This is a genomic window from Ruegeria sp. CG11, assembly GCF_056537245.1.
Genome location: NZ_JBQFRE010000002.1, coordinates 392,933 through 447,233 on the forward strand (window position 1 = coordinate 392,933; position 54,301 = coordinate 447,233).

Consider the following 54,301-nt stretch of genomic DNA (forward strand, 5'->3'; position numbering starts at 1 on the left):
TGGGCAATGTTCTCGGGTGGCTCGACAATGACGCCGCCGGTCGGGAAATCCGGTCCAGGTACATAGTTCAACAAAGTATCGTCGCGCGCGTCCGGCGTCTTGATCAGGTGCAGACAGGCGTCACAAAGCTCCGAGATATTATGCGGCGGAATGTTCGTCGCCATCCCCACCGCAATACCGCTCGCGCCATTGGCCAGCAGGTTCGGGAACTGCGCGGGCAACACGACCGGTTCGGTCAGCGTGCCATCATAGTTGTCGCGAAAATCGACCGCGTCTTCGTTCAGCCCCTCAAGCAGCGCCTCGGCCACGATGGTCATCCGCGCCTCGGTGTATCGCGAGGCCGCCGGGTTGTCGCCGTCGATATTGCCAAAGTTCCCCTGCCCGTCGACCAGCGGGTAGCGAACGTTGAAATCCTGCGCCAGGCGCGCCATCGCGTCGTAAATCGCGGCATCACCGTGCGGGTGATAGTTACCCATCACGTCGCCCGAAATCTTGGCGGACTTACGGAAACCGCCCGTCGCGCTGAGTCGCAGCTCGCGCATGGCATAGAGGATTCGCCGGTGAACCGGCTTCAAACCATCCCGGGCATCCGGCAAAGCCCGGTGCATGATGGTGGACAGCGCATAGGTCAGATAGCGTTCGCCAATCGCGCGGCGCAGCGGTTCGGCTACCTCGCCCCCGTTTTCGGGGGCCTCCATGTTGGGGTCGTCGATCGTATCGTTCATATATGATGTGATACGCCGCAAGCGCGCCTTGGTAAAGCAAGCAGCGCATATTTTGCTGGGGACAAGTGGCGCTTTTTGCAACAGGGGGAGGCAACCCCCGGATTTCCCCCGTTTTTCGACTCAGACCCCGAAATATGATACCCTGAACGCATTAGACTACTGCCTATTTGTTGTTTCTTACGATTACCGGGGGATGCGCCATGACGCGCCTTATTGTTATCACTTTCGCTGCACTTGGTTGGTGCTTTTATGTAATGAGCGGCGGCCCGGATTTCGAACCGCGTGGCCTGCGCGCCGAACAACCCGTTCGCATTGCCTCTGTTCCAAATCCATCCGTTGCCCCTGCCCGCGCCGAGGAACTTGTGACCAATGTCGCGGCCCGCATTCCGACCGTTCGGATTCAGCCGGAATCAGCTGTGGAAGAGGTGGTCGAGTTCGTGGCGGACGACGCCACGCTCGAATCTTTCTCGACCCTGTCGGTGTTCGAAGATCAAAGCGCTAATATTACGCTTGCCTCGCTTGAAGACGGTGTGGCTGGTCTGACCCAGATCACCGACGAGGTGCAGGAAGACGTGGCGGAAACGCCCGCCCTGCCCGAACCGGAAAAGGACATTCGCGAAATCTCGGGCACCCGCGTGAACATGCGCGACGGGCCGGGCACGATCTACCCGATCATCGGCAAGGCCACCATCGGTCAGCAGGTCGAGGTACTGAGCGAATCCGGCACAGGATGGCTGCGCCTGCGCGTGTTGCCACAGCAACAGGTCGGATGGGTTTCTGCCTCGTTGGTGCGAAAAACCTCGAACTGACGGCGTCCTGTCATTGTCCTGACCCAAACCTCGCAATAGCTTAAGCGCAGGTTCAAAGTCAGGAAGATCATGAAAAAGACCATTCTCATTACCGGCTGTTCCTCGGGCATTGGTCTGGATGCGGCCCATGGAATGCGTGCGCGTGGATGGCGGGTGTTTGCCTCGTGTCGCCAACAGCGGGATTGCGACAGGCTGCGGGCGCAGGGGTTTGAAAGCCCACGCATTGACTACACTGACCCGGACAGCATCGCCTCGGGCCTGGCCGAGGTTCTGGAGGCCACCGGCGGCACGCTGGATGCGCTGTTCAACAACGGGGCGCACGGGCTGCCCGGCGCGGTCGAGGATCTGCCGACAGAGGGTCTGCGCGCGATATTCGAATCCAATTTCTTTGGCTGGCACGAGCTGACCCGGCAAGTCATTCCGGTCATGCGGGCGCAGGGACACGGGCGAATCGTTCAGAACTCCTCGGTGCTCGGTTTTGTGGCCTTTCCCTGGCGCGGGGCCTATGTGGCGACGAAATACGCTGTCGAAGGTCTGACGGACACGCTGCGCCTGGAACTGGCCGACACCGATATCAAGGTCATCCTGATCGAACCCGGCCCGATCACCTCGAAAATCCGCGAAAACTCGATCCCGTTTTTCGAGCGGTTCATCAACTGGCAGAACTCGGCCCTGCGGGAGCGGTACGAGGCGTCCCTGTTGAAAAGACTGTACGAATCCAGAGGACCCGACCGGTTCGAACTGCCCGCATCAGCCGTAACCGACAAGTTGGCCCATGCGGTTGGATCAAAACGCCCTCGGGCACGATACTATGTGACGACACCGACATATATCGCCGGATACCTGCGCCGCATCCTGCCGACCCGCACCATAGACCGCATCCTCTCGGACGTCTGAGGCGAAAATAACCGTTCGCTTTTGAGCCCCGTGGGTCTAGATGATAGACCAACGAAACAAGAAACGCGGACGGTGCATCCATGGACCTTTTGATGGTCATTTTGCTGTTGGCCATGGCGGCAGTGGTCGTCGTGCTGGCGATTGGCATTTCGAACTTTGGCAAAAGCGGCAAAAGCGCCGCGATGAAAAGCAACCGGATGATGCAGCTGCGCATCCTGTTCCAGTTCATTGCCGTGGTACTGATCGTGCTCTACGTCTGGCTGCGTGGACAAGGAGCACAGTAAATGGTCGTTCTGAACAAAATTTACACACGCACAGGCGATGACGGGAAAACCGCTTTGGGCAACGGAGAGCGGGTCGCCAAATATTCCGGCCGCGTAGCCGCCTATGGCACTGTTGACGAGCTGAACGCCTTTGTCGGCGTGGCCCGGACCGAAGCCAATGGCGAGGTCGACGCCGCCCTGTCGCGCATTCAGAACGACCTGTTCGATCTGGGGGCAGACTTCTGCCGCCCCGAGATGGAAAAGGACGCAGAGGCCGATTATCCCCCCCTGCGAGTCGTCGCCTCTCAGATCGACCGGCTCGAGGCTGAAATCGACGCCATGAACGAATCGCTGGAACCGCTGCGCAGCTTCATCCTTCCCGGTGGGTCGCGGCTGGCGGCGCATCTGCATGTATGCCGGACCGTTTCGCGCCGGGCCGAGCGGCTGGCAGTGGAACTGACCAACATGGAGCCCGTGAACGAGGTCGCGGTGAAATACCTCAACCGCCTCAGCGACTGGTTCTTCGTGGCCGCCCGTTGCGCCAACGAAAACGGCACGCAGGACGTGCTGTGGGTTCCGGGCGCGAACCGCTAAAAGCGGCGCAGTGTCCAGTGGACACTGCGGTGACCGGAAGGGCGGAGCCCCGTCCCGAAGGGCGGGCGCGAACCGCTAAGTTTCGGGCCGCAGCGTCAAAAAACACGAAACGCGACGTCCCAAGCCCATGACGTGACGATTTTGCTCTGTTGCGCGACGAATTCAGACGTTATTCAGGCGTCCGAGAGCATTGGTGGAGTCGCTTCGCGGCTTACCGTTTTTTGTGAGGAGCAAGCGCAAAATGAAGGTACTCGTGCCTGTGAAGCGCGTGATTGACTATAATGTGAAGGTTCGCGTTAAGGCGGACGGTAGCGGTGTCGATCTCGCCAATGTCAAAATGTCGATGAACCCGTTCGACGAGATTGCGGTGGAAGAGGCGATCCGCCTGAAAGAAGCGGGCAAGGCTGACGAAGTTGTTGCCGTTTCGATCGGCGTGAAGCAGGCGCAGGAAACCCTGCGGACCGCGCTGGCCATGGGCGCCGACCGCGCGATCCTGGTTGTGGCCGCCGATGACGTGCACACCGATATCGAGCCTCTGGCCGTTGCGAAAATCCTGGCCAAAGTGGTCGAGGAAGAGCAGCCGGGCATCGTTCTGGCTGGCAAGCAGGCGATCGACAACGACATGAACGCCACCGGTCAGATGCTGTCGGCGCTGCTGGGCTGGAGCCAGGGCACCTTCGCGTCCGAGCTGGACATCGAAGGCGACAGCGCCAAGATCACCCGTGAGGTTGACGGCGGCCTGCAGACCATCAGCGTCAAGATGCCGACCATCGTGACTGTTGACCTGCGCCTGAACGAGCCGCGATATGCGTCGCTGCCCAACATCATGAAGGCGAAGAAAAAGCCGCTGGATGAGAAAACCGCCGCCGATTACGGCGTCGACGTCACTCCGCGTCTGGAGATTGTCAAAACCGAAGAGCCGCCGGCACGTGCCGCCGGTATCATCGTGGGCTCGGTTGACGAGCTGGTCGGGAAACTCAAAGAAGCGGGGGCTGTGTAATGGCTGTTCTTCTTCTCGCGGAAGTCAACAATGGTGAGCTGTCGCTGGACGCCACCGCCAAAGCCGTCAACGCCGCAAAGGCTCTGGGTGACGTGACCGTTCTGGCCGCGGGCGGTTCTGCCGCTGCTGCTGGTGAGGCCGCTGCCAAGATCGACGGTGTGTCCAAGGTTCTGGTTGCCGAAGATGCCTCGCTGGGTCACCGCCTGGCGGAATCGACCGCAGCCCTGATCGTGTCGCTGGCCGATGGCTATGAGCACATCGTTGCGCCCGCCACCACCGACGCCAAGAACGTGATGCCGCGCGTTGCTGCGCTGCTGGACGTGATGGTGATCTCGGATGCGTCCGGCGTGGTTGACGGTTCGACCTTCGAGCGCCCGATCTATGCGGGCAACGCGATCCAGACCGTGAAATCCTCCGACGCCAAGAAGGTCGTCACCCTGCGGACCGCAAGCTTTGACGCGGCGGGCGAAGGTGGTTCGGCCCCGGTTGAGACCGTCTCGGTGCCCGGCTCCGAAGGTCTGTCGTCGTGGGTCGAGGACAAGGTTGCCGAGAGCGACCGTCCCGAGCTGACCTCGGCTGGCGTTGTTGTCTCGGGCGGCCGTGGTGTCGGCTCGGAAGAGGACTTCAAACTGATCGAAACCCTGGCCGACAAGCTGGGCGCCGCCGTTGGCGCGTCGCGTGCCGCGGTTGACTCGGGCTATGCCCCGAACGACTGGCAGGTGGGTCAGACCGGTAAGGTTGTTGCCCCGGACCTGTATGTCGCCGTCGGCATCTCGGGCGCGATCCAGCACCTGGCGGGTATGAAGGACAGCAAGGTCATCGTTGCGATCAACAAGGACGAAGAAGCGCCGATCTTCCAGGTCGCCGACTTCGGTCTGGTCGCAGACCTGTTCCAGGCCGTCCCGGAACTGACCGAGAAACTCGGCTAACTGGGTCAGGTTTTTCGTTGAAAGATATGGAAAGGCCCGCCTATTGGCGGGCCTTTTTCAATTCAGGTTCCGAATTGGACCAACCAACGCATCCGCAATGGTCTTATGCGCAGCCGGGCCGATCATGTGCTCGGCCATCGGCTGTTGCAGGGTGCCGAACAACATATCCTCAAGCTCATCCGATTGACCGGACACATGGGCCGCGACCTCGACACAGTCGGCAGTGTAGGGTCCGACGGCTTCCAACATCTCAGCCGTTACCGTGACCGGCACCCTTTGGCTGTCGTTGTCCTGCAAAACGTGGAGGCCCAGCAGAATGACCGGCACCTCAAGCCTGCCCAGTAGATCACTGACCTTTCGAACCCAGTTGCGGCGAAGCTCCTCGGCCACAACTTCGAAACGGGCGTCCTGATAGCCCTGCAGCAAGCTCATCAGGTGGCACACGAAATGGACATCGGCAAAGTCCACCTCAGGGTACAGGTCGATCAGATCCGGTGTTGGGGCCAGAACCCGGTCATTGCGCCGGGGATGGACGCGATAGAAGTGATTCGACTGGCTCAGGACGCCCGGGGTCTGAAGAATGCACAGTTCTGCCCCGTTCAGCAGCGAGAACAGCCCCGCATCGCCGCAGAGCGCGTCCAGCCCGCAGAACAGACTTCCCAGATTCAGACACCGCCGGTCCAGCCTGTCTTCGAGAATCGCCGCAAAGGGGCGTTCGACAAACCGTCCATACGTCTCATCCGCGCCAGCGCAGACCATGTAGGCCGTGTCCAACGACCGTCCCGGCCCGCGAAACCAAAGGCGCGATTTACCGTATTGGCATACGTCATGCCCGGCCCCCGCCGAGCCTGTTTGATGATAGCTCATAACACTCACCCATTTTTCACCCAATTGCCATCTTGCAGCCCCATGTCTTTAGAAAGTGCTAATGTGCGCATTTGAAGCAAATTGGATGGGTTCGATCCCCTTGCCGCCCCTACCGATCTGCCGGTACTGTCCACACAATCCCGAGACACAGAGGCATCAGAAAATGGATGTAAAATCAGTCGGAGTGATCGGCGCAGGCCAGATGGGCAACGGAATCGCCCATGTTCTGGCGCTGGCGGACTATGATGTTCTGCTCACCGATGTGAACCAAGACGCGCTGAACGCAGCAGTGGCGACGATCGAAGGCAATATGGCGCGTCAGGCCTCGCGTGGGAAAATCACGGATGACGCGATGCAGGCCGCGATGGGGCGGATTAAGACGACGTTGCAACTGCCGGAACTGGGTCAAACGGATTTGGTGATCGAAGCCGCCACCGAGCGTGAAACGATCAAACAGGCGATTTTCGAGGACCTGCAGCCGCATCTGCAGCCGCACACGATTCTGACCTCGAACACCTCGTCCATCTCGATCACGCGCCTGGCCAGTCGGACGGACCGGCCGGAAAAGTTCATGGGGTTCCACTTCATGAACCCGGTGCCGGTGATGCAACTGGTCGAATTGATCCGCGGCATTGCCACGGACGAAGAGACCTTTGGCACCTGCAAGGCCGTTGTGGACCGTCTGGGCAAGACCGCCGCCAGCGCCGAGGACTTCCCTGCCTTCATCGTGAACCGCATCCTGATGCCGATGATCAACGAGGCGGTCTATACCTTGTATGAAGGTGTCGGGAACGTGCAGTCGATCGACCAGTCGATGAAGCTGGGCGCGAACCACCCGATGGGACCGCTGGAACTGGCCGATTTCATCGGGTTGGACACGTGTCTGGCAATCATGAACGTGTTGCATGACGGGTTGGCCGATACCAAGTACCGCCCTTGCCCGCTGTTGACCAAATATGTCGAAGCCGGGTGGCTGGGTCGCAAGACCGAACGTGGATTCTATGACTATCGGGGCGAGGTTCCAGTTCCGACACGGTAAGGCCACGGTACGGCAGAGGGGCCAGCCCCCTCGCCCGGATGCTATCCGGGCTCAACCCCAAGATATTTTTGGCCAGATTAAGAGGCGGATCAGCCTTTGAGAACTTGGCCCAGCGACATTGTGTGCTTTCTGAGCCAAGCCATGAAGCCCCGCGGATCGCGTTCCAGCAGCTGCATATCCTCGTCCGAAATCGGCTCGCCGATGACCGGGGATTGCGGTTTGTTGCAGGAGCGCACGATTTCATGCAGCAACAGCCCTTGCCGCAGGATCGGAGACAGCTTGTTGGCAATCTGATAGGCGCGCGAGTTGCTGCCGGGGAAATAAATCGGCACCACACGAGCACCGGAGCGGCGGATCATCTTGGCGGTGAATACGTTCCATTCCTGCTCTTGCGCGGGGCCAAACCAGTCGTCCGATGACATCACCACACCCGATGGGAACAAGGCCACGACGCCGCCTTCTTTCAGGTGGTCCATCGCCTTGCCGCGCATTTCCAGCATTTTGGCCTGCGCATCTGGGTCATGCGGGAAGGGCACCGGGATCATGAAAGAGGTGGCCGCTTCGTCCAGTCCCGTCAGAACCGAGCGGGTCAGGATGCGGTAATCGCTGCGCACCTGACCGATCAGCTCGGCCAGAATCATGCCATCGACCATGCCATGGGGATGGTTCGCGACCACAACCACGGGGCCTTCTTTCGGGATGTGCGCCAACTGTTCCTGCGGCGTGGTCAGGTCGATGCCCATGACCTCGAGCGCCCCGCCCCAGAACCGCTGACCGCGGTAGTATTCGTTCTTTTTCTCGAACTTGTTGACCATGCGCAGAATGGTCAGCTTGCCCGTGCACCATTCGATGGCGCGAATAATTGTCGAAGTCCAAGCGTCGTCGAAAGAATTCGCGTAGGTCAGGGTTCTACGGTCGTAGATTTCGCCCTGATCCGCTGTCCCATCCACCATCGGGCCTGTCTTGGTCTCGTGCGTCGTTTCCGCCAATTCCTGGTCTTCCCGTTCTTCGTATCGCGGCTGGTTAGGTCAGAACCCTTCCCCGAACTTGTCGTTCACCAGGGTTTCCAATGCATCAGCCAACGCCTCAGCATCCGGTCCGGACGTCTCGACGTCAATAGTCGTTCCGCGCGAGGCTGCCAACATCAAAAGGCCCATAATGCTGTCACCCGAGGCAGAAAAGCCGTCCTTGGACACTTCGGCCTGTGCGTCAAAGCCCTCGACCACCTCAACCAGCTTGGCCGAGGCGCGGGCGTGCAGGCCTTTTTCATTAATGATTTTCAAGCTTCGATTGGTCATTCTTAATCAATCCGGTCTTCTTCCAACGTCACATTTTGCGCATTGATATATTTGCGTCCAGCCTCCATCGCTTGCCGCACGGCGTCCGCAATGGGCAGGTGGCGGGTTTTGGCCAGTTTAATCAACATAGGCAGATTTGCACCGTAAAGAATACGGCGATCCTGGGGGGCACAGGCCCGCAGGCTCAGATTCGATGGGCTGCCTCCGAACAGGTCGGTCACGACAACCACACCATCTCCGGCATCGACACTGTCGGCGGCCGCACAAATTTCGGCCTGTTTGGCCTCGCGATCATGATCGGCTTCGATCGAAATCGCGACCAGGCCGGGTTGCTTTCCGACCACATGCTGCATGGCGGCCAGGTATTCCTGTGCCAGCCCACCATGTGCTACGAGTACAATCCCGATCAATCCGGCCTCACATTCAACGATCGACGTTCCATTTCGCGGTGCCTAATTGCCACTTGCTGCCCCTCCTCTGCAAGGGCCTTTGCAACTGCTTCGGCCATGGCCACCGATCTGTGTTGCCCTCCGGTACAGCCGAAGGCCACAGACAGGTGCGCTTTGCCCTCAGCCCGAAAGGTCGGCAGCAAGAGTTTAAGCAGGTCGACAACCCGGTCAAAAAACGGCGCATAGTTTGTATCCGACTGAACATAGTGCGCCACGTCCGGGTTTCGACCATCTTCTACCCGCAGCTCGTGCCGCCAATAGGGATTGGCCAGAAACCGGCAATCGAACACCATATCCAAACCCCGCGGCAGACCGCGCTTGTACGAGAAGGACTCGATGGCCACCGCCAGATGCCGCCCGCCCTGAGGGGCGAACCAGCGTTCGACCTCTTCGCGCAATTGATGGACGTTCAGTGGGCTGGTGTCGATCAGGATATCGGCGATTTCGCGGATCGGGGCCAGCAGCTCTTTTTCCTGCCTAACGCCGGTTTCCGGGCTGGCATCGGCCGCAACCGGGTGCCGGCGGCGGGTTTCCGAGAACCGCCGCAAAAGAACATCGTCACTGCAATCCAGATACAGCGTCGTCAGATCGACCTGTTCCATCCGCCGCAATCTGATGGCCAGTTCGATAAAGCCGGTGGTCGAGAAATCACGGTTGCGCGCGTCTATACCCAATGCCATCGGGCGGTCGCTTTGCGGGCCTTCCAGCAAGCGCATCAACAGACCCATCGGCAGGTTGTCGATGGCCTCGAAACCCAAATCCTCGAGAACACGGATCGCCGTCGAGCGACCAGCGCCTGAGGGACCGGTCACCAAGACGATGCGCCGTTGCGGTGTCATATGCTGGGCCATTCCGGGTCCACGCGCCCCATCTTCAACAATTGCATAAGTGCCGCAGCTAAATTGGGCACACCCGCCGCCCGAAGCAAGGGAACAGTTTGCCTCAGCACCACAGTCTTTGTCAGCTCTGGCAGCCGCGCCGGTTCAGTCTGGTCAAGGTCCACCACGTAGCTGACCGGCGTTGCCCCCGCAGCCGGGGCGTGAAGCAAGCCGATGCCGCGTGCCTCGATCAACCCGCGCAGGTTTGGAGCCGCATCAGCCATGGCCTTTTCGCCGACCATACGCAGCTCTACTCTGTCATCACTGACCAACTCTGCCCCAAGCGCCAGCATTTGCAACGCCAGCGCCGATTTGCCCGCCCCCGAACGCCCGAGGATCAGCGCGCCTCGTCCTTCGACGGCAACACATGTGGCGTGGAGTAAGGCGGTGTCCTGATTCTGGATGTCAAAAAGGGTCCGACCGTTCATACGTTTACACGGGCAGGCCGACGACGAAACGCGCGCCTTGCGGATCCGACGTGATGTCCGCTTCGGTCGGGCGGATATTCTCGGCCCAGATCACGCCGCCATGCGCCTCGACAATCTGTTTGGAGATCGCCAGCCCAAGACCCGAGTTGTTGCCGAAATGCTCAGCCGGGCGTTGCGAGTAGAACCGCTTGAAGATTTTGGTCAGCGCCTGCTCCGGAATGCCGGGACCGGTGTCTTCGACCACGATCAGAACGCGGTTTTCGCGCCGCCGCACCCAAACCCGGATGGCGTCGCTTTCCTCGCAGAAGGAAATCGCGTTGGTGATCAGGTTGACGAAAACCTGCGCCAGACGCGCCTCGAGCCCGTTGATTGTTATCGGCTTGGAGGGCAGGTCTGTGATATAATCGATGCCCTTGGCGCGAGCGTCTTCACCCAGAAACTGGCTGATATTGCCCAACAGTTTGAGCAGGTCGAAGGGTTGCTCCTCTTCCTTGACCAACTCGGCATCCAGTCGGGACGCGTTCGAGATGTCGCTGACCAGACGATCAAGCCGCCGCACGTCATGTTCGATCACACCTAGCAGCTTATCGCGCTGATCCTCGCGCTTGACCATGCGCAGGGTGCCCACCGCCGACTGCAGACTGGCCAAGGGGTTCTTGATCTCATGCGCCACATCCGCAGCAAACTGTTCGTTGGCGTCGATGCGGCTGTACAGCGCCGTCACCATCCCCCGCAGTGCACGGCTGAGGCGTCCGATTTCATCCGGGCGCGCGCTGAGGTCGGGGATGCGGATACGGCCCGGGTTGACCCCGGCGCCCCGATCTTTGCCCATTTCGGCGGCTGCTGCCAGATCGGCCAGCGGGTTGGCGATAGTCGAGGCCAGCACAAGGCTCAGCCCGATAGACACCAGCAGCGCCACGACAAACATCTGCAGAATGCGTTCCTGTTCGCGCCGGGCCAGTGCGTCGATTTCACCGGCAGGACCTGCCATGGCGACCGCGCCAACCGGCGCTCCATCCAGCAGTATCGGCGCTGCGCCGACAATAACCGTTTGGCCCTTGTCATCCTGCACGGCTTGCACCTGCATCTGGCCTTGCAGCGCCTGTGGAATGATCTCCTGCACCCTCTGTGCAAGGGTTGGTGCGTCAGTACCGCCCCCGCCGGCAAAGACCCGGGACAAACCGGTCCAGACCGCATTCAGCGCGTCGCTGATCAAAGTACTGCCGGTCTGAACCTCGGATTCAGACCTGAGAAGAACCGGCATCTGCGACGAGGTCGATGCCCCACGTGTCCAGCCGATCAGAGTGCCACCGCCGTCATAAACAAAGACCTCGCCCCCGTCAGGAAGGCTAAGGCCTGCAAGCGTGTCCTTCACGTCCAACGCCGCCGTTTCCGAAGAGCCCGCAGCCTGGCTCTGACGCAGCTGGGCCTCGAACACGTTGCTGACCAGCTGTGCGTCTCCGACTAGGTTACGCGCGGTCTGCTGGACCTGCTCTTCACGGGAATCGTCAAGGTACAGCAAGCCGGTGACAAGAATGACCAGCGCGATCAGATTGAAGGTGATGATCTTCCGCGCCAGCGGTGAGCCGCGCAACGAAAACAGGTTGCGCCGACGACGCCTGGCGCGCAGCTCGGCCGACTCCGGATCCTGCGGGATGACCCAATCATCCCCGAGAACGACATCTCCGTCCCGTACTTCGATGGCTTGTTCCGTATCGCGCACCAGATCCGGTTACCCTCTTTCAGCGGCCACGCTTATTCTTCGTTGTACCGGTATCCGATACCGTAAAGCGTTTCGATGGCCGAAAACTCGGGATCTGCTGCCCGCATCTTCTTCCGCAAACGCTTGATGTGGCTGTCGATGGTCCGGTCATCGACATAGACCTGATCGTCATATGCGACGTCCATCAGTTGATCGCGACTTTTGACGAAACCGGGACGCTGCGCCAGCGCCTGAAGCAGCAGGAACTCGGTCACGGTTAGCGAGACATCCGCTCCCTTCCAGCTGACCGCATGGCGCAACGGGTCCATCCGCAATTCGCCCCGTTCCATCACCTTGGTGTCGCCGGTATTGGCATTTGTCACATCGCCTGCGGTCGCCTCTTGCCGACGCAATAGCGCGCGGATGCGTTCGACCAGCAAACGCTGCGAGAAAGGCTTTTTCACATAGTCATCCGCGCCCATGCGCAGGCCAAGTACCTCGTCGATCTCATCATCTTTCGAGGTCAGAAAGATTACTGGCATCTGGGTTTTCTGCCGCAGCCGCTGCAGAAGGTCCATGCCGTCCATGCGCGGCATCTTTATATCCAGCACGGCCATGTCAGGCAGTTTCTTGTTGAATGCATCCAGGGCCGCTTGCCCGTCATTATAGGTTTCGACCTCGAACCCTTCGGCTTCGAGAGTCATGGAAACAGACGTCAGAATGTTTCTGTCGTCGTCCACCAGTGCAATCTTTGACATCGGGATTACCCCTATTCCTGCTCACTCATGCAATATTTCGCTTATTAGTAAGGCATCTTTGTCGGTTTTATGGCTGCGAATCAATCCGTATCTGCGAATCGCACGGTTGTTGTCACACAGTTGCGGCAAAAAAGCCGTTAATCCGCGCAGAAAAGCGCCTTGTTTTTCGACAGGAAATTCCTGATGGCGCTAAACCTGAGCTTGGTTGCGCTAACTAAGCCAAACCCACCTGTTCATGCCCCAAACGACCGTGATAAGACGCGCCCAGCCGCCGGATTTTCCCGGCACACTGCCCCAAGAGCGCACGTGGCCCCAACTGCCGCAGCGCCGCCACAGGAGAAGACACACATGACATCTGGACGGGTTAACCCGCAATTCCGCCTCGAAGATCAGGGCATCGAGGGTCTGGGCAATGTCTATTACAACTTCATGGAACCGGCGCTGATCGAAGAGGCGCTGAAGCGCGGCGAAGGCACACTTGGCAATGGCGGGGCCTTTCTGGTCACCACCGGCAAGTTCACTGGCCGATCGCCTAAAGACAAGCACGTCGTCAAAACCGACAGCGTCGCTGACACCATTTGGTGGGAAAACAACGCCGCGATGAGCCCCGAGGGCTTTGACGCCCTGTACCAAGACATGCTGGCCCACATGAAAGGCCGCGACTACTTCGTTCAGGACCTCGTCGGCGGTGCCGATCCGGCCTACTCCATCAACGTGCGCATGGTCACCGAGCTGGCCTGGCACAACCTGTTCATCCGCCACCTGCTGCGCCGCCCGGATCGCGAGGATCTGAACGAGTTCATCGCCGACTTTACCATCATCAACTGCCCCAGCTTCCAGGCCGACCCGGCCAAGCACAACTGCCGCAGCGAGACGGTGATCGCGCTGAACTTTGATCGCAAGATGATCCTGATCGGCGGTACCGAGTATGCGGGTGAGAACAAGAAATCCGTATTCACCCTGCTGAACTACATGCTGCCGGAAAAAGGCGTGATGCCGATGCACTGCTCGGCCAACCACGCCGTTGGAAACCCGGTCGACACCGCCGTCTTCTTTGGCCTGTCCGGCACCGGCAAGACCACCTTGTCCGCCGACCCGTCGCGCACCCTGATCGGCGATGACGAGCACGGTTGGTCGGATCGCGGCACCTTTAACTTCGAAGGCGGCTGTTATGCCAAGACGATCAATCTGAACGCCGAAGCAGAGCCCGAAATCTACGCGACCACCAGCAAGTTCGCCACCGTGATCGAGAACATGGTCTTCGATCCCGAGACCAAGGAACTGGATTTCGACGACGACTCGCTGACCGCGAACATGCGCTGCGCCTACCCGCTCGAGTACATCTCGAACGCCTCCAGCAGTGCCTTGGGCGGTCACCCCAAGAACATCATCATGCTGACCTGTGATGCGTTTGGTGTACTGCCTCCGATCGCACGGCTAACCCCGGCACAGGCAATGTACCACTTCCTGTCCGGCTTCACTTCCAAAGTGGCCGGGACCGAGCGGGGCATCACCGAGCCGCAGCCGACCTTCTCGACCTGCTTCGGCGCGCCCTTCATGCCGCGCCGGCCCGAGGCGTATGGCAACCTGTTGCGCGACAAGATCGCCCAGCACGGCGCGACCTGCTGGCTGGTGAACACCGGCTGGACCGGCGGCGCCTATGGCGTTGGCTCGCGGATGCCGATCAAGGCCACCCGCGCCCTGCTGACCGCAGCGCTGGACGGGTCGCTGCGCGACGCCGAGTTCCGCAAGGACGCCAATTTCGGCTTTGACGTGCCTGTATCGGTACCCGGCGTGGCTGAGGTTCTGCTGGACCCGCGCCGCACCTGGGACGATCAGGCCGCGTTCGACAAACAGGCGGAAAAACTGGTGCAGATGTTCGCCGAGAACTTCGAACAGTACCTGCCCTTCATCGACGAAGACATCAAAGCCGTCGCAATCGGCTAACGGAAAAGGGGGCGGCTTCGCCCCCTTTTTCTTTGAGCGCCTCCCGGCAATATGATCGCCCTAAAGTTGCAATGCGCACAATGCGGTTACAAATCCGTTGCCCGGTGCCGTTTCATGGGGTATTTGATGACGTCATTATGACAAAAGGTCCGGCGCATTTCCGCACCGGACCGAACTTGAAAAGACCTTGGGGTGGCTCGAGCAGACGATCACATCAGCAAATTGAGCAACCTAATCAGATATGTACTGTATTACAAAGGGGAAAGGTGTCAAGGTGAGACATGCTGAAATCACTCAGATCAGTGTGTCGCATTCGTCGCAGATATGCGGCTGATGGCACTGGAATCGATGGGTAGAATATGACTGAAATCTCGAAACTGACCGAATTGCGCAAGCTGATGCAGAGCATGGAGCGGACGCTGGGGCTGGAGCAGCTGTCTCCGGTTGAGCGTGATATTTATTATGCCGCCGAAGAGCTATCCAAATCCGATGAAGAGGTGCGCACCTTCGGACTGATCGAACACACACTTGTGCAAAGCGTCTCGCGCCCGACTTTTTTTCGCGCGCTGAAATCGCTGGTGCAGAAAGGCTATCTGTCGCAAAGCGGCAGCGCCAACCGGGGCCGGTACATCGTTCATGCCCCCAGATGACGCCTTGAACCTGCGCACAGGTAGCTGATGATCGACGTGCGCAGTTGGGTGACTGACACTTTCTGGGCCTCACTGGCTTATGTTGTGGCATCGTACCTTACGTTTCAGGTACTGATGCCGCTTCAGAATGTGTTCTTTCCTGAATATCCAAGCAGGGCCAGTCTGCTATTCCTGCCGCACGGCGTGCGGGTTCTGTCGGCGTGGCTGCTGGGATGGCGGGCGATCTTCGCACTTCTGCCGGGGGTTTTTCTGGTCTTTGCCTTTCTCGGTGGCAGTGATGTGTTTCTGCCAAGCAGGCTGATGGCGATTGTCATTGCCGTCACCACAGTGCCTGCGGTGTTTTACCTATGTAAATGGGTAGGCTGGGATTTGTTTCCCCGATCCGATCGCAAACCCTGCTGGTCCTGTGTCATGGGGGTTGGGATCATCACTTCATTTCTTGTTGCCGGCCTGACCAACCTGGCCTTCGGCAGCGCGCGCGTGGAATACGTCGCCTTTCTGATCGGCGACATCTCGGGCCTGTTTTTCCTGATGCTGGGTCTGTATTTCACCTTCCGGTTCGCCGACCGTCACAGCTAACCCAGCAGCCCGCGCCGCAACAGGTTTACGCCCGCAATCAACAGAACCAGCAGCGTTACTTTTCGAAACACCGCCTGATCGATGCGTGATTGCAACCCCAGCCCAATCCACATCCCCGCCAGCGCCGGGAGGATCAGGATTGCCGAAAACGGCACCGTCTCGGCCCGCAGAATACCCGAGCCCAGATGCGCCAGCATCAGCGCCACCGCCCCCAGACCGTAGATCACCCCCTGCACGCGCATCTGCACCGCTTTGGGCGTGTTCAACGCAGTCAGGTAGGCAACGGTCGGCGGCCCCCAGATGCCGGACATTCCGCCGATAAACCCGGCAACCGCTCCGATCCCAACCTCGATCCGTGCAGATTGTTTACCAAGAGACAGTTGTACCCCCAGCACCTGTATCAGCGCGAAGAACGTGACCGGTATGCCGATCATCAGCAAAAAGGTCCGGGCAGGTACGGCGCTGACCAGCTGAGCGCCGAGCAGAAGGAACACAAACCCCACGATCAGAAAGATCCGGAACTGCTTGATTGCCGAAACGGCGGCGGGCAGTCCTTCACGCAGGGCCTGTACGCTGTTGGTCACCAGTGTTGGCAGGATCAGCCCGGCAATCGCCAGATCGGGCGGCAGGAACATACTGAGCCCGGAAATCAGAACCATCGGCATGGCAAACCCAACCATGCCTTTGACCCACCCCGCCACGAAGGCGACGATCAGGGCCAGCATCAGATCTTGCGGAGTGAGCAGGGAAAACAGCGTCATACGCCCGTGATATCACTCTTGGCGGGCGCTGCACTGCAAAATCGTCAAAGCAATTTTCGAACTTTTTAGCCGCACTTCACGTATTTTTGTTGCGCTGCACGTGCAGCATGATATGACCGGACGACACCAGAGAAGGACCTGATTCATGGCCCATGACGGACAGGATATGACCCAGATGACAACATCCGCGATTTTGCCCGAGCTTCTGACGTTGACCCGTGCCGCCCTGCCCGCGGTCGAAACCGTTTTCGAACGCGCCCGCGATGCAGTTCGTGAGATGGTCACCGAAGACGGCCGGATCTCTGGCGCGCTGATCGAGGCGAACCAGACCGCCGCGCATGGTCTGGCTTGGCTGGCGACGTACAACCAGTCACTGCAACAGATGCAACGCTGGGCCGATGCGCTAGCGGCGGACGGCAAGTTCGGTGAGATGGAGCAGCTGCTGCACCAGATCGCCTTTGGTGAATACCTGCATCAGGTCGCGGGTGGCATCCCGATGAACCAGGGTGAGGTCGTGCGCCTGCAGGATATGGGCCTCGGCTGGGACGCGCTGTCGGGCTTCCAAAGCACTGAAGTGCAGACGCTGATGGCGCAGGCCAACTCGCAGGCCGCTCGTACCCGTCTGGTGGCGCTGATGGAAGATCAGGCGGGGGCCACCATGTTTGGCGCCTCGGGTCTGGATGAAGAGCTGGAAATGATCCGCGACCAATTCCGCCGTTACGCGCAGGAAAAGGTCGAACCAAACGCTCATGACTGGCACCTCAAGGACGAGCTGATCCCGATCGAGATCATCGAAGAACTGGCCGAGATGGGTGTCTTCGGCCTGACCATCCCTGAAGAATTCGGGGGTTTTGGTCTGTCGAAAGCCTCGATGTGTGTGGTGTCCGAGGAACTCTCGCGTGGCTATATCGGCGTCGGCTCGCTGGGCACCCGCTCCGAGATCGCGGCCGAGCTGATCATCGCAGGTGGCACCGACGAACAGAAAGCCAACTGGCTGCCGAAACTGGCCAGCGCGGAAATCCTGCCGACCGCCGTGTTCACCGAACCGAACACCGGATCCGACCTTGGCAGCCTGCGCACGCGCGCTGTCAAAAACGCGGATGGTGATTATGAGATCACCGGCAACAAGACATGGATCACCCACGCGGCGCGCACCCATGTGATGACCCTGCTGGCCCGCACCAATCCCGACAACACCGACCACCGCGGCCTGTCCATGTTCCTGGCCGAGAAAACGCCGGGCACCGACGAGAACCCCTTCCCCACCCCCGGCATGACCGGTGGCGAGATCGAGGTTCTGGGCTATCGCGGCATGAAGGAATACGAGCTGGGCTTTGACGGTTTCAAGGTCAAAGGCGAAAACCTTCTGGGCGGCGAAGAGGGCAAAGGCTTCAAACAGCTGATGGAGACCTTCGAATCCGCCCGTATCCAGACCGCTGCCCGTGCCATCGGTGTGGCCCAGTGCGCGCTGGATATCGCCATGCAATACGCGCAGGATCGTAAGCAATTTGGCAAGTCGTTGATCAACTTCCCCCGCGTGTCCGGCAAGCTGGCGATGATGGCGGTTGAAATCATGATTGCGCGCCAGTTGACCTATTTCTCGGCTTGGGAAAAAGACCACGGCCAGCGTTGTGACCTTGAGGCCGGTATGGCCAAGCTGCTGGGCGCACGCGTGGCATGGGCGGCTGCGGATAATGGTCTGCAAATCCATGGCGGCAACGGCTTTGCACTGGAATACAAGATCAGCCGTGTCCTGTGCGATGCGCGCATTCTGAACATTTTCGAAGGGGCTGCCGAAATTCAGGCACAGGTCATCGCGCGGCGTCTGCTGGGCTGACCTTGCTCGGCATTCCTGTTTCCCCGACTGGCCCGGCCTTTGTGCCGGGTCTTTTTCTGTTGGGTGCCGGTTGTGATCCGCTGACGCGCAAACTTCCCCTTTGATCTTAGACGGCAACCCGGTTACAGCACCCTGCGCTTCAAAAGGAATGGCTGCCGGAATGACCAGACGACTTTTCGCACTTTGGGCGGTCCTTGCGGCCCTCGTCCTGAGCGGCTGCGCCAAGACACAGCCAACCGCCACGCAGAATGATATCGACGATCTGGCGCAGGCCATTCAGTCCCTCGACCCAAAGGTTGATCCGGCCGAGGCGCAAAAGGCCGCGACAATCGCCTACACCTATTCACAACAGTTGAAGCAGGAATGGAACGTCACCGACTCGGCCATCATTCACAATGCCAAGGTCATCAATGGCTTCCGTGAAAAGGGCCTGTGCAACGACTGGGCGCAGGCAATGACGACGCGCCTGCGGCAGGAAAACTTCCGTACGCTGGACCTGCACTGGGCCACGTCTCCGCCGACGCAATTCCGGATCATCCACCACTCGGCCCTGATCAGCGCCAAGGGGGATTCCATGTATGATGGGATCATCCTTGACCCGTGGCGTGCAAGTGGCGCGCTGACATGGGCCCCCGTGCGAGAGGACACCAAGTACAACTGGCGTCCGCGTCTGGAAGTGCGGGAAGAGTTGATCAGCGGCGAACTGCCTTACTAGCGGTTCCGTCGACCGTCCTGCTGCGCTAAGACCGACCCATGACACGCCTGATCCTGACCCTGCCCCTGCTTGCCCTGTTTCAATGCGACAAGGATGAGACGGTCGCCGCCTATGGCGCGGCAGACCAGACATGGGCGCTGCAGGAGATTGACGGGCAGCCTTACGAGGCCAGCGCCCTGCTGCGCTTTCCCGAGGCAGGCAAGATCGAAGGCAACGCACCCTGCAACAGCTACAGCGGCACTCTGAACGCGCCCTACCCGTGGTTTGAGGTCACGGATCTGACCGCCACCCGCGCCGCCTGCGCCGGGCTTGAGGCCGAGGGCTTCTATTTCGCCGCCCTCATGGCCATGACCCTATCCGAAGTGTCAGGCGATGTGCTGATCCTGCGTAACGATGACGGGCACGAGATGGTGTTCACAGCCGTCGATTGAACCGATCCACGAACCGCGCCCGCGCTTCGGGCAGCGGATGGTGGCCCAGCGAGGGCGCGACCCTGTGTTCCAGAAAATAACCCGTGGTCTTTAGGGCATCAGAAAGTTCGGCGTCCGGCGCGGCCCCTTCGCCACGCAAACAGGGCGGTAGCGGCAACAGCTTGTCGGCCCACTCCCCTGCGCCTTGGGCACTGACGGCCCGACCGGTCTTGGGTGAGACATAGACCAACCCTTCGGTGGTCCCTGTCACCGCACAAGCGGACAGGTCCAGACCAAAACCCAACTCCTCAAGCAGTGCCAGTTCCCAGCGCAGATAGGCCAGCGGCCAGATCTCGTCCTGGCCCAACAGGTCCATCAACTGTTCGGTCTGCTTGTAGATCGCCGGATGCGGCTCGCGCTCGGGCAGGCAGAACGACAGCAACGACACCACCGCGTTCAACCCGGCCAGCGCCAACCGCCCCGAAAACGCAGCCGCCGCGCGGGATCGCAGGGGTTCTACCTGAAACGTCCCGATATGCTCCTCAAGCCGCGCGCGCCAGAGCAAATCCAACTGCGCACCGGGCTGCAGGATCGGCGCAATCTTACGGCTGGTCCCGCCGCGCACGACACCGGCATGACGTCCGTGGCCTTCGGTAAAGACCTCGATGATCGCCGCTGTCTCACCATGGCGGCGAGAGGTCAGAAGTATGCCGTGATCGCGCCAGTCCAAAGATAGCTCGTTTCATTAAGTGCCTACACATTCAATCGAAATGGGCTTCGATGAGCAAGAGCCACGTCGCGAGTGATGACGTTGTCAGGTCTTGTACTATCGAGAAACTCAACCTAAAGGGTAGTGAAATCCGCAAACTCAATAACTAGTGGAAGTCTGATGTACCCGATTAGTCAAGGTTATTCCGAAGTCACCAAACGTCTGGATGCGTTGGTAAGTAACGATCACCATGCAGAGGCTCTACTCGCATCTGTTTTTGCTTTGGAAAAGACGATGAAGAGATCATTAAGATTCTGTGCACTCAATAGGGGCTTTTCGTCCAAACAGTGTGATAAAATCCTTACGAACAAGGGTTTCAATGACATTGTCAACATTTGGCCTGTATTCGAGCGAAAGCACCGAAGCCTACCCGAGTTCATTGGCCAAAGTGACTGGCAGCACGTTCCCGAAGCTGTCACAATGCGCAACAAAATGGTACATGGGGCGCGGGTGTATTCTTTAGCTGATTGTAGCGATGCAACAGCTAACGTACGGACAGCAATGGAAAATCTCAGGATCAAATCTATCTCAGAATTAGGCTGCGATCCTTGGATGACTCTCCCTGGAAGAATTAAATCTTCTCTTGATTGGCTTGGCACAGGCCAACCCGCCTCTAAATCACAGTGATGGCTTACCGTTAAGATATCGGTATTCTCCTCACCATGTTCCCTTTGAAATAGTGAGCTAGCGATAGCAGATCATTCGAATATTGAGGAGTTGCTACTCCAGCCCCTCTTCGCCCAACAAATGCCGCCCCTGCCGATCCTCGACCTCAATCACCCAGAGATCGGGATCAAAGCTGCGCTGGCGTTCGATGGCGGTGTCCACATCCGCCTCGGGGCCGGAGGAGAGTTCGACCCATTTGCGCTCACCGCTCATTAGGTCAAAGCTGCGCTGGAAGGCCGCTGCCTGACCATCCAGCGTGTTCAGTTTGATCAGAACCGCCCCCGCCGTGTCGTCGCCATGGGCCACGACAAACGCCGGGATTTCCTGAAAGCGAAGCCGCGCCAGATAGGCGTGGACCCAGAATTCAGCCGTCAGGCGGCTCATGTGTTGCCGTCTTTGAAATCCAGACCCATTTCCGAATAGCGCTCGGATTCCTCCAGCCAGTTGGGCCGGACCTTGACCTGCAGGAACAAGTGGATCTTGCGGTCGAGGAACTCTTCCAACTCGGCCCGCGCAGCCTGGCTGACGGCCTTGATCGTCTCACCACGTTTGCCCAACACAATGCCTTTATGGCCGTCGCGCATGACATAGATGACCTGATCGATCTTGGCGGAACCGTCCTTGCGCTCCTCCCAGTTCTCGGTCTCGACGGTCAGTTGGTAGGGCAGTTCCTGATGCAGGCGCAGGGTCAGCTTTTCTCGCGTCATCTCGGCCGCGATCATGCGCAAGGGCAGATCAGCGATCTGATCTTCGGGGTACAGCCACGGCCCTTCGGGCAGTTCCGAAGCGAGCCATTTGCGCAGATCATCCACACCAAAGCCCTTTTCCGCAGAAATCATAAAGGTTTCGGCAAAGGGATAGCGCCCGTTTAGATCGCTGGTCAGTGCCAGCAGCTTCTCGGAGGGCACCTTGTCGATCTTGTTGATCGCCAGCGCTACGGTGCGGCCCTGCCCGATTTCCTCCAGACCTTCGAGGATGCGTTCGACCCCTTCTGTGATGCCACGATGCGCCTCAACCATCAGCACGACGACATCGGCATCCGCAGCCCCGCCCCACGCGGCTGCGACCATGGCGCGATCCAGTCGGCGGCGCGGTTTGAACAGGCCGGGCGTATCGACGAACACCAATTGCGCATCGCCTTCCATCGCAACGCCGCGGATGCGGGCGCGCGTGGTCTGCACCTTATGCGTCACGATCGAGACCTTGGCCCCGACCATGCGGTTCAAAAGGGTGGATTTGCCTGCGTTGGGCTCTCCGATCAGGGCGATAAATCCGGCGCGTGTGGTCATGTTCAATGCGATCCTGTTTGCAAGTGCGCATCCCTATAGCAGAAAGGCCCGGCGGGCCAGAGGGATTTGTCGCATTGCCGCCATGCGGTTACGGTGGCAAAACCCGATCAAGCCGCGCCAGTCCCAGCCAGGCAATTCTTCTTATGTGAGGCAACAATGAAACGTCGCGAGTTTCTTTTCGGCAGCGGAGCCGCCGCCGGCGCGTTGGGCTTGGGCGGATTCGGACTGGCAGCGGGGGCGCAGGAACTGGTTGTTCAATCCGCCAGCTTTACACTGCGTGATCAGGTGACCACCGGTATGGTCAGCCTGTCGCCAGACGCGCCACCACCGGTTCTGTATGGCAAACAGGGTGAAGTGATGCGGCTGCCGGTGCGCAACACCCTACCAGACTACACGGCGATGCACTGGCATGGGCTGCGCATTCCCAACGGTATGGACGGAGTGCCCTATCTGACCCAGATGCCGATCGGACCGGGTGAGGTGTTTGACTATGAATTCACACCGCCAGATGCCGGCACCTATTGGTATCACCCCCATTGCATGACGATGGAGCAGATGGCCCACGGCCTGACCGGCGTGATGGTGATTGCTGAGGCCGAAGACCCCGGGTTTGACAGCGAACAGGTGGTCAATCTGCGCGATTTCCGACTGCATGATGATGGATCCTTCCTGCCTGCCTACACGACGCGCGGAGCCGCGCGGGCGGGTACATTCGGCAATCTGCAGACGGCGAACTGGCTGAACGGACCGGTCTATGATCACTCTGCTGGTGGTTTGGTGCGGTTGCGGGTGGTCAACACGGACACGACCCGCATCTACAAGATCCATTTGCAGGGCGCCGAGGCCCGGATCATCGCTTGGGACGGCCACCCAGTCGAGATTGAGGTGCCAATGCCCAACGCCGAGGCCCCCCTGTTGGTTGGCCCCGGGCAAAGGGTGGATTTCGCGGTACAGATGCCTGCAGGCGAAGGGCAGACCGTTGACCTGATGGCAAAGTTCCCGGGCCAACCACATCGCGCGATGATGCGGTTGCGAGCAACCGGGGCATCTGTGTCGCGCGACCTGCGCGAGTTGCTGCCCTTACCGGTAAACCCGGTGACCAAACCCGATCTGAGCAAGACCAAGATGCATGAGTTTGTCTTCGGTTGGACGCCCGAAGGGGGAGAACCGACCAATGGGTTCTGTGGCTCTCTGGGGGCCAATTTCTGGTCAATCAACCGGAAACCATGGCCCGGTGACGCGGTACAGAGGGTTGGCCCTCTGGTGACGCTGGCGAAGGGCGAAAGCTATGTCCTGCGGCTGCGCAACGAGTCGCCGAACCTGCATCCAATACATTTGCACGGTCTGGCCTTCTTACCGTTGAAATCGAACCAGCGCAGCCTGCCACCCCTCATGACAGACACGATGCTGCTGTTGAAGGATGAGGTCGTGGACATTGCCTTGGTTGCGGACAATCGCGGCGACTGGGCGTTCCACTGTCATGTGATCGAGCATCAGAAAACCGGGTTGACGGGCTTTATCCGGGTCATCTGAGTTTCGAATTGGCTGCGCCAATCCGACCGGCAGGGGGCCAGCCCCCTCGCCCTTATTTCAACCGGGCCACCCCCGAGGTATTATTGGCCAGATGAAGAAGACCCCTTTGTCGCTCGGGGCGGCTACTTCGACAGGCTTGCCAGCAAGGCCTTGGCCGCGGCCTGTTCGGCCTGACGTTTTGATCCCGCGGTGGCCTGCGCCTCGGTCCCGTCCTGCAGGCGGGCGGCGATAGTAAAGACGGGTGCGTGGTCCGGGCCGCTGCGTTTGACCTCGACATAGCTGGGCGGTTTCTGCCCCCGCGCCTGCGCCCATTCCTGCAGCGAGGTTTTGGCATCACGGGCATCGGCCTCGACCGTGTGGATGCGGTCGCCCCAAAGCGCCAGGATCACGTCACGCGCGGCCTCGAACCCCGCATCGCGGTAGATGGCGGCGATGACGGCCTCCATCGCGTCGCCCAGCAGAGCCTGTTTGCGACGACCTCCGGACAGCATCTCGGACCGGCCCAGTTTCAGCACGGCGCCCAGATCGATCTGGCGGGCGACGTCGGCGCAGGCCTCTTTGCGAACCAGCGCATTGAAACGGGGGGCAAGCTGGCCTTCTGAGGCTTTCTTGTCGGCCTCAAGCAGCGCGGTGGCCATCACAAGGCCCAGAACCCGGTCGCCCAAAAACTCCAGCCGCTGGTTATCCGGCCGGGTGGCCGACGAGACGGACCCATGCGTCAGCGCGCGGACCAGAAGCTCGGGGTTGGAGAATTCATACCCCAAACGCTGCTGAAACGCTTTTATGTCTGCCGAGAGCTTCAATTGACCGCCTTGAAGAAACGATCACCGCGCCATGTCCAGAAGAACAGCATCGACCGGCCCGCGGACGAGAACATGATCCGGTCGGCGCGACCGATCAGGTTTTCATACGGCACATACCCCACCCCACCTGCCGATTGCGGCAGACGGCTGTCGCTGGAATTGTCGCGGTTGTCGCCCATAAAGAAAAAGTGGCCTTCGGGCACCGTGTAGATACCGGTATTGTCGGAGGCCTGATTGCCGATATTCAACACATCATAGCTGACGCCATTCGGCAGGGTTTCAATCGACCGGGATTTTTCGCAGGCGCCGCCGACGCCCACCGGTCCGTTTTCACAGCGCGGGCGCAGGCGTTGCGGGCCTTGCGGAGCGGCCGTTTCGGTGAAGACGCCATCAGGCTTTTGCGGGACAGGCGTACCGTTCAGAATGATCTGACCCTCGCGGATTTGAATGCGATCACCCGGCAGGCCGATCAGGCGTTTGATATAATCACGCCCGGTGGCAGGGTGACGGAAGACGATGACGTCGCCGCGCTCGGGCTCCCCGCCCAGAAAGCGGGTGTTTTCGTCGCCCTGCATCCAACCACAGATGTCCTCGGCGTCGATGTCCAGGCCGATGCGGGGAATGATCAGGCTGGGGCAGGACGCGTAGGAATAGCCGTAGGCCATCTTGTTAACGAACAGGAAATCCCCGATCAGCAAGGTCTGCTTCATCGACCCAGAGGGGATCCAGAACGGCTGAAAGAACAGGGTGCGGAAAATGCCCGCAATCAGCAGGGCGTAGACGATGGTTTTGATCGTCTCCCACACGGGATTTCCGGTTTTGACGTCCTCGGCCATACTGCTCTCCGGTCCTTGGGTTGTTGGGGTGCTACATGCGTGGCCGTGGGGGGCAAGTCAAGGCTGTGTGGCGCGATCTTGAAGCGGCCGCGCCTCGATCACGACAAAGGCCTGCGCCCAGGGGTGGTCGTCGGTCAAGGTAACGTGGATGATCGCCTCATGCCCTTCGGGTGTCATCTCTTTCAGGCGCTCGGCGGCCCAGCCGGTGACGTGCATGACCGGCTGGCCGGTACGCAAATTGGTGACCGCCATATCCTTCCATGCGATGCCCATGCGCAGACCGGTACCCAGCGCCTTGGAACATGCCTCTTTCGCGGCCCAGCGTTTGGCATAGGTTCCCGCCGTGTCGGCGCGGCGTTCAGCCTTGCTCTGTTCAGTATCGGTGAATACACGGTTACGGAATCGATCGCCAAAGCGGTCGAGCGTGCCCTGAATGCGGTCGATATTCGCGAGGTCTGTGCCGATGCCGAGGATCATGCGCTTTGGTTCTTTTTCTTCAGAAACATCGCAAAGCCCCAATTGGCGCCAAGCACGAAGGCAAATCGACACAGAACGAACGAGATCAAACCGACAATAACAATCTGGACAGCATAGCGTATCAGCACCGTTTCGTCGGCCATCAGCGTCCAAAGCCCCAGCACGAAAACTTGGAACAGGAATAGCGCCAGAACGATACAAAGACCGGTCAGCACCATTTTTCTGGCTACGACCCAGCTTTTAAACGAGGGGTCGCAATGCTTGCCGCTCTGACCGGCCCACACCCCATAAAAGAGCGCCGCCACCACAAGAGCGAAACTCATGGGCATAAGCGGGAAGGGCAGATCAAATTCGAACACGCGCCTGACGATGGAAAAGACCAACAGAACCGCAAAGACGAGACCCACGTAAGTGACGTGGTCAAGCCTTACAGTGGCTTCTGTCTTAGGAGCGGGAATCTCTCGAGCCATTAAGCCCGCGCCTCATCCATCAAACGGCGCATCTCGGCGATGGCCGGGGTGAGGCCGCGAAAGATCGACTCGCCGATCAGAAAGTGACCGATATTCAGTTCACGCACCTCGGGGAAGGCCGCAATGGGTTTCACCGTGTCATAGGTAAGGCCATGGCCCGCGTGCACCTCAAGACCCAATGAGTGGGCAAAGGCGGACATTTCACGCAAGCTTGTAAGCTCACGTGCGGCCTCATCCATACGGCCCTCGGCATGGGCGTCGCAATAGGCACCGGTATGCAGCTCAATCACTTCGGCACCGATACGGTGGGCGGCCTCGATTTGGCTCTGATCGGCGGCGATGAAGATGGAAACCCGGCAGCCCGCCTCGCGCAGCGGCGCGATATAGTGGGCCAGCTTGTTCTCCTCGCGTGCGACCTCAAGCCCGCCTTCGGTGGTCCGTTCCTCGCGCTTTTCGGGCACGATGCAGACCGCGTGCGGTTTGTGACGCAGGGCGATCTGCTGCATTTCGGGCGTGGCGGCCATTTCAAAGTTCAACGGCACCGACAGAACTTCCATTAGACCATCGATATCAGCGTCCGAGATATGGCGGCGGTCTTCGCGCAGGTGGGCGGTGATGCCGTCAGCCCCGGCTTCCTCGGCCAGCTTGGCAGCACGCAGGGGGTCGGGATAAGCACCACCGCGCGCGTTGCGCACTGTGGCCACGTGGTCGATATTCACACCCAGACGCAGGAGGTTGTCAGACATCGCTTGGTTCCTTTTCCGAGTTACGCTCCGAGCCTACAGGAGGAGCAACCGGCACAGCCACCTTGGTTTCCGCCAGCCGTTTGATTTCATCAAATTTTGCCTTGATCCGGGCACGGCGGCGCTGCTGATAGGTCCGAACCACCGGCAGGCTGAGGTAATAGCAGATAAACCCCGCCAGAAGCCCGGGCAAGATGCCTCCGATCAGGTAGGGAAAGAACACTTCATCGTAAAACACGGCAAGGCCGCGCCAATCGGCAATGCGGTCTGTGAACATCGCCAGGAAATTGTTCTTCAGATCGCTCAGCGCTTTGGAAAAGCTATCCATCAGACCATGGGTTTCGCCTTCGTCGAAATCATCACCCAGCAGGTAGTTTCCGGTTTGCAGGCAGACGACGGCGATGGGCACATAAGTCAGCGGGTTGCCGAAAAACGTACCGCTGAGCGACGCCAGCAGGTTGCCGTTGATCAGTCGGCTGATAATGGCCGCGATAAAGAAGTGAAATCCGTAAAACGGCGTGAACGCGGTGAACACGCCCGCCCCGACGCCGCGCGCGATGCGTTCAGGAGAATCCGGCAGGCGCCGGATTCGGTGCTTGACGTAGTGAAAGGCTCGTGTCCAGCCACCGCGCGGATAGACAAACTCCGAAGCGATCCGAATGGGCGAGCGTCGGTCTCGGCGCTTGAAAACCACTCCTGATCACCCCTTCTCAACCAACCGCAACCGCGGGTTTTTCCCTGTCCCGGTGCCGTTCGACCGCGGCAACGTCGCTTTCGGCCTCAAGCATCAGCATCAGTGAATGCAGCTGTTCAAGGTCGCGCAGTTCGACACTGATCAGCAGACGGTAAAAATCCGGTTTGCGATCAACGAATTCCAGGTTCGAGATATTGGCCTTTTTCTCGCCGATCAATGTGCAAATGCGACCCAGTACCCCAGCGTCATTGCCGATAGTCAGATCCAGCGTCACACCATAGACGGCCGGGTGCGTGCCCGAATGCCAGTGCAGGTCGACCCAGCGGTCGGGCTCGCCTTCGTAATCGGACAGGCGGTCACAGTCGATGGCATGAACAACCACGCCCTTGCCGCGATAGGTGATACCGACGATGCGTTCACCCGGCAAAGGCTGGCAGCAGGGCGCCCGGTCAAACTTCTGCCCCGGTTCCAGACCGATCACCGCACGTCGTGGCGAAATGGCGTCGCCTTCGTCTTGCGTCAGTTCTGGATAGACCGAGCTGACCACATCATGCGCCGTGAGCTCGGCACTGCCGAGACGGGCCAGCAATTCGTGCCGATCCTTCAGGCGCAGGTGTTTGGCGGCGGTATCCAGAGCCTTATCGGTGGCCTTGCGACCAACATGCTCAAACCCGGATCGCGCCAGTTCCTTGCCAAGCTTGATAAACCGCTCACGATCAACTTCGCGCAGGGCGCGGCGGATTGCGGTACGCGCCTTACCGGTGACCGCAATCTCAAGCCATGTGACCTGAGGGGTCTGACCGTCAGCAGTGATGATGTCCACCGATTGCCCGTTCTTGATCCGGGTCCACAGCGGCACGCGGATGCCATCCACTTTTGCCCCTACACAAGCGTGACCGATACGAGTGTGGATGGCATAGGCAAAGTCGATCGGTGTCGCGCCGCGCGGTAGTTTCACCACGTCGCCCTTAGGCGTGAAGCAGAAAACCTGATCCGAGTACATTTCAAGCTTCACAGCTTCGAGGAAGTCCTCGTGATCATCCTCGCTGTCGAACTGTTCGGTCAGGTTGGCAATCCATTTGGCCGGATCAACAGCGAATGGGTTTTCCGAGCGCACGCCATCGCGATAGGACCAATGCGCCGCAACGCCGGTTTCAGCCACGTCGTGCATCTGGCGGGTGCGGATCTGGACCTCGACCCGTTTGCCATCACGCCCCGACACCGTGGTGTGGATCGAGCGATACCCGTTGGATTTCGGCTGACTGATATAATCCTTGAACCGCCCCGGCACCGCGCGCCAGCGTTGGTGGATTGCGCCCAATGTCCGGTAACAGTCTTCCTCGGTCTGGGTGATGATACGGAAACCATAGATATCGGACAGGCGCGAAAAGCCCTGATCCTTTTCCTGCATCTTGCGCCAGATCGAATAGGGTTTCTTGGCGCGGCCGAACACCTCGGCGTCGATCCCGGCCTTTTCCAGTTCGTGCCGCATGTCACCGGTGATGCGATGGATCACGTCGCCGGTTTCACGTTGCAGAGTGATAAACCGGCGGATGATCGACTGACGGCCTTCGGGGTTTAGAACGCGGAAGGCGAGGTCTTCCAGTTCCTCGCGCATCCACTGCATCCCCATCCGGCCTGCAAGCGGAGCGTAGATATCCATCGTCTCGCGCGCCTTGACGATCTGCTTTTCCGGGCGCATCGCCTTGATGGTGCGCATGTTGTGCAGACGGTCGGCCAGCTTGACCAGAATGACCCGCAAGTCCTTGGACATGGCCATGAACAGCTTGCGGAAGTTTTCGGCCTGCTTGGTCTCACGACTGGAAAGCTGAAGGTTGGTCAGCTTTGTCACGCCATCAACCAGCTTGGCGACCTCATCGCCGAACAACTCGGACACCTTGCCGTAATTAGCCTTGGTGTCTTCGATCGTGTCATGCAACAGCGCCGTGATGATGGTCGCATCATCCAGACGCTGTTCAGTCAGGATGGCGGCAACGGCAACGGGATGGGTAAAATAGGGTTCGCCGGAGTGGCGGAACTGACCGTCATGCATCTGCATCCCGAACTCGTAGGCCCGGGCGATGCGATCAGCATTGGTTTTTGGGTTGTAGTTGCGGACCAGCGCAATCAGGTCATTAGCAGAAATCATCCGGTCCGCACCTTCGTTTTTGGGGCTTACCCCTGGCCTTGAGCCTCCATCAGAGCGCGCAACAGCTTCTCTTCCGACATGTCATCCTCGGCCGGTTTGTCCGATTCCGCACCCATCAGCAGAGCCATCTGATCTTCTTCGGGCTCGTCGACCTCAATCTGGGTCTGGTTGGCCTCGATCAGGCGCTCGCGCAGTTCGTCGGCGCTCTGGGTCTCATCCGCAATCTCGCGCAGCGAAACGACAGGGTTCTTGTCGTTGTCACGGTCAACGGTGATCGACGCACCGGCGGAAATCTCGCGCGCACGATGGGCGGCAAGCATCACCAGTTCAAACCGGTTCGGAACCTTGTCTACGCAATCTTCAACCGTCACGCGGGCCATGGGGCGCTCTCCGTTACTGAATCCATGTCAGGAAGACGTTTATCTATGCGCGAATCCCCGCCTTGACAAGCAAGAAATACCGCAAATGCATCATTCACAGAGGGGTGACTGCCGCAAGATCCTCGGCGGGCAGGTCTGCCAGCATCTCGGCGACAGTCCGCCCCAGCACCGGATGGCGCCAGTCGGGGGCCACATCCGCCATCGGAACCAGCACAAACGCGCGATCCTGCATGCGCGGATGCGGCAGGATCAGCTGGTCCGGAGCCTGCTGCGTCTGCACCTCGGGCGGCAGCGCCAGCCATCGGTCATACACGGCGCGATCCGGCAACACCCGGTCGCCATAGCAGACCAGATCCAGATCTAGCGTGCGCATCCCCCAGCGCTGCACCCGTTCGCGACCGAATTCATGCTCGACCTCATGCAGCACGTGCAACAGGTCTTCCGGGGTTTTGTCCGTCTCGATCAGGGCGGCTGCATTTACATAGTCGGGTCCAGCTCCGGGCGGGAAGCAGGGGGTCTCGAAAAAGCGACTGACGGCGCGAATCACCACCCCATGACGCAAAATCGCGTCAATTCCCCTTTTAAGTGTCACCTTGGGTCCTGATTCTCTCAAACTGAGATTTCCACCCAGTGCAATCACCGCTTCAGACGAAAAAATGCCCATTAGACTCCCTATATTCTGCGAATTGCATGCTTGCGATACACATCAAATGCCCTAATTATAGACGTATCAGCGCGCCGCATTTTATCTAGCTCACTCACCTAACACTCGGCGTCGCTGGTTTGTACCGGAAGGAACTATTTATGTTTTATAAAGACGAACGGCTAGCGCTGTTCATCGACGGCTCGAATCTTTATGCGGCCGCAAAAGCACTGGGGTTTGACATCGACTATAAATTGCTGCGCCAGGAGTTCATGCGCCGCGGCAAGATGCTTCGTGCTTTCTACTACACAGCGCTGCTCGAAAATGACGAGTATTCGCCGATCCGTCCTTTGGTTGACTGGCTGCATTACAACGGCTTCACCATGGTGACGAAACCGGCAAAAGAATACACCGACAGCATGGGGCGTCGGAAAGTCAAAGGAAACATGGACATCGAACTGACCGTTGATGCCATGGAACTGGCGCCACGCGTCGATCATATTGTGCTGTTCTCGGGCGATGGGGATTTCCGCCCGCTGATTGCCAGCCTGCAACGTCAGGGCGTGCGCGTATCGGTCGTCTCGACCATTCGCAGTCAGCCGCCGATGATCTCGGACGAGCTGCGCCGTCAGGCCGACAACTTCATCGAACTGGAAGACCTGCGCGATGTGATCGGGCGGCCTCCGCGTGAAATGCCGATGGAGCCGCGCAGCGTTGCGGCTGCCGGCGGACAGTAAAACCCCGGCCACACACCAAACCGGGGGAAGAAACAGGCGCGGTCAGGGTATGAAATCCTGACCGCGCTTTTTTAACTAAGAACAGGTGCTGAAAACGCCTTCTGGCTAGCACTGATTCATGTCAGGCAAATGACAATGTGGCGTCTGGACCAAGTCCGGGAAAAGACTTACCTGTGGCCTATGGAGACTGCGACATGACCAAGCCCCCTCTGACCCTTTACCTTGCCGCGCCACGTGGCTTTTGTGCCGGTGTGGACCGGGCGATCAAAATCGTCGAAATGGCGCTGCAGAAATGGGGGGCCCCCGTCTATGTGCGCCATGAGATCGTGCACAACAAGTTCGTCGTTGACGGGTTGCGCGCGCAGGGTGCGGTGTTTGTCGAGGAACTGGACGAATGCCCCGATGACCGCCCCGTGATTTTTTCGGCCCATGGCGTTCCGAAGTCTGTGCCTGCGACGGCCGCACAACGCGAGATGATCTATGTCGACGCCACCTGCCCGTTGGTCTCGAAGGTGCATGTCGAGGCCCAGCGCCACGCCGATGCCGGTTTGCAGATGATCATGATCGGCCACAAGGGCCACCCCGAGACGGTCGGCACCATGGGTCAGTTGCCCGATGGCGAGGTTCTACTGGTCGAAACCGTCGAAGATGTGGCCACCGTGCAGGTGCGCGATCCGGACAAGCTGGCCTATGTCACCCAGACCACCCTGTCGGTGGATGACACCAAAGACATCGTAGCCGCGCTCGAGGCTCGGTTCCCGGCTATCGTCGGCCCCCACAAGGAAGACATCTGCTACGCCACCACCAACCGGCAAGAGGCCGTGAAAGCCGTGGCCCCGAAATCGGATGCTCTGCTGGTGGTCGGCGCGCCGAATTCATCGAACTCACGCCGTTTGGTCGAGGTCGCCTCGCGCGCCGGGTGCAATTACGCGCAACTGGTGCAACGCGCGACCGATATCGATTGGCGCGCGCTTCAGGGTATCTCGTCCGTCGCCATTACCGCGGGCGCTTCGGCCCCCGAAGTGCTGGTCAACGAAGTGATCGACGCTTTCCGGGATCATTTCGACGTCACCGTCGAATTGGTCGAGACTGCCGTTGAAAACGTCGAGTTCAAAGTCCCCCGCGTCCTGAGGCAACCCGCATGAGGGGCATTCCAAGGGCCCCGCTATTTCTGGGGCTGGCTGGGCTGATCCCGTTCCTCTGGGGCGCACTGACCTATCTAAGTGATGATCTGCACGCCTGGGGAACGCAGACGCTTGGATCACGCTTTGTGGGGCCGTATGTGCAGCTGTTCTACGGCTCGGTGATCCTCAGCTTCATGTCGGGGGTCTTGTGGGGGTTCGCCACCAAGACCTCGGGCAGCAAGGCGGCGACCTGCTATATGCTGTCGGTTCTGCCTGCGCTATGGGCGTTCTTTAAAACCGGTGGCGGTCCGGTCAGCACCGGCACCAACCTGATGTACGGGTTTGCCGGGGTGCTGGTTTTGGACGCCCTCTTTGCCTATTGGCGCCTGACCCCAACCTGGTGGTTGCGGCTGCGCGCAACGCTGACCGTCATCGTACTGGCCTGCCTGGCCGTAGGAGTTTACCTGTGACCGATAAACGAACCATCAACGCCTATACGACCCGCGTGGCGAACTATCTTCAGATCCCCCTGCCCCCGGAACAGATCGAAGCCCGCATGGCCTTTGCCGAGGCCGTGGGCGAAGGTTACATTCTGGATCTGGGCGCAGGTCCCGGGTCCGACAGCAGTTTTTTCATGCGCGAGGGCCTGACCGTTCGGGCGTTGGATGCAACCCCCGCCTTTGTCGAGCACGCGCGGGAAAACGGCGTCGATGCGCATCTGGGCACGTTTGACGACGTCACCGAAGAAGCCGAGTATGACGGCATCTACGCCAGCTTTTCTCTGCTGCACGCCCCCCGGGCGGACTTCCCCCGCCATCTGGCAGCAATCCACCGGGCGCTGAAACCCGAGGGTGTCTTTTTCCTTGGCCTAAAACTGGGCACCGGTGAGCATCGAGACGAACTGGACCGCCACTACACCTATTTCTCACAGACCGAGATCGAAGAGGCTCTGGAGCAGGCTGGCTTCACCATTGACCGGATCACCACCGGCATGGGCACAGGGTTGGCCGGGTCCTATGACGGGTTCATTCTGGTGCTGGCCCATGCCTGAGCTGTTTGCCTATACCGACGGTGCCTGTTCCGGCAATCCCGGCCCCGGTGGCTGGGGCGTGCTGTTGCGAGCGATTGACGGCGACAAAGTCCTGAAAGAGCGCGAGTTGAAGGGCGGCGAAGCCGAGACCACCAACAACCGTATGGAACTGTTGGCCGCAATAAGCGCACTGGAAACGCTGGAGCGTGCCTCGAAGATTACCGTGGTCACCGACAGCGCCTATGTAAAGAACGGCGTCACCGGCTGGATTTTCGGGTGGAAGCGGAACGGCTGGAAGACATCGAACAAGAAGCCCGTCAAGAATGTCGATCTTTGGCAGCGGCTGGATGAGGCGCAGACCCGCCATGATGTGACCTGGGAATGGGTGAAGGGCCACGCGGGCCACCCCGAAAACGAAAAAGCCGATGAGCTGGCCCGCGCGGGCATGGCCCCATTCAAGCCGAAAAAGGCGCAGACGTGAGCGGGCTGGCCCTGCTGGACTATGCCTCGGTTCTGGTATTTGCCCTGACCGGCGCATTGGTCGCCAGCCGGGCACAGCTGGATCTGGTGGGGTTTGCCTTCATCGCCTGCCTGACGGCGGTGGGCGGCGGCACGGTACGGGATTTGCTGCTGAACCGAGATCCGATTTTCTGGGTCGGGCAGCCCGACTATATCCTCATCGCCGTTGCCGCGGCGGTGCTGGTGTTCTTTACCGCCCATCTGGTCGAAAGCCGCTATAACTGGCTGATCTGGCTGGATAGTTTCGCATTGTCCGTCGCGGTGGCCGCCGGTACGGGTGCCGCGCTGTCGCTGGACCAATCGGGCGTGATTGTCGTGCTGATGGGCATTTCCACCGGCTGTCTGGGCGGGTTGATGCGCGACGTGGTCTGCAACGAGGTGCCACTGGTCCTGAAACAGAGTGAGCTTTATGTCTCCTGCGCATTTGCAGGGGCGCTGACCGCTGTGGTTGCAAACCGGCTGGGTTTTGAAGAGCTTGTCGCCCTTGGCGCCTGTGCGCTGATCTGTTGGGCCTTGCGGGCCGGTTCGCTTCTGTTTGGCTGGCAACTGCCCGTCTATAAAAGCCGCCCGCCGCGCAATTGAGAAAGGCCTGACCCCGCGATGAAAAAGTCGCCAATTTTCGCCGCAACTGGTTTTGTACTTCTGAGCGCCTGCGCCGAATACTACGAGCCGATCCGGTTCGAAGCGCAAGGGGATGAGATTGTCGTTGTTGGCACCATCGACCACACAACGTTGACCGAGTTTGAAGAGGTCACCCGGCAGAACCCACAGATCAAAACTCTTGTGCTGCAATATATCGAAGGGTCAGTGGATGACGATGCCAACGTCGTCTTTTCGCGCGTCGTTCGTAAACAGGGGTTTGACACGGTTGTACCCTCGGATGGGATGGTCGCCTCGGGCGGAACAGACCTGTTTCTGGCAGGCAAGCGGCGTGTTCTGGAACCCGGGGCCTGTGTTGGCGTCCACAGCTGGGGCGGCTGGAACATCGTCGCCACCGAAATTCCAGCAGATGACCCCGAGCACGACCGCTATCTCGACTATTACGAAGATATCGGCGTTGACGACGCGTTTTATTGGTACACGCTCGACGCCGCACCTGCAGAGGGGATGCACTGGATGACAGCAGCCGAGGCCGATCAATACAACCTGACCTCCGGCAGGGCACCGCGTCTTGGCTCACCCGCTGTCTGCGACGAACGCTAAGGTCAGCGTGACAGCAGCCGCGCGCCGATTTCCTTAACGAATTTCGCCGCCACCATCGCCGTCATCCCGTATGGGTCACGGTGCGGGTTCAACTCGACAATATCGGCACCAACTAACTGGCCTTTGAACCGATGGATCAGGTTGATCACCTCACGCGTGCTGAGCCCGCCGGGTTCATGATGCGACACGCCCGGTGCAAAGGCCGGGTCCAGCGCATCCAGATCCAGAGACAGATAGACCGGGCCGTCAAAGCTGATCTCAAGATCGGGGCGCCAGTTCTGCATGTCGATCACCTCAACCCCGAACTTGTCGGCCTGCTCTTGCTGGTGCTTGTTCATCGTGCGGATGCCGACCTGAACCAGACGATTGATCTGGCAGGTCTCCATTACGCGCGCGAAAGGGCAACCATGGCCCAGCGGGCCGATCTGCTGACTGTCATAGAGGTCGGGGTGCGAGTCGATATGCAGGATATTCAGCCCCTCATACCGCTCGGCATGGGCCTTGATCAGCGGATAGGCCACCGAGTGATCGCCGCCCAGCGACAACAGCCGCGCTCCGGTTGCGATGCGGGCGGCGGCCCCGGCTTCGATCCGGTCGATGGGCTCCTGCCCCATCATCTCAAACACGTCGAGATCGCCGGCATCCTTGAACCGGTCGGTCGCTCCCAGATCGGTGCCATCCTCGGCGGTCAGGTTCGCGGCCCCGGAATGCAACGCCTCACGAATACGGCCCGGCGCAAAGGCTGGCCCCTGCAGGAACGAGGAGTGCAAATCCAGCGGCACCCCCATCAGGGCGACGTCACCGGGGTTTAGTTCGTATGGCATGGCGTATCTTTCGGGTTGAGAGTTCCGGCGATCAGGCCGATATCCCACCCAAAGGTCAAGAGGTTAGCGACGCAAGCAGGTTTGCCAAATCCAGATGACCAACAACGCGCCCAACACGGCGCCGACAAAACCCGACAGCCAGCCCGCCACAGTGATCAATGCGCGCAGAAGGAAACCTCCCACCAGCGCACCCACGATGCCGATAAGCATAGTCGTGGGGATGTCGGCCTCGATCCGCATCAGGCGGGTGGCCAGAAACCCGGCGGCGGCTCCAATAACGATCAGGGCGATGACCGGCACGTTATTTCCTCCAATGCGTCGGCACGATGATCAGCGCGCCGATGGATGAGATCACAGCGTTCAGACCGGGCGGGCCAAAGCTGATGCCGAACATGATGCGGACGAAATAGAACAGGAAGGCACCGCCCACGCAAATGATGATCGAGGGCAGGTATCCATTGTGGGTGAACCCGGTTTTTTCGGACAGATATCCCACGATACCGGCAATCACGACGGTGCCCATCAGGACCATGAACATCTGGCTTACTCCGAATTCAGGCGGGTTCCGACCGCGACTGGCCAACCCCGCAGGAAGGTTTCCGCATCCTGTGCGCCCTTTCCTGCCCGCTGCAGGCGCAACAGGTCAATCGCCCCCTCGCCACAGGCCACGCGGAGTGTGTCGTTCAGAACCTCTCCGGGCGCACCCTGCCCGTCGGCCAGTGTCGAGACCAGCAGTTTGACCCGGTCGCCCGCTATTTCGGTCCAGGCACCGGGAAAAGGTGATAGGCCGCGGATCTGACGATCAACCTCAACCGCCGGGCGGGACCAGTTCACCCGCGCCTCGGCCTTGTCGATTTTCGAGGCATAGGTGACGCCGTCCTCGGGCTGAGGCTCGGGTGTCAGTTCCGACAGACGGGCCAATGCCTCGACGATCAGATCGGCCCCCATGGGCGCCAACCGGTCATGCAGTTGTGCCGTGGTTTCCTGCGGCCTGATATCGGTGGCCTGCCGCAACAGGACGGGGCCGGTGTCCAGCCCGGCCTCCATCTGCATGATGCAGATACCGGTTTGCGCATCACCTGCCATGATCGCCCGGTGGATCGGCGCGGCGCCGCGCCAGCGCGGCAGCAGGCTTGCGTGGATGTTCAGGCAGCCATGCGTGGGCGCATCCAGAATGGGTTGCGGCAGCAGCAACCCATACGCCACGACCACCGCAACGTCGGCTTTCAGATCAGCAAACGCGGCCTGTTCCTCAGGGGATTTCAACGAGACCGGGTGGCGAACAGCCAGACCCAGCGCCTCAGCCCGTGCGTGAACGGGCGTCGGGCGATCTTTCTTGCCCCGCCCCGCCGGGCGCGGAGGCTGGCAATACACGGCAGCAATCTCATGCCCGGCCTCGACCAGCGCATCCAGCACCGGAACCGAAAACTCGGGCGTTCCCATGAAGACAACGCGCATGGTCACCCCTGTTTCTTGGCTTTGCGCAGCAGCATGTCGCGTTTGACCTTGCTGAGCCGGTCGAAGTACATCCGACCGTTCAGATGGTCGATCTGATGCTGCACGCTGGTGGCCTCGATCCCCACAAAATCGCGACGGTCGATCATGCCCTGTTCGTTCAGGAATTTCACCGTCACCGCACGCGGACGTTTCACCTTGGCAGACACGCCGGGCAGGTTCGGACTGGCCTCTTCATGCTCGCGCAATTCGATCGAGCTGTGCAGGATTTCGGGATTCGCCAACCGCACCGCCTTGCCACGCTCGGTTGAGCCATCCACAACCGCCAGCCGCAGCATCACCCCGATCTGCGGGCCTGCGAGGCCAACACCGGGCATCGCCTCCATCGTGTCGATCATGTCGTCCCAGATGGCGCGGATTTCATCGGTAATCTCGGCCACGTCATCGGCCCTGGTCCGCAGACGTTTGTCTGGCCACGGCAGGCAGGTGCGAACGGTCATGCGCGGGCCTGTTCGCGTTTCAGTTTCTGCATCTTGCGGGTGATCATCTGGCGTTTCAGCGGTTTGAGATAGTCGATGAACAGCTTGCCGTTCAGATGATCGATCTCATGCTGCACGCAGGTCGCCCAGAGGCCATCGAAAGTCTCCTGCTGCAGGTTGCCATTGCGATCCATCCACGTGACGTCCACCACTTTGGGCCGGGTTACTTCGGCGAATTGTTCGGGGATGGACAGGCAGCCTTCCTCATAGGCGCTGGTTTCCTCCGAGGATGCGATGACCTCGGGGTTGAACATGACCAGCGGGCGCGGCGCTTCGCCTTCTTCCTTAACGCAGTCCATCACGATCAGGCGATCCAGCACGCCGATCTGCGGTGCCGCCAGCCCGATGCCGGGGGCGTCATACATTGTTTCCAGCATGTCGTCGGCCAGTTTGCGCAGCTCGTCCGACAGATCGGTCACCGGGGCGCAGACCTTTTTCAGACGGGGGTCGGGATGGATCAGGATATTGCGTTTCATGGGCTTGATGTAGGCCATCCCGCCCCCCGCCGCAACGCCCCCCTTGCGCCTGCCGGAATTGTGGCTAGCTTTCCACCCAACAAACGGAGCAGACATGACTTTCAACGACCTGACCGACCGCCGCGGAACCAACAGTTCCAAATGGGACAAGATGGAAGACCTGTACGGCGTGTCGCCGCAGGATGGGCTGGCCATGTGGACGGCCGATTCCGACTATGCCACCGCGCCTTGTGTGATCGAAGCGGTGCGCGAAGCGGCCGATCACGGCGTTTTTGGCTATTCCTGGACGCACCCCGATTATCTGGCCTCGGTCCAGTGGTGGATGAAGAACCGCCACGATTGGGAGATCGACACCGATTGGGCGTTGACCTCGCAGGGGCTGGGCAATGCGATCGCCCTGTGCCTGGATGTCTGGACCGAGCCCGGCGACGGGGTGGTGATTTTCACGCCCGTCTACCATGAGTTCGCTTACAAGGTGAACAAAACCGGCCGCCGCGTGGTCGAATGCCCGCTGGTTCGTGACGGCGACAGCTATGGCGTCGATCTGGAGGACGCGCAGTCGCGGTTGGACGGGTCGGAGAAAATGCTGCTGTGGTGTTCGCCGCAGAACCCCTCGGGCCGGGTCTGGACACCGGACGAGCTGCGGGCCGTGGCCGCGTTTGCCGAACGGAACGGGTTGATCCTGGTCTCGGACGAGATCCACCACGATCTGGTTTATCCCGGCAACAAGTTTGTGCCGATGGATGTGGCCGCACCCGATGCGCGGCCTTGGACGGTGACACTGACGGCTGCGTCCAAGACGTTCAACATTGCGGGTCAGCGTACCGGCAACATGATCATCCCCGACCCTGAGTTGCGCGCGGCCATGCGCTATCGGCTGCACACGCTGGATTATGCGCCCAGTGCGCTGGGTGTCGCCATGATCACCGCCGCCTATTCTCCGGCAGGTGCGGCCTGGGTCGATGAGCAGATCACCCATCTGGACGGCAACCGCAAACTGTTCGACGCGACCATCGCCGAAATCCCCGGCCTGTGGTCGATGCCCCTGCAGGCCACCTATCTGGCCTGGGTCGATTTCTTGGGCACCGGCATGGACCACGACGAGTTCGTCCGCCGCCTGCGCGAAGACGCCAAGATCGCCACTTCCTCCGGCCCTGGCTTCGGCCCGGGCGGTGAGAATTTCGAGCGGTTCAACCTCGCCACCCAACGCGCACGGGTGGAAGAGGCCTGCGCCCGCCTGAAACACGCGTTTGCCGATTTGCAATGAGACCATGCGGCGGATCGCACGCATAGTCCTGCTGATCTGCCTGATTGGCGCGGCGTGGTTTGGCTGGCATCGGTTCGGACCACGCCCTCCTGCGCCGCCCATGGCCCCTGAGGCCACGCAAATCGACCATATCCTGATTGAGAAATCTGCCCGCCGACTAACCGCATCGTTGAACGGTGCCATTGTCATGCAGGCGGATGTTGCGCTGGGGTTCGAGCCCGAAGGCGACAAACAGCAGGAAGGTGACGGCAAGACCCCTGTTGGGATCTTCCATATCGACCGTCGAAATCCGCAGAGCGCTTTTCACCTCTCACTCGGGATCAACTATCCTTTGCCCGAAGATATCGACCGTGCCCAAAATCAGGGTGTTGATCCAGGCGGAGATATCTTCATCCACGGACAGCCGAACGGCGTCACAGGCCTGACATTGCCCGGAGACTGGACGGCAGGCTGTATCGCCCTGTCAAATGCCGAGATGGCGCAGCTTTGGAGCCTGACACGCAACGGCACAGTAGTGGAAATCCGCCCCTAGTCTTCATACCCCAACAGCGCGATCGGAGCATCTGGCGCGCGGTAGAAATCCAGCGGTGCCTTGTCGGCCGCGGCGGTGCTGCGCTTGAATTCGTAACGCATCTCACCCGCTTCCTCGTCATCCGCGATAATCAGACATTGGTACAGGTGGCGCGCGCCGTCATAGATATCGACCAACCCGCGCAGCTGCGGCGTGGTTTCGGCCTCAACCGTAAAGCCATCCTTCCACAATCTGAGAACTTTAAAGGTATTGTCGCCAAATTCGACGCGAAGACGGCTGGTTTTCTTTAATCCTGCGATTCGCGCTGCATCCAATTCGGCGCTCATCTCTTTAGAAACATAGGTTGTCATAATAAATTCCCCCCGGAAAACGGACTCCATTGTGCGGCATTGACTGTAAAAATCCAGTGAAGACGGTCACATAGCGCGGCACCAATTCGATCTGTTGCACGGAAATCTCAATCCGGCCTGTGCGTCCATGCAGACCTGATGCGCGGTGCCTAACGTGGGAAGGCCCCGATCAAAGCCCTATGTTTGCGGAAACGCACAAGCGGAGGATGCGCAATGGGCCTATTGGTCGACGGCAAATGGCAAGACACCTGGTATGACACCAAATCCACCGGCGGCGCCTTCAAACGCAGCGCCGCGCAGTTCCGCAACTGGCTGACCGCTGATGGCAGCGCAGGCCCATCCGGTACGGGCGGTTTCAAAGCAGAACCTGACCGCTATCACCTCTATGTCAGTCACGCCTGCCCTTGGGCGCACCGCACGCTGATCTTCCGCGAACTGAAAGGGCTGAGCGACCTGATCTCGGTGTCAGTTGTGCATCCGGATATGCTGGACAAGGGCTGGACCTTCGAAACGGATGGCCACGGTGCAACCGGCGATACGCTCTATGGTTTCGATTTCGCGCACCAAATTTATACCAAGGCCGACCCCTCCTACACGGGTCGTGTCACTGTGCCGATCCTGTGGGACAAGCAGCAAGAGACCATCGTTTCCAACGAAAGTTCGGAAATCATCCGCATGTTCAACGCGGCCTTTGACGGGATTACCGGCAATACCGACGATTACTGGCCCGGCGCGATGCGAGATGAAATCGAAGAGGTCAACGCGCGCATCTATTCCGACGTCAACAACGGCGTCTACAAGGCGGGCTTTGCCACCACCCAACAGGCTTATGACGCGGCCGTAGCCCCACTGTTCGACACGTTGGACTGGCTCGACGCCCGCCTGTCCCGGAATCGCTACCTGATGGGCGACCGTGTGACCGAGGCCGACTGGCGCCTGTTCACCACCCTGATCCGGTTTGACCCAGTCTACCACCTTCACTTCAAATGCAACCGTCGGCGGCTGGTCGATTACCCGAACCTATGGGCCTATACCCGCGAGCTGTACCAATGGCCGGGTGTCGCCGGGACCGTGAACATGAACCACATCGTGCGCCACTATCACTTCAGTCACGACACGATTAATCCGAACCGGATCATCCCGGTGAACCCTGTCTTGGATTATCTGGAGCCCCACAGGCGCGATCAGCGGCCCGCCGCATAATGTTCGACCATCGCCGCCAGGTCCTCTGGCGGCGTTGCGCTTTGCACATAGGCGCAAGCGTTTGGGCTGTGGGCAAAAATCGACCCGTCCGAGAAAAAGGTGGTGTTGGTGACAAAGATCACCCGCGCCTCGGGGCGGCGGTAGCTGGCGAAATCCGCTACTGCCAGCGCACTTCCGGTTTCCAACACCAGATCCAATACGATGATATCAAAATCCTGGCCATAGAGCGCAAGAATAGCAGCCTCTTGTCCCGGCACCAGTGTCACTTCGGCACCGTGCCGTTCAAGATGCCTTTTCCAGACCCGACCAAGGTCGGGGTTACTCTCAACAATCAAAACATTCATTCGCAACAACCTCGGCACTTGAAAAAGCGTCTGGTGCCGTCCCCCGTAAATCGTGATCCCGCTTATTCCTTAACAAAGTGTTAACAGCACCCGTTAGGGGCTCCGAACGGGCGGATTTGCTTGTGTAAATGGCAAAAATCCGCTTGAAGCAGGCCGAAACAAGCGATTCCGGTGAGAAACCCCATGGCAGGCGATAACGACAACTTGAACCCGCGCGCCGCGCGTGACCATGGCGGAGGGCTGGACGGGGCCATCGCCAGCTATGGCGGCACCCGCGCCGAATGGATGGACTTATCCACCGGAATCAACCCGCACCCTTATGAGGTTTCGGGCCTGACCCCCTCGGATTGGGCGGAACTGCCGGACCACGGCGCGTTCGAACGCCTGACCGAGGCCGCGCGTCAATTCTGGTCCATCCCGGAGGGGGCCGCGATCCTGCCCGCGCCTGGCGCATCGGCGGTGATTGCCCGCATCCCCGCGCTGGCGTCTCAGGGCCGGGTGCAGATCACGACGCCCACCTATAATGAACACGCCGCCGCCTTTGTCGCGCAGGGCTGGTCCGTACAGCCCGACACCCCGTCCGAGGCCCGCGTCATCGTACACCCCAACAACCCCGACGGGCGGATCTGGACCGAGGCAGACGCAAATGCTCCCCTGACCGTGATCGACGAGAGCTTTTGCGATGTCTGTCCCGAGGAAACGTTGACCCACTTGGCCAAGCGGCCTGGTGTTGTCGTGCTGAAGAGTTTCGGGAAATTCTGGGGCTTGGCCGGGTTGCGGCTAGGCTTCGCCATCGGTCAACCCGACCTGATCGCCCGACTGAACGATCTGACTGGCCCCTGGGCTGTGTCCGGCCCCGCCCTGCGGATCGGAACGCGCGCGCTGCAAGACGTCGAATGGGCCAATGCCACACGCCAGCGCCTGACCGCCGAGACCGCCCGACTGGACAATCTGATGGGCACCAAAGGCGCGACCCTTGTGGGCGGCACTACGCTGTTCCGCCTGTATGAAATTGACAGCGCCGCCGATTGGCAAGACCGACTGGCCCACGCCCATATCTGGAGCCGCGTCTTCCCCTACTCCAAAACCTACCTGCGGCTAGGCCTGCCCCCTGCGGATGGCTGGGAACGGTTAGAGGCCGCGTTGTGAGCACCACCTTTCTGCTGGTCTGCGCCATGTGCCTGGACGCCGCTTTGGGTGAGCCGGACTGGCTGTGGTCGCGGGTAAAACACCCGGCAGTGATGATGGGCAGTGCCATCGGCTGGCTGGACCGGCGCCTGAACCACGGGACACAGCGGCGTCTGAAAGGGGTTGCCATCGTGATCCTGCTGGTTTGCGGCGCGCTGATCCTTGGGCAGCTGCTGGCCCTGCTGGGGCCAGTGGTCGAGATCATCATCTGCGCCATACTGTTGGCCCAGAAATCTCTGGTGACCCATGTGCGGGATGTAGCCGACGGACTGCTCGCTTCGCTATCCGAAGGGCGCGCGAAGGTTGCCATGATCGTCTCACGCGACACACGCGACATGACCGAGGCGCAGGTGGCGCGGTCGGCGATAGAAAGTGCCGCAGAGAACCTCAGCGACGGGGTCATTGCGCCCGCCTTCTGGTTTCTGATCGCCGGTCTGCCGGGCCTGCTAATCTATAAGGCGATCAACACCGCCGACAGCATGATCGGCTACCGCACCGAAAAATACCGCGATTTCGGCTGGGCCGCCGCCCGTCTGGACGATGTGCTGAACCTCATTCCGGCCCGCCTGACCTGCGTGATGATCGTGGCGCTGTCGGGTCAATGGGCACGTTGGCCCGAGATGGTGTCGGATGCGCGCCGCCATATCTCACCCAATGCCGGATGGCCCGAAGCCGCGATGGCCCGCGCCCTTAACGTCGCACTTGCCGGCCCGCGCAGCTATGACGGGCAGATCCGCGATCTGGCCTGGGTTAACGGCAATGCTCCGCGCGAAATCGGCGCGCCGGAGGTTTTCCGCGCATGTGACATGCTGTGGAAGGTGTGGGGGCTTGCGCTTGGCTTCGTGTCGGTGTGGGTTGGGCTCAGCTTTACTTTCTGACGGAGCCACCATGCGCTTTCTCTCTGGCCTTGTTGCCGCCGCCCTGTTTGCCTCGCCCGCATTGGCCCAATGCGGTGGCGGGTTCAATTCCTTCGTTAAGGGGCTAAAGGCCGAGGCCGTCCAGCAGGGGTTCGACAAATCCACCGTCAACGCGTTTTTCAAAGGCGTGCAGCAGGACAACGCCGTTCTGAAAGCCGACCGCGCGCAGGGCGTGTTCCAGAAACCGTTCATCGACTTTTCCCGCCACCTGATCTCGCAAAACCGGATCGAGCGCGGCCAGGCCATGTCGCGCAAATACGACGCTGTGTTCAACCGGATCGAGGCCGAATACGGCGTCTCGCACGGGGTTCTTCTGGCTTTCTGGGCGTTCGAAACCGACTACGGCGCGTTTCAGGGCGATTTCAACACCCGCAACGCGCTGGTGACGCTGGCTCATGACTGCCGCCGCCCCGAGTTGTTCCGCCCGCAGGTGTTCGCCGCGATTGAGCTGTATCAACAGGGCAATTTCGACCCCGCCCGTACCACCGGCGCCTGGGCCGGAGAGATCGGCATGGTCCAGATGCTGCCGCGTGACATTATCGAAAACGGCGTAGATGCGGATGGCGATGGCAAGGTTTCGTTGAAGACCTCGGCCCCGGATGCGCTGATGTCGGGTGCCAAAATGCTGTCGCATCTGGGCTGGCAACCGGGCCAACCCTGGCTGCAAGAGGTCACGGTACCCGCCCAGATGGACTGGTCTCTCTCCGGCCCCGGTAAACCGCGCTCGGTGTCGGAATGGCAAGCGATGGGCATTCAGGCGCGCTACGGGTCGCTGGCCAACCTGCCCGCCTCGCTGATCCTGCCACAGGGGCACAACGGACCGGCCTTTCTCGCCTATCCCAATTTCGACGTCTATTTCGAATGGAACCAGAGCTTTGTCTACGTCCTGACCGCCGCCTATTTCGGCACAAGGCTTGAGGGCGCGCAGGTCTACAACGCGGGCAACCCGGCACAAGGGTTGTCGGGCGCGCAGATGAAGCAGTTGCAGAGCAACCTGCAGGCGCGTGGGCATGATGTGGGTAAAGTCGACGGCATTCTGGGGGCTGGAACACGGGCAGCGGTGCAGGCGGAACAGGCACGTTTGGGGCTGCCTGCGGATGCGTGGCCGACGGTGGAGTTGCTGAACAGTCTGTGAGGAGAAACCTGCCGCGAGCCTGAAGTTCCGATCGTTGCAGTTTGCAAAGGAATCAAGATGCGAAATGCGCCTCAGACTGAATTCAGGTAGCGATCAAACACTGCCACTGTTGTCTCGTGCCCATCGGCGAAAGCCCGAGCGGTCTCGCCCGCAAAGCAGACGCCCGAAATGTCACCTGAGCGGGCGTGAATATCTGCGCCTGCCAAAATAAGCGCTTCAACAGCCACCGGGTTCCACTCGGAAGCGGCCGTGATCAAAGGCGTCCATTTCAGGCGCTCTGATCGCTGCTCGATATCCGCACCCATAAGGACGCAGCGACTGATTACCTCTGCCAGCTCATTTGGATCAACGTCATCACACGCGCCAAACCCGAGACCGTGCAAAACATTAGTTTTTACCCCCAACCCGAGATTCGGATCGGCGCCACGATCCAACAGCAAACGCACGACATCCAGCGACACACCGAACATACAAGACATAGCTTTATAGAGCGCTGTCGTCTGAAATTCACCGTGGGGCGTATTAATCTCCCAGTTATCCAAAGCGGCGACCACAGCTGCAACATTCCCATCTGAAATGGCATCAAAAACCGGTGGGTCTGGCTCGTACTCGCTCATGGCCTGTTCAGCGAGCAGGTTAGCGAGTTCCTGATTGCTCGCTAGTTCGGTCAACAGGTCAAGTTGACTGGCAAGCTGCTTTAACTCCGGGATAGTTTCCCCAAACTCGGTAATTGCAACATCAAGCTCTTGCCGAAGGGACTCTGACTCTTCAGCTACGCCCGGCCCTTTGGTCGCCTGACTGATAAGGAAATCGGTAATTCGTTTTTGAAAATCATGCACATCCATAGGGCGCAGTGTAACTTTGACTATGTCAAAACTATGTTGCATCCGAAGACAATGTTCCACACCCTTCACCAAAACTGGCGTAAACCACCCCGAGATGCGCGGGTTTACTCCGGTCGCACCGGATACCGATCCCCTTTCTCGTCAATCAGGATCAACCTCTCACCACTGCGCACATACAAATCACACCGGCTAAAGCCGTTGCGATAGGCGATGCAGACGCTGCCGTCTTCAGCGATGCGATAAGAACCATAGGCCGTACCCCCGCCATTGGCTGCGGAATAGGTATAGGAATAGGCACCTCCCGTTGAGAAAGCGGCCTGACCGTCATCGTAGAAGGTGAACGTTTGGCCTGCCAGGGCATTCAACTCCTCGGAGGACAGGGGGACGTCTCCGGGTTTGGTGGGCCATTCGGCGGCGATGACCGGGCTGGCGGTCAACAGGGCAAGGATCAGAAATCGGGTCATACGGCCAGCTTACCCTGTGGGACTGCAAGGTCGTCATAACGTTGCGGTGAACAATCAGGCGACCATCTGCTCGGCTTTTTTTAGGTCGACCGAGACCAGTTGGCTGACGCCCTGCTCCTGCATGGTCACTCCAAACAGCCGATCCATCCGCGCCATCGTCACCGCGTGGTGGGTGATGATCAGGAACCGCGTGTCTGTCTGGCGGCACATCTCGTCCAGCAGGTCGCAGAACCGGGTCACGTTGGCGTCGTCAAGCGGCGCGTCGACCTCGTCCAGCACGCAGATCGGGGCCGGGTTGGCGAGGAAGACGCCAAAGATCAGCGCGGTCGCGGTCAGGGTCTGTTCACCGCCCGAGAGCAGGCTGAGGGTCGACAATTTCTTGCCCGGCGGCTGACACATGATCTCAAGGCCTGCGTCCAGCGGGTCGTCGCTTTCAACCATCACCAGATTGGCCTCGCCGCCGCCGAAGAGATGTTTGAACAGCATCGCAAAGTTTGAATTCACCTGTTCGAAGGCGGTCAGCAGACGTTCGCGCCCTTCACGGTTGAGGCTGGCGATGCCGCTGCGAAGGGCCTTGATCGCTTCTTCCAGATCGGCCTTTTCGGTGTTCAGCGTGTCGAATTCCTCCTGAACGTCCTTGCTGTCCTCTTCGGCCCGCAGGTTCACCGCACCCATTGCGTCGCGCTGACGCTTGTGGCGGTTGACTTCGGCCTCCAACGCATCGGCAGCGGGCATCTGATCCGGGTTAACGTCCAACTGGTTCAGCAGTTGGTTCGGGGTTAGTTGCTGATCCTCGGCGATCCGCTCAGCTGCCGCAGCTACGCTTTCCCGGGCCGCATCACAGCGCGCCTCGGCCGCCGCACGCGTTTCTCGCGCCTCAGACGCCAGACGTTCCGCCTCGCGCTCGGCCAGCACGATCTCACGTTGCTGGGTTTCGGCCTCTACCAGCTTGTCTGCAGCCTCGGCCCGGCGGACTTCGGCGGCTTCGATCAGCTCGTTCAGCTCTTCTCGCGCCTCGGCAATCTCGGCAGGGGCGGCCATGGCCTCGGACAGTTCCTCTTCCGAACTTTCCTTGCGTTCCGCCAGTTCGGATATCCGTTTCTCAGCCGTTTCCAGACGGTGTTTCCAGCCGCTAAGGTCTTTGGTCACCTCCTGCGTACGACGGGTGCGGGCCTCGCCCTCGCGGCGCAGCTCGTCATGGGTTGAACGGTGGGTCAGCATGGTGATCCGCGCCGCCTCGACCGTCTGTTTGATGTCCTCAACCTGCGCGCGTGCACTGTCGAGGTCACCCAGACCAGCCAGCGCGCCCTCGGCCTCGCGCAGTTGCGCGCGGGCGGACATGGCGTCTTCCTTGTGGCGGTCGACAGCGAGGGTCAGCGTCTCCAGCTTGCCCTGTGCCAGATTGCGATCCGCCTCAGCACGGCTCAGCTGACGAGCGGTTTCGGCCATGCGCTGATCGGCGGCGCGACGGGCCTCACGCGCGCGGCGGTCGGCTTCGGTCACGTCCGCCAGTTGTTGCGACAACGCCTCATGCGCAGCGCGGGCACCATCGGCCTGCGCCTCGGTTCGGGCCAGTTCCTGTTTCAGCGCTTCCAGTTTGTTGAGCTGCTCCAATCGCAAAGCCGCCGCACTGGGTGCATCCTCGGCCCAGGCACGGAACCCGTCCCAACGCCACAAGTCGCCTGAGCGCGATACCAGCCGCTGACCGGGCTTCAACGACGCCTGCAGCCGCGCGCCCAGATCCGCATCTACCAAGCCGATCTGCGCGATCCGGCGGCTGAGGCGATTCGGTCCCGAAACATGCAATGCCAGTGGCTCGACCCCGTCCGGCAGGGGCTGATCGGCGTCGTAGCCCGCAACCTGCACCCAACCCGAGGGGCCATCCCCTTCGACCAGTGGTGCGCGCAAATCATCGGCCAGAGCCGCGCCCAGAGCCTTTTCATAGCCCGGCTCAACACGCAGCAGGTCCAGCACTTGCCCGCCTTCAGCGGTGTCGCGTTCAACCAGCTTGGCCAGAGCGGTGGTTTCGGCGCGGATCGCACCCAGCTCACCTTCGGCTTCGGAGCGTTGCGCGCGGGCTTCGGCCTCACGCGCCTGGGTGTCGTTGCGCAACTCGTCCGCGGCAGCCAACGCCTCTTCGGCAGCTTCTGCGGCTTCGCGGGCCTCTTCTTCACCCTCTTGCGCCGCTTCGAATGCCTCACTGGCACGGGTCAGTGCGCCGCGTGCCTCGTCCACCGCAGCGCGCGCCTTTTCTTCTTCACCCTCGGACCGGGCCAACGTCTTGCGGCTGTCCTCGACCAGACGCTGTGCGGACTGGTGGCGCGCGACCAGCCGCGCCATGTCCTCGGTTTCCTGCGACAGATGATCTTCGCGGTTCTGCAACACCGCAGCCGCCTCGTGGGCGACCTCGGCGGCCTCGGCAACCTTGTCCTCGTGGCCCTCGGCGGCTTTGGCCAGTTCACGGGCTTCCCATTCCAAGCGCTCGATCATCTGACCCGCGTCGCGGTTCAGGCCGGTCTCGCGCTCGATGTCATGGGCCAGCTGCTGGATGCGGTTGGTCAGCGTTTCTATGGTCTGACGGGCGCGGGTTTCCTGATCGGACAGTTGATCGCGCTGCACCTGCTGGCGTTGCAGTACAGCGGCGGCAATGGCCTCTTCCTCGCGCAGCGGCGGCAGTGTCTCTTCGATCTCAGCGCGTTTCGAGGCAGCGGCGCGCGCCTCAGCCTCGGCGCGGGACGCCTCGGTGACGCGCTCGCGCAACTTTTCCTCAGCCTGCTGGCGGGCCATGTCGGCCTCTTTCCAACGGCGATAGAGCAACATGCCTTCGGCCTGACGCAGCTGCTCGCCAATCTCACGATAGCGCGCGGCCTGACGCGCCTGACGGGCAAGCTGCGCTAATTGCCCGCCCAGCTGCTCCAGCACGTCATCCACACGGGTAAGGTTGGACTCGGTGCCCTTCAGTTTCAGCTCAGCCTCATGGCGCCGCTGATACAGGCCCGAGATGCCGGCGGCCTCTTCCAGAATACGGCGGCGGGCGCGAGGCTTTGCGTTGATCAGTTCGGCAATACGGTTCTGCCCCACCAGCGCGGGCGAATGCGCCCCGGTTGAAGCATCGGCGAACAGCATCTGCACATCGCGTGCACGCACGTCCTTGCCATTGGTTTTGTAGGCACTGCCAACGTCGCGCGTGATACGGCGCACGATCTCAAGCTGATCGTTGTCGTTGAAGCCCGAAGGCGCCAGACGCTCCGAGTTGTCCATGGTCAGGACAACTTCGGCAAAGTTGCGGGCCGGGCGTGTCGCCGCCCCGGCAAAGATCACATCTTCCATCGCACCGCCTCGCATGGACTTGGGGCGGTTTTCCCCCATCACCCAGCGCAACGCTTCCAGAAGGTTGGACTTGCCGCAGCCGTTCGGACCCACCACACCGGTCAACCCATCCGCGATGATCAGATCGGTCGGATCGACAAAGCTTTTGAAGCCGGTGAGTTTGAGTTTGCTAAAGCGCAAAGGCAGCGGGTCCCATGATTCCTACGTCTTTGAAGTCTGCGCAAGGGATTGGGGGTGAGTCAACGGACTTGCGCAGGATATGGGATATCGACCCGACTTATCCACAATATCTTGCCGAAATGCGCAGGAAAACGCGTATATCAATACGGCGTGCACTCAAATACCGGATAGCCGTTTCCGTTGCCAATGCTTTCATAGATGCCGTAGTCGACGCATTCGTAATTCGGGGTCGACACGGCCGTTAGCAGCAAGCGCTCCCCGGCCTCGCGGTCGCAGCCCAGTACGCCCACGGTCACCGCCGCATCGCCCAGCACATCCAGAATTGGACAGCCCGAGACCTTCGCCATGGCCAGCCCTGCACGGTCTCGGATCGGCCCCAGACGCGGGGCGTATTGGGTGTTGACCCGTACAGCCTCGGCCAACTCCCCGCGCACGCGCACGTCGAAAACACTGCCGTTCACCGCGATCCGGCTGGCCGGCATATCGCGAAAGTAAGGCGTGCCGGCCGAACAGGCGGCCAGCACGAGGAGGGAAAGATACCGGATCATGCGCACAGCTTTGCCGCAATATGGTTAACAGAACCTTTCCCGGTTCAGGCGCGCAACACTTCCCCCAGCCTTCGGATGCCCTCGCGGATCGTACCCTCATCCGAGTTCGAGAAACTCAGCCGGAGTGTGTTGGCCCCGGACCCGTCCGGAAAGAACGCCTGACCGGGGACGAACGCCACCTTGACGGTTTCAAGCGCCCGCGCCAGCATGTCAGCCCCAACCATGCCCTTGGGCAGGGTCACCCAGATGAACATGCCGCCCTCGGGCTTGGTCCACTCGACCCCATCCGGCATGTGCTGTTGCAACGCAGCCAACATCGCGTCACGACGCGCACCGTAGACGCGGCGCAACATCGGGATATGCGTGTCAAAGCACGCCCGCGCCACGTCATTGATGGCCATCTGATTGATCGTCGCCGAATGCAGATCGGCGGCCTGTTTCATCAGCACTAGTTGCGAGATCACCGGTTTGGCCGCCACGACCCACCCGACACGCAATCCCGGGGAGAGAGTCTTGGAGAAGCTGCCGCAATAGATCGTCCGGCAGTTTTCAATCGCCCCCTTCTGAGCCAGTTCCAGCGCCAGAACCGGCGGGATCGCCTCTCCGTCATAGCGCAGGGCCTGATAGGCGCCGTCTTCGATGACAGCACAGTTCAGGTCCTCAGCCAGATCCAGCAGGGTTTCGCGCCCACGCAGGTCCACGGTCTCTCCGGTCGGGTTGGCGAAGTCCGGCGAGAGATAGGCGAACTTCACCGCCCCCTCGCCCGCCGCCGCCCTGTATTCCGCAGCGCCGCGGTTGCCGTTGATACTGAGCTGATCAAAACGCGGCTCATAGGCGTTGAAAGCCGCAAGCGCGCCCAGATAGGTGGGCCAGCCAACCAGTGCGGTATCACCCGGCGACAGGTAGAGCTTGCCCAGATAGTCTAGCGCCTGTTGCGAACCCGAGGTGATCAGAATGTTGTCGAGCCCGCAGTCGATACCGATCTGACGCATGTGATCGACCAGCCATTCGCGCAGCGGCACATAGCCTTCGCTGACGGAATATTGCAGTGCCTGCGCCTGGCTTTCAGGACCCAACGCATTCTTGAACGCCATCGCAAAGCCATCCGCCGGGAACAGCGCCGGATCGGGAATACCACCGGCAAAAGAAATGATCCCCGGTTGGTCCAGCAGCTTGAGCAATTCGCGAATCTCGGACGCCTTCATTCGCGACGCCCGCGTGGCAAACAGGTCTTTCGTCGACATCGGTCTCCTCCTTAATGCCCAGCAGCCTAGGTATCATACCATTAAAGTCAATAGTTCTGACCTATTGTAGCAAAACAGGTGATCAGCTTTCCTTGAACCGCCCCCGAATACGTGGTCATATGATTTGACCAATTTCGGAACACCCCATGCCCTTTCAGAAAATCCAGCCCGAAAAGCTGTCCATCGCGGTGGTAAAACAAATCGAGATGCTGATCCTGCGCGGCATCCTGCGGCCCGGCGAACGGCTTCCGGCGGAACGTGAACTGGCAGAGCGGCTGGGCGTGTCCCGGCCCTCGCTGCGCGAGGCGATCTCGAACCTGCAGGATCAGGGTCTGCTGACCGCCAAAGCCGGATCAGGCATCTATGTGGCCGAGGTTCTGGGATCGGCCTTTTCCCCAGCGCTGGTCCGGTTGTTCGGCAGCCACGAAGAGGCGGTATTCGATTATCTGTCGTTTCGTAAGGACCTTGAAGGCCTGGCTGCCGAACGCGCCGCGCGGCTAGGCTCGGACAGCGATCTGAAGGTCGTGCAGGCGATCTTCGACAAGATGCAGGCCGCTCACGAACGCAACGCCAGCGAGGATGAGGCACAGCTGGACGCCCAATTCCACATGGCCATCATCGAGGCCAGCCATAACGTGGTAATGCTGCACATGATGCGGTCGATGTATGAGTTGCTACAACAGGGCGTATTCTACAACCGTCAGATCATGTTCCAGCAGCAAACCACCCGCGGGGCTATTCTGGACCAGCATCGCGCCATCAATACGGCCCTGCAGGCGCGCGAACCCGAGGGCGCGCGCGACGCAATTCACCAACATCTCAGCTATGTCCGGCGGTGTATGGAAGACCACCTGGAAGCCCAGCGCAACGAAGCCATTGCACGCCAACGGCTGCAACACGAGACAGGCCAGACCTGATGTTCGTCGGGCCTACTATGAAAACTTGTTTGTTTTTATCGTGATAGCTGCGTCATCGGAGCATACGCTGAGTTTTTCGACCGATGGCTGAGCCGATTACCGTCACATCAGGCACCCTGCCCGATCCTATCGGTCGGTCTTTGTGCCCCTCGCGACAACCTTTGATTTCCGTTGGACCCAAACAAGTCCGCTTGACCTAGCGCCAACTAGACTCCGTGCAACTTGCGCCTGACACTGTGCTTCCATAGGTGCAGGCGCTTGATCGGTTTTGGGTCCGCGGAGCTAATTTCTGGAAAATTCTCTTCGGCCTCGGCGCGGGTGCGCAATTCGACAGGCGTGTCGAGAATGGACTTAATAAGCAAATCAGCGCTGCTCTCCATTTGCCGGTCGCGCTGTATCACCTTCAACATCTCCGCATGATAAAAATCTATGTCTTCGGATCGCTGGCCCTTGCGAAAACGGAAGGCACCAATTCGCGCATGAACCGGCACCAGCTCGGCATGGCGTGAGAAACGCACCCACAATTCTCCGTCCACCGCAAGTTTTTGCGTTTCGTCAAACGTGCTACCTGCAGCCTCCCAAAGGCTGCGCCGCCAGTAGGTCGATTCTTGTTGAATCCACTGATAGTCCCCAGCCAGCAATCGCGGTCGGGACACATGTGTAGGCCGGTGTGCACAAATGACGTTATCTTCTTCGTCAATGCAGGTAAGGCGCCCGGTGATCCACTCGAGTTTCTTGTTCAGCGCAAACAAAGAACCAACAATCGACAGTCCCTCTGGAACCAGAACATCGTCGGAATTAATCCACCCCATCACCTCGCCGCGCGAAAGTGCGAACCCTTTGTTCAAGGCGTTGGCCTGACCGGTATCCGGTTCCGAAATGATATGAGAGAACGCGTCACGGTAACGCTCGACAATCTCCATAGAACCGTCGGTGCTACCGC

Annotated in this window: 65 protein-coding genes (2 of these 65 cut by a window edge); 29 read left to right on the forward strand and 36 right to left on the reverse strand. The window is 60.1% G+C overall.

Features of this window, described 5'->3' with window-relative positions:
• On the reverse strand, positions 1–725 hold the beginning of the coding sequence (parC, locus tag ACR0KW_RS08030) for a DNA topoisomerase IV subunit A (RefSeq protein WP_480804521.1). It extends 1,624 nt beyond the left edge of the window; the window shows 725 of its 2,349 coding nt (coding positions 1–725); its start codon is at positions 723–725; its stop codon lies off the left edge, out of view.
• Between the two features lie 200 nt (positions 726–925).
• Between parC and ACR0KW_RS08035 the strand changes: the two genes are divergently transcribed.
• The 6 genes from ACR0KW_RS08035 (at position 926) to ACR0KW_RS08060 (ending at position 5,217) form a co-directional block, all read left to right on the forward strand.
• Positions 926–1,534: an SH3 domain-containing protein gene (locus ACR0KW_RS08035; RefSeq protein ID WP_480804522.1), complete on the forward strand. Its 609-nt coding sequence runs from the start codon at positions 926–928 to the stop codon at positions 1,532–1,534.
• Positions 1,535–1,603: 69 nt separating this feature from the next.
• Positions 1,604–2,431, forward strand: a complete 828-nt coding sequence (locus tag ACR0KW_RS08040; RefSeq protein WP_170407783.1) for an SDR family NAD(P)-dependent oxidoreductase — start codon at positions 1,604–1,606, stop codon at positions 2,429–2,431.
• Positions 2,432–2,511: 80 nt separating this feature from the next.
• Positions 2,512–2,715: a twin transmembrane helix small protein gene (locus ACR0KW_RS08045; protein ID WP_170333664.1), complete on the forward strand. Its 204-nt coding sequence runs from the start codon at positions 2,512–2,514 to the stop codon at positions 2,713–2,715.
• The gene (locus ACR0KW_RS08050) at positions 2,716–3,288 is read left to right on the forward strand and encodes a cob(I)yrinic acid a,c-diamide adenosyltransferase (protein ID WP_480804523.1); all 573 of its coding nucleotides are present in this window, start codon (positions 2,716–2,718) and stop codon (positions 3,286–3,288) included.
• Between the two features lie 241 nt (positions 3,289–3,529).
• Complete coding sequence (locus ACR0KW_RS08055; protein WP_170531305.1) at positions 3,530–4,288, forward strand: electron transfer flavoprotein subunit beta/FixA family protein; 759 nt, start codon at positions 3,530–3,532, stop codon at positions 4,286–4,288.
• A complete protein-coding gene (locus ACR0KW_RS08060) occupies positions 4,288–5,217 on the forward strand; it encodes an electron transfer flavoprotein subunit alpha/FixB family protein (protein WP_170328294.1) in 930 nt (309 codons plus the stop codon). Before ACR0KW_RS08055 ends, ACR0KW_RS08060 begins: the two co-directional genes overlap by 1 nt.
• A gap of 57 nt (positions 5,218–5,274) precedes the next feature.
• Here the strand turns inward: ACR0KW_RS08060 and ACR0KW_RS08065 are convergent, their stop codons facing one another.
• Positions 5,275–6,084 (reverse strand): DUF6473 family protein, encoded by an 810-nt coding sequence (locus ACR0KW_RS08065; RefSeq protein WP_480804524.1) that lies wholly within the window; start codon positions 6,082–6,084, stop codon positions 5,275–5,277.
• Positions 6,085–6,247: 163 nt separating this feature from the next.
• On the opposite strand from ACR0KW_RS08065, the gene ACR0KW_RS08070 reads away from it, so the two are divergent.
• Positions 6,248–7,123 (forward strand): 3-hydroxybutyryl-CoA dehydrogenase, encoded by an 876-nt coding sequence (locus tag ACR0KW_RS08070; protein WP_170328295.1) that lies wholly within the window; start codon positions 6,248–6,250, stop codon positions 7,121–7,123.
• Positions 7,124–7,212: 89 nt separating this feature from the next.
• On the opposite strand, the gene ACR0KW_RS08075 is transcribed toward ACR0KW_RS08070, so the two are convergent.
• From ACR0KW_RS08075 to ACR0KW_RS08105, 7 genes are read right to left on the reverse strand one after another with little or no spacing between them, the layout of a single operon-like run.
• Positions 7,213–8,112: a lysophospholipid acyltransferase family protein gene (locus ACR0KW_RS08075; protein WP_480804525.1), complete on the reverse strand. Its 900-nt coding sequence runs from the start codon at positions 8,110–8,112 to the stop codon at positions 7,213–7,215.
• 39 nt (positions 8,113–8,151) lie between these two features.
• Positions 8,152–8,421: an HPr family phosphocarrier protein gene (locus ACR0KW_RS08080; protein ID WP_170328297.1), complete on the reverse strand. Its 270-nt coding sequence runs from the start codon at positions 8,419–8,421 to the stop codon at positions 8,152–8,154.
• Positions 8,422–8,423: 2 nt separating this feature from the next.
• Entirely contained in the window at positions 8,424–8,831 is a 408-nt protein-coding gene (locus ACR0KW_RS08085) for a PTS sugar transporter subunit IIA (RefSeq protein WP_170328298.1), read from the reverse strand.
• Positions 8,828–9,721 (reverse strand): RNase adapter RapZ, encoded by an 894-nt coding sequence (gene rapZ / locus ACR0KW_RS08090; protein ID WP_480804526.1) that lies wholly within the window; start codon positions 9,719–9,721, stop codon positions 8,828–8,830. The genes ACR0KW_RS08085 and rapZ overlap by 4 nt, the downstream gene beginning before the upstream one ends.
• Positions 9,706–10,176 carry an HPr kinase/phosphorylase gene (locus tag ACR0KW_RS08095; protein WP_480804527.1) on the reverse strand — a complete coding sequence of 157 codons (471 nt, stop codon included), beginning with the start codon at positions 10,174–10,176 and terminating at the stop codon, positions 9,706–9,708. The genes rapZ and ACR0KW_RS08095 overlap by 16 nt, the downstream gene beginning before the upstream one ends.
• Positions 10,177–10,180: 4 nt before the next feature.
• A complete protein-coding gene (locus ACR0KW_RS08100; protein WP_480804528.1) occupies positions 10,181–11,899 on the reverse strand; it encodes a sensor histidine kinase in 1,719 nt (572 codons plus the stop codon).
• A gap of 32 nt (positions 11,900–11,931) precedes the next feature.
• The gene (locus ACR0KW_RS08105) at positions 11,932–12,636 is read right to left on the reverse strand and encodes a response regulator transcription factor (RefSeq protein WP_480804529.1); all 705 of its coding nucleotides are present in this window, start codon (positions 12,634–12,636) and stop codon (positions 11,932–11,934) included.
• A gap of 348 nt (positions 12,637–12,984) precedes the next feature.
• Here ACR0KW_RS08105 and ACR0KW_RS08110 point away from each other — a divergent pair, with 348 nt between their 5' ends.
• From ACR0KW_RS08110 to ACR0KW_RS08120, 3 genes are all read left to right on the forward strand, one after another.
• Entirely contained in the window at positions 12,985–14,583 is a 1,599-nt protein-coding gene (locus ACR0KW_RS08110; RefSeq protein WP_480804530.1) for a phosphoenolpyruvate carboxykinase, read from the forward strand.
• A gap of 359 nt (positions 14,584–14,942) precedes the next feature.
• Positions 14,943–15,233, forward strand: a complete 291-nt coding sequence (locus ACR0KW_RS08115) for a hypothetical protein (protein WP_480804531.1) — start codon at positions 14,943–14,945, stop codon at positions 15,231–15,233.
• 27 nt (positions 15,234–15,260) lie between these two features.
• Complete coding sequence (locus ACR0KW_RS08120; protein ID WP_480804532.1) at positions 15,261–15,812, forward strand: hypothetical protein; 552 nt, start codon at positions 15,261–15,263, stop codon at positions 15,810–15,812.
• Here ACR0KW_RS08120 and ACR0KW_RS08125 read toward each other — a convergent pair.
• A complete protein-coding gene (locus tag ACR0KW_RS08125; RefSeq protein WP_480804533.1) occupies positions 15,809–16,573 on the reverse strand; it encodes a sulfite exporter TauE/SafE family protein in 765 nt (254 codons plus the stop codon). The genes ACR0KW_RS08120 and ACR0KW_RS08125 overlap by 4 nt on opposite strands.
• Positions 16,574–16,718: 145 nt before the next feature.
• Here ACR0KW_RS08125 and ACR0KW_RS08130 point away from each other — a divergent pair, with 145 nt between their 5' ends.
• The 3 genes from ACR0KW_RS08130 (at position 16,719) to ACR0KW_RS08140 (ending at position 19,556) form a co-directional block, all read left to right on the forward strand.
• A complete protein-coding gene (locus ACR0KW_RS08130) occupies positions 16,719–18,410 on the forward strand; it encodes an acyl-CoA dehydrogenase family protein (RefSeq protein WP_480804534.1) in 1,692 nt (563 codons plus the stop codon).
• Between the two features lie 160 nt (positions 18,411–18,570).
• Positions 18,571–19,125 carry a hypothetical protein gene (locus tag ACR0KW_RS08135; protein WP_480804535.1) on the forward strand — a complete coding sequence of 185 codons (555 nt, stop codon included), beginning with the start codon at positions 18,571–18,573 and terminating at the stop codon, positions 19,123–19,125.
• A 38-nt stretch (positions 19,126–19,163) separates the two neighbouring features.
• A complete protein-coding gene (locus ACR0KW_RS08140) occupies positions 19,164–19,556 on the forward strand; it encodes an META domain-containing protein (RefSeq protein ID WP_480804536.1) in 393 nt (130 codons plus the stop codon).
• Here the strand turns inward: ACR0KW_RS08140 and recO are convergent.
• Positions 19,540–20,265, reverse strand: coding sequence for a DNA repair protein RecO (gene recO / locus ACR0KW_RS08145; RefSeq protein ID WP_480804537.1), 726 nt, complete (start codon positions 20,263–20,265; stop codon positions 19,540–19,542). The genes ACR0KW_RS08140 and recO overlap by 17 nt on opposite strands.
• Before the next feature lie 159 nt (positions 20,266–20,424).
• Here recO and ACR0KW_RS08150 point away from each other — a divergent pair, with 159 nt between their 5' ends.
• Positions 20,425–20,931 carry a hypothetical protein gene (locus ACR0KW_RS08150; RefSeq protein ID WP_480804538.1) on the forward strand — a complete coding sequence of 169 codons (507 nt, stop codon included), beginning with the start codon at positions 20,425–20,427 and terminating at the stop codon, positions 20,929–20,931.
• A 93-nt stretch (positions 20,932–21,024) separates the two neighbouring features.
• Here the strand turns inward: ACR0KW_RS08150 and ACR0KW_RS08155 are convergent, their stop codons facing one another.
• Both ACR0KW_RS08155 and era read right to left on the reverse strand, forming a co-directional pair.
• Entirely contained in the window at positions 21,025–21,354 is a 330-nt protein-coding gene (locus tag ACR0KW_RS08155) for a DUF1491 family protein (RefSeq protein WP_480804539.1), read from the reverse strand.
• On the reverse strand, positions 21,351–22,259 hold the full coding sequence (gene era, locus ACR0KW_RS08160; RefSeq protein ID WP_170328312.1) for a GTPase Era: 909 nt from the start codon (positions 22,257–22,259) through the stop codon (positions 21,351–21,353). Before era ends, ACR0KW_RS08155 begins: the two co-directional genes overlap by 4 nt.
• A gap of 156 nt (positions 22,260–22,415) precedes the next feature.
• Here era and ACR0KW_RS08165 point away from each other — a divergent pair, with 156 nt between their 5' ends.
• The gene (locus ACR0KW_RS08165) at positions 22,416–23,792 is read left to right on the forward strand and encodes a multicopper oxidase family protein (protein WP_480804540.1); all 1,377 of its coding nucleotides are present in this window, start codon (positions 22,416–22,418) and stop codon (positions 23,790–23,792) included.
• 122 nt (positions 23,793–23,914) lie between these two features.
• Here the strand turns inward: ACR0KW_RS08165 and rnc are convergent, their stop codons facing one another.
• From rnc to folK, 9 genes are all read right to left on the reverse strand, one after another.
• Positions 23,915–24,595 (reverse strand): ribonuclease III, encoded by a 681-nt coding sequence (rnc, locus tag ACR0KW_RS08170; protein ID WP_480804541.1) that lies wholly within the window; start codon positions 24,593–24,595, stop codon positions 23,915–23,917.
• The gene (gene lepB, locus ACR0KW_RS08175) at positions 24,592–25,431 is read right to left on the reverse strand and encodes a signal peptidase I (RefSeq protein WP_480804542.1); all 840 of its coding nucleotides are present in this window, start codon (positions 25,429–25,431) and stop codon (positions 24,592–24,594) included. The genes rnc and lepB overlap by 4 nt, the downstream gene beginning before the upstream one ends.
• A 57-nt stretch (positions 25,432–25,488) precedes the next feature.
• Entirely contained in the window at positions 25,489–25,908 is a 420-nt protein-coding gene (acpS, locus tag ACR0KW_RS08180) for a holo-ACP synthase (protein WP_480804543.1), read from the reverse strand.
• Positions 25,905–26,378 carry a hypothetical protein gene (locus tag ACR0KW_RS08185; protein ID WP_480804544.1) on the reverse strand — a complete coding sequence of 158 codons (474 nt, stop codon included), beginning with the start codon at positions 26,376–26,378 and terminating at the stop codon, positions 25,905–25,907. Before ACR0KW_RS08185 ends, acpS begins: the two co-directional genes overlap by 4 nt.
• The gene (locus tag ACR0KW_RS08190; protein WP_480804545.1) at positions 26,378–27,124 is read right to left on the reverse strand and encodes a pyridoxine 5'-phosphate synthase; all 747 of its coding nucleotides are present in this window, start codon (positions 27,122–27,124) and stop codon (positions 26,378–26,380) included. The genes ACR0KW_RS08185 and ACR0KW_RS08190 overlap by 1 nt, the downstream gene beginning before the upstream one ends.
• Positions 27,117–27,815: a DUF2062 domain-containing protein gene (locus ACR0KW_RS08195; protein WP_480804546.1), complete on the reverse strand. Its 699-nt coding sequence runs from the start codon at positions 27,813–27,815 to the stop codon at positions 27,117–27,119. Before ACR0KW_RS08195 ends, ACR0KW_RS08190 begins: the two co-directional genes overlap by 8 nt.
• A gap of 16 nt (positions 27,816–27,831) precedes the next feature.
• On the reverse strand, positions 27,832–29,964 hold the full coding sequence (locus tag ACR0KW_RS08200) for a RelA/SpoT family protein (RefSeq protein ID WP_480804547.1): 2,133 nt from the start codon (positions 29,962–29,964) through the stop codon (positions 27,832–27,834).
• A gap of 26 nt (positions 29,965–29,990) precedes the next feature.
• Complete coding sequence (gene rpoZ, locus ACR0KW_RS08205; protein ID WP_170328321.1) at positions 29,991–30,344, reverse strand: DNA-directed RNA polymerase subunit omega; 354 nt, start codon at positions 30,342–30,344, stop codon at positions 29,991–29,993.
• A 94-nt stretch (positions 30,345–30,438) separates the two neighbouring features.
• Positions 30,439–31,008, reverse strand: a complete 570-nt coding sequence (folK, locus tag ACR0KW_RS08210; protein ID WP_480804548.1) for a 2-amino-4-hydroxy-6-hydroxymethyldihydropteridine diphosphokinase — start codon at positions 31,006–31,008, stop codon at positions 30,439–30,441.
• A 140-nt stretch (positions 31,009–31,148) separates the two neighbouring features.
• Here folK and ACR0KW_RS08215 point away from each other — a divergent pair, with 140 nt between their 5' ends.
• From ACR0KW_RS08215 to ACR0KW_RS08245, 7 genes are all read left to right on the forward strand, one after another.
• Positions 31,149–31,724, forward strand: coding sequence for a LabA-like NYN domain-containing protein (locus tag ACR0KW_RS08215; RefSeq protein WP_058283597.1), 576 nt, complete (start codon positions 31,149–31,151; stop codon positions 31,722–31,724).
• Between the two features lie 194 nt (positions 31,725–31,918).
• Positions 31,919–32,869 (forward strand): 4-hydroxy-3-methylbut-2-enyl diphosphate reductase, encoded by a 951-nt coding sequence (gene ispH, locus ACR0KW_RS08220; protein ID WP_170328323.1) that lies wholly within the window; start codon positions 31,919–31,921, stop codon positions 32,867–32,869.
• Positions 32,866–33,318, forward strand: a complete 453-nt coding sequence (locus tag ACR0KW_RS08225) for a DUF3429 domain-containing protein (protein ID WP_480804549.1) — start codon at positions 32,866–32,868, stop codon at positions 33,316–33,318. The genes ispH and ACR0KW_RS08225 overlap by 4 nt, the downstream gene beginning before the upstream one ends.
• Positions 33,315–33,899, forward strand: coding sequence for a class I SAM-dependent DNA methyltransferase (locus ACR0KW_RS08230; RefSeq protein WP_480804550.1), 585 nt, complete (start codon positions 33,315–33,317; stop codon positions 33,897–33,899). The genes ACR0KW_RS08225 and ACR0KW_RS08230 overlap by 4 nt, the downstream gene beginning before the upstream one ends.
• Positions 33,892–34,359, forward strand: coding sequence for a ribonuclease HI (rnhA, locus tag ACR0KW_RS08235; protein ID WP_480804551.1), 468 nt, complete (start codon positions 33,892–33,894; stop codon positions 34,357–34,359). The genes ACR0KW_RS08230 and rnhA overlap by 8 nt, the downstream gene beginning before the upstream one ends.
• Complete coding sequence (locus tag ACR0KW_RS08240) at positions 34,356–34,979, forward strand: trimeric intracellular cation channel family protein (protein WP_480804552.1); 624 nt, start codon at positions 34,356–34,358, stop codon at positions 34,977–34,979. The genes rnhA and ACR0KW_RS08240 overlap by 4 nt, the downstream gene beginning before the upstream one ends.
• 18 nt (positions 34,980–34,997) lie before the next feature.
• Positions 34,998–35,600, forward strand: coding sequence for a COG3904 family protein (locus ACR0KW_RS08245; protein WP_480804553.1), 603 nt, complete (start codon positions 34,998–35,000; stop codon positions 35,598–35,600).
• Between the two features lie 2 nt (positions 35,601–35,602).
• Here ACR0KW_RS08245 and speB read toward each other — a convergent pair whose 3' ends face one another.
• From speB to def (ACR0KW_RS08275), 6 genes are all read right to left on the reverse strand, one after another.
• Positions 35,603–36,424, reverse strand: a complete 822-nt coding sequence (gene speB / locus ACR0KW_RS08250) for an agmatinase (RefSeq protein ID WP_480804554.1) — start codon at positions 36,422–36,424, stop codon at positions 35,603–35,605.
• Between the two features lie 63 nt (positions 36,425–36,487).
• Positions 36,488–36,724 carry a GlsB/YeaQ/YmgE family stress response membrane protein gene (locus ACR0KW_RS08255; RefSeq protein WP_480804555.1) on the reverse strand — a complete coding sequence of 79 codons (237 nt, stop codon included), beginning with the start codon at positions 36,722–36,724 and terminating at the stop codon, positions 36,488–36,490.
• 1 nt (position 36,725) lies between these two features.
• Positions 36,726–36,962, reverse strand: coding sequence for a hypothetical protein (locus ACR0KW_RS08260; RefSeq protein WP_170328331.1), 237 nt, complete (start codon positions 36,960–36,962; stop codon positions 36,726–36,728).
• Positions 36,963–36,967: 5 nt separating this feature from the next.
• Entirely contained in the window at positions 36,968–37,882 is a 915-nt protein-coding gene (gene fmt, locus ACR0KW_RS08265; RefSeq protein ID WP_480804556.1) for a methionyl-tRNA formyltransferase, read from the reverse strand.
• A 2-nt stretch (positions 37,883–37,884) separates the two neighbouring features.
• Positions 37,885–38,379 carry a peptide deformylase gene (gene def, locus ACR0KW_RS08270; protein WP_480804557.1) on the reverse strand — a complete coding sequence of 165 codons (495 nt, stop codon included), beginning with the start codon at positions 38,377–38,379 and terminating at the stop codon, positions 37,885–37,887.
• The gene (gene def, locus ACR0KW_RS08275) at positions 38,376–38,894 is read right to left on the reverse strand and encodes a peptide deformylase (RefSeq protein WP_480804724.1); all 519 of its coding nucleotides are present in this window, start codon (positions 38,892–38,894) and stop codon (positions 38,376–38,378) included. The genes def (ACR0KW_RS08270) and def (ACR0KW_RS08275) overlap by 4 nt, the downstream gene beginning before the upstream one ends.
• A 94-nt stretch (positions 38,895–38,988) precedes the next feature.
• Here def (ACR0KW_RS08275) and ACR0KW_RS08280 point away from each other — a divergent pair, with 94 nt between their 5' ends.
• Positions 38,989–40,161 (forward strand): MalY/PatB family protein, encoded by a 1,173-nt coding sequence (locus ACR0KW_RS08280; protein ID WP_480804558.1) that lies wholly within the window; start codon positions 38,989–38,991, stop codon positions 40,159–40,161.
• A 4-nt stretch (positions 40,162–40,165) separates the two neighbouring features.
• On the forward strand, positions 40,166–40,693 hold the full coding sequence (locus ACR0KW_RS08285) for a L,D-transpeptidase family protein (protein ID WP_480804559.1): 528 nt from the start codon (positions 40,166–40,168) through the stop codon (positions 40,691–40,693).
• On the opposite strand, the gene ACR0KW_RS08290 is transcribed toward ACR0KW_RS08285, so the two are convergent.
• Entirely contained in the window at positions 40,690–41,043 is a 354-nt protein-coding gene (locus ACR0KW_RS08290) for a hypothetical protein (RefSeq protein ID WP_170328336.1), read from the reverse strand. The two genes, ACR0KW_RS08285 and ACR0KW_RS08290, sit on opposite strands and share 4 nt — an antisense overlap.
• Positions 41,044–41,256: 213 nt before the next feature.
• On the opposite strand from ACR0KW_RS08290, the gene ACR0KW_RS08295 reads away from it, so the two are divergent.
• Entirely contained in the window at positions 41,257–42,246 is a 990-nt protein-coding gene (locus ACR0KW_RS08295) for a glutathione S-transferase family protein (protein WP_480804560.1), read from the forward strand.
• Here ACR0KW_RS08295 and ACR0KW_RS08300 read toward each other — a convergent pair.
• On the reverse strand, positions 42,228–42,590 hold the full coding sequence (locus ACR0KW_RS08300; RefSeq protein WP_170328338.1) for a response regulator transcription factor: 363 nt from the start codon (positions 42,588–42,590) through the stop codon (positions 42,228–42,230). The two genes, ACR0KW_RS08295 and ACR0KW_RS08300, sit on opposite strands and share 19 nt — an antisense overlap.
• A 183-nt stretch (positions 42,591–42,773) precedes the next feature.
• Between ACR0KW_RS08300 and ACR0KW_RS08305 the strand changes: the two genes are divergently transcribed.
• The 3 genes from ACR0KW_RS08305 to ACR0KW_RS08315 are packed head-to-tail and all read left to right on the forward strand — an operon-like array spanning position 42,774 to position 45,830.
• The gene (locus ACR0KW_RS08305; protein WP_480804561.1) at positions 42,774–43,739 is read left to right on the forward strand and encodes a threonine-phosphate decarboxylase; all 966 of its coding nucleotides are present in this window, start codon (positions 42,774–42,776) and stop codon (positions 43,737–43,739) included.
• Positions 43,736–44,656, forward strand: a complete 921-nt coding sequence (gene cbiB, locus ACR0KW_RS08310; RefSeq protein WP_480804562.1) for an adenosylcobinamide-phosphate synthase CbiB — start codon at positions 43,736–43,738, stop codon at positions 44,654–44,656. The genes ACR0KW_RS08305 and cbiB overlap by 4 nt, the downstream gene beginning before the upstream one ends.
• Positions 44,657–44,666: 10 nt before the next feature.
• Entirely contained in the window at positions 44,667–45,830 is a 1,164-nt protein-coding gene (locus tag ACR0KW_RS08315; RefSeq protein ID WP_480804563.1) for a lytic murein transglycosylase, read from the forward strand.
• A 71-nt stretch (positions 45,831–45,901) separates the two neighbouring features.
• Here the strand turns inward: ACR0KW_RS08315 and ACR0KW_RS08320 are convergent, their stop codons facing one another.
• The 5 genes from ACR0KW_RS08320 to ACR0KW_RS08340 form a co-directional block, all read right to left on the reverse strand.
• A complete protein-coding gene (locus tag ACR0KW_RS08320) occupies positions 45,902–46,717 on the reverse strand; it encodes an ankyrin repeat domain-containing protein (RefSeq protein WP_480804564.1) in 816 nt (271 codons plus the stop codon).
• 62 nt (positions 46,718–46,779) lie between these two features.
• Complete coding sequence (locus ACR0KW_RS08325; RefSeq protein WP_480804565.1) at positions 46,780–47,139, reverse strand: hypothetical protein; 360 nt, start codon at positions 47,137–47,139, stop codon at positions 46,780–46,782.
• 54 nt (positions 47,140–47,193) lie between these two features.
• Complete coding sequence (locus ACR0KW_RS08330) at positions 47,194–50,649, reverse strand: chromosome segregation SMC family protein (RefSeq protein WP_480804566.1); 3,456 nt, start codon at positions 50,647–50,649, stop codon at positions 47,194–47,196.
• Positions 50,650–50,789: 140 nt separating this feature from the next.
• On the reverse strand, positions 50,790–51,197 hold the full coding sequence (locus ACR0KW_RS08335; protein ID WP_480804567.1) for a hypothetical protein: 408 nt from the start codon (positions 51,195–51,197) through the stop codon (positions 50,790–50,792).
• Between the two features lie 44 nt (positions 51,198–51,241).
• Complete coding sequence (locus ACR0KW_RS08340) at positions 51,242–52,441, reverse strand: aminotransferase-like domain-containing protein (RefSeq protein ID WP_480804568.1); 1,200 nt, start codon at positions 52,439–52,441, stop codon at positions 51,242–51,244.
• A gap of 146 nt (positions 52,442–52,587) precedes the next feature.
• On the opposite strand from ACR0KW_RS08340, the gene ACR0KW_RS08345 reads away from it, so the two are divergent.
• The gene (locus tag ACR0KW_RS08345; RefSeq protein ID WP_480804569.1) at positions 52,588–53,358 is read left to right on the forward strand and encodes an FCD domain-containing protein; all 771 of its coding nucleotides are present in this window, start codon (positions 52,588–52,590) and stop codon (positions 53,356–53,358) included.
• Between the two features lie 206 nt (positions 53,359–53,564).
• Here ACR0KW_RS08345 and ACR0KW_RS08350 read toward each other — a convergent pair whose 3' ends face one another.
• Positions 53,565–54,301: the 3' portion of a glycosyltransferase family 2 protein gene (locus ACR0KW_RS08350; RefSeq protein ID WP_480804570.1), read on the reverse strand. The gene runs 124 nt beyond the window's last position; 737 of the gene's 861 nt are visible here — the last part of the coding sequence; its start codon lies beyond the right edge, outside the window; the stop codon is at positions 53,565–53,567.

Coding starts and splice junctions, on each gene's coding strand:
- ACR0KW_RS08035 (WP_480804522.1), top strand. CDS start 926: ATGACGCGCCTTATTGTTATCACTTTCGCTGCACTTGGTTGGTGCTTT.
- ACR0KW_RS08040 (WP_170407783.1), top strand. CDS start 1,604: ATGAAAAAGACCATTCTCATTACCGGCTGTTCCTCGGGCATTGGTCTG.
- ACR0KW_RS08045 (WP_170333664.1), top strand. CDS start 2,512: ATGGACCTTTTGATGGTCATTTTGCTGTTGGCCATGGCGGCAGTGGTC.
- ACR0KW_RS08050 (WP_480804523.1), top strand. CDS start 2,716: ATGGTCGTTCTGAACAAAATTTACACACGCACAGGCGATGACGGGAAA.
- ACR0KW_RS08055 (WP_170531305.1), top strand. CDS start 3,530: ATGAAGGTACTCGTGCCTGTGAAGCGCGTGATTGACTATAATGTGAAG.
- ACR0KW_RS08060 (WP_170328294.1), top strand. CDS start 4,288: ATGGCTGTTCTTCTTCTCGCGGAAGTCAACAATGGTGAGCTGTCGCTG.
- ACR0KW_RS08065 (WP_480804524.1), bottom strand. CDS start 6,084: ATGAGCTATCATCAAACAGGCTCGGCGGGGGCCGGGCATGACGTATGC.
- ACR0KW_RS08070 (WP_170328295.1), top strand. CDS start 6,248: ATGGATGTAAAATCAGTCGGAGTGATCGGCGCAGGCCAGATGGGCAAC.
- ACR0KW_RS08080 (WP_170328297.1), bottom strand. CDS start 8,421: ATGACCAATCGAAGCTTGAAAATCATTAATGAAAAAGGCCTGCACGCC.
- rapZ (WP_480804526.1), bottom strand. CDS start 9,721: ATGGCCCAGCATATGACACCGCAACGGCGCATCGTCTTGGTGACCGGT.
- ACR0KW_RS08095 (WP_480804527.1), bottom strand. CDS start 10,176: ATGAACGGTCGGACCCTTTTTGACATCCAGAATCAGGACACCGCCTTA.
- ACR0KW_RS08105 (WP_480804529.1), bottom strand. CDS start 12,636: ATGTCAAAGATTGCACTGGTGGACGACGACAGAAACATTCTGACGTCT.
- ACR0KW_RS08110 (WP_480804530.1), top strand. CDS start 12,985: ATGACATCTGGACGGGTTAACCCGCAATTCCGCCTCGAAGATCAGGGC.
- ACR0KW_RS08115 (WP_480804531.1), top strand. CDS start 14,943: ATGACTGAAATCTCGAAACTGACCGAATTGCGCAAGCTGATGCAGAGC.
- ACR0KW_RS08120 (WP_480804532.1), top strand. CDS start 15,261: ATGATCGACGTGCGCAGTTGGGTGACTGACACTTTCTGGGCCTCACTG.
- ACR0KW_RS08125 (WP_480804533.1), bottom strand. CDS start 16,573: ATGACGCTGTTTTCCCTGCTCACTCCGCAAGATCTGATGCTGGCCCTG.
- ACR0KW_RS08130 (WP_480804534.1), top strand. CDS start 16,719: ATGGCCCATGACGGACAGGATATGACCCAGATGACAACATCCGCGATT.
- ACR0KW_RS08135 (WP_480804535.1), top strand. CDS start 18,571: ATGACCAGACGACTTTTCGCACTTTGGGCGGTCCTTGCGGCCCTCGTC.
- ACR0KW_RS08140 (WP_480804536.1), top strand. CDS start 19,164: ATGACACGCCTGATCCTGACCCTGCCCCTGCTTGCCCTGTTTCAATGC.
- ACR0KW_RS08150 (WP_480804538.1), top strand. CDS start 20,425: ATGTACCCGATTAGTCAAGGTTATTCCGAAGTCACCAAACGTCTGGAT.
- ACR0KW_RS08155 (WP_480804539.1), bottom strand. CDS start 21,354: ATGAGCCGCCTGACGGCTGAATTCTGGGTCCACGCCTATCTGGCGCGG.
- era (WP_170328312.1), bottom strand. CDS start 22,259: ATGACCACACGCGCCGGATTTATCGCCCTGATCGGAGAGCCCAACGCA.
- ACR0KW_RS08165 (WP_480804540.1), top strand. CDS start 22,416: ATGAAACGTCGCGAGTTTCTTTTCGGCAGCGGAGCCGCCGCCGGCGCG.
- lepB (WP_480804542.1), bottom strand. CDS start 25,431: ATGGCCGAGGACGTCAAAACCGGAAATCCCGTGTGGGAGACGATCAAA.
- acpS (WP_480804543.1), bottom strand. CDS start 25,908: ATGATCCTCGGCATCGGCACAGACCTCGCGAATATCGACCGCATTCAG.
- ACR0KW_RS08185 (WP_480804544.1), bottom strand. CDS start 26,378: ATGGCTCGAGAGATTCCCGCTCCTAAGACAGAAGCCACTGTAAGGCTT.
- ACR0KW_RS08190 (WP_480804545.1), bottom strand. CDS start 27,124: ATGTCTGACAACCTCCTGCGTCTGGGTGTGAATATCGACCACGTGGCC.
- ACR0KW_RS08200 (WP_480804547.1), bottom strand. CDS start 29,964: ATGATTTCTGCTAATGACCTGATTGCGCTGGTCCGCAACTACAACCCA.
- rpoZ (WP_170328321.1), bottom strand. CDS start 30,344: ATGGCCCGCGTGACGGTTGAAGATTGCGTAGACAAGGTTCCGAACCGG.
- folK (WP_480804548.1), bottom strand. CDS start 31,008: ATGGGCATTTTTTCGTCTGAAGCGGTGATTGCACTGGGTGGAAATCTC.
- ACR0KW_RS08215 (WP_058283597.1), top strand. CDS start 31,149: ATGTTTTATAAAGACGAACGGCTAGCGCTGTTCATCGACGGCTCGAAT.
- ispH (WP_170328323.1), top strand. CDS start 31,919: ATGACCAAGCCCCCTCTGACCCTTTACCTTGCCGCGCCACGTGGCTTT.
- ACR0KW_RS08225 (WP_480804549.1), top strand. CDS start 32,866: ATGAGGGGCATTCCAAGGGCCCCGCTATTTCTGGGGCTGGCTGGGCTG.
- rnhA (WP_480804551.1), top strand. CDS start 33,892: ATGCCTGAGCTGTTTGCCTATACCGACGGTGCCTGTTCCGGCAATCCC.
- ACR0KW_RS08245 (WP_480804553.1), top strand. CDS start 34,998: ATGAAAAAGTCGCCAATTTTCGCCGCAACTGGTTTTGTACTTCTGAGC.
- speB (WP_480804554.1), bottom strand. CDS start 36,424: ATGCCATACGAACTAAACCCCGGTGACGTCGCCCTGATGGGGGTGCCG.
- ACR0KW_RS08260 (WP_170328331.1), bottom strand. CDS start 36,962: ATGTTCATGGTCCTGATGGGCACCGTCGTGATTGCCGGTATCGTGGGA.
- fmt (WP_480804556.1), bottom strand. CDS start 37,882: ATGCGCGTTGTCTTCATGGGAACGCCCGAGTTTTCGGTTCCGGTGCTG.
- def (WP_480804557.1), bottom strand. CDS start 38,379: ATGACCGTTCGCACCTGCCTGCCGTGGCCAGACAAACGTCTGCGGACC.
- def (WP_480804724.1), bottom strand. CDS start 38,894: ATGAAACGCAATATCCTGATCCATCCCGACCCCCGTCTGAAAAAGGTC.
- ACR0KW_RS08280 (WP_480804558.1), top strand. CDS start 38,989: ATGACTTTCAACGACCTGACCGACCGCCGCGGAACCAACAGTTCCAAA.
- ACR0KW_RS08285 (WP_480804559.1), top strand. CDS start 40,166: ATGCGGCGGATCGCACGCATAGTCCTGCTGATCTGCCTGATTGGCGCG.
- ACR0KW_RS08290 (WP_170328336.1), bottom strand. CDS start 41,043: ATGACAACCTATGTTTCTAAAGAGATGAGCGCCGAATTGGATGCAGCG.
- ACR0KW_RS08295 (WP_480804560.1), top strand. CDS start 41,257: ATGGGCCTATTGGTCGACGGCAAATGGCAAGACACCTGGTATGACACC.
- ACR0KW_RS08300 (WP_170328338.1), bottom strand. CDS start 42,590: ATGAATGTTTTGATTGTTGAGAGTAACCCCGACCTTGGTCGGGTCTGG.
- ACR0KW_RS08305 (WP_480804561.1), top strand. CDS start 42,774: ATGGCAGGCGATAACGACAACTTGAACCCGCGCGCCGCGCGTGACCAT.
- ACR0KW_RS08315 (WP_480804563.1), top strand. CDS start 44,667: ATGCGCTTTCTCTCTGGCCTTGTTGCCGCCGCCCTGTTTGCCTCGCCC.
- ACR0KW_RS08320 (WP_480804564.1), bottom strand. CDS start 46,717: ATGCAACATAGTTTTGACATAGTCAAAGTTACACTGCGCCCTATGGAT.
- ACR0KW_RS08325 (WP_480804565.1), bottom strand. CDS start 47,139: ATGACCCGATTTCTGATCCTTGCCCTGTTGACCGCCAGCCCGGTCATC.
- ACR0KW_RS08335 (WP_480804567.1), bottom strand. CDS start 51,197: ATGATCCGGTATCTTTCCCTCCTCGTGCTGGCCGCCTGTTCGGCCGGC.
- ACR0KW_RS08340 (WP_480804568.1), bottom strand. CDS start 52,441: ATGTCGACGAAAGACCTGTTTGCCACGCGGGCGTCGCGAATGAAGGCG.
- ACR0KW_RS08345 (WP_480804569.1), top strand. CDS start 52,588: ATGCCCTTTCAGAAAATCCAGCCCGAAAAGCTGTCCATCGCGGTGGTA.